Source organism: Frigoribacterium faeni (genome assembly GCF_007988805.1).
Lineage (GTDB): Bacteria > Actinomycetota > Actinomycetes > Actinomycetales > Microbacteriaceae > Frigoribacterium > Frigoribacterium faeni.
Genome location: NZ_BJUV01000023.1, coordinates 1 through 43,075 on the forward strand (window position 1 = coordinate 1; position 43,075 = coordinate 43,075).

Genomic DNA, 43,075 nt, shown 5'->3' on the forward strand with positions numbered 1-43,075 from the left:
GCGAACGCGCCGTCGAGCCACTCGCCGGCGCCCGCGGCGCCGCCGGCGTCGGTCACGCGCGCCAGCAGCTCGAGGGCCGCCTCGTTGGCGCCGCCGTGCAGCGGCCCCTTGAGCGCGCCGATGGCGCCGACGACGGACGAGTGCAGGTCGGAGAGCGTCGAGGCGATCACCCTGGCCGTGAACGTCGACGCGTTGAACGAGTGCTCGGCGTAGAGCACCATCGAGACGTCGAACGCCTCGACGTCGAGCGGGTCGGCCTCGCGGCCGAAGACCTGGTGCAGGAAGTCGGCGCTGTAGCCGAGGTCGTCGCGGGGCGCCACCGGGGGCAGGTCGTGGCGTCGGCGCTGGTCGTAGGCGATGACGGCCGGCAGGACGGCGAAGAGCCGGGTGGCCAGACGGCGGGTCTCGGCGGCGTCGTACTCGCCGGGGGCCGTGCTCCGTTCGGGCTGGGCGGCGCCGAGGGCGCTGACGGCGGTGCGGACGACGTCCATCGGGTGGGCCGAGGTGGGGATGAGGTCGATGACGTGCAGCAGACCGGGGGCGAGCGATCGCGCCGCGCGGAGCTCGGCGTCGAACGCGGCCCGTTCGGCGGCGGTGGGCAGCTCGCCGTGCAGCAGCAGGTGGGCGACGTCCTCGATGTCGCGCCCGGCCGCGAGCTGCTGCACGGGATAGCCGCGGTAGAGCAGCGAGTTGCTCGCCGCGTCGACCTTCGACACGGCGGTCCGGTCGACGACGACGCCGGCGAGCCCCTTGTGCAGATCGACGGTCGGGGCGGTGGTGGTGTCGCTCATGGTCACTCCTTCGTGAACAGATCGGTGTCGCATCGTGTCGCATCGGGGTGCCTCGTGTCGACCCCCGTTGCTGCCTTCCGGGAGGCGCGGTCAGCGCTCCACGGTGAAGTCGAAGACGTTCGAGTCGAACGTCGAGTAGCCCTGGTAGTCGATCAGGTCGTAGAGATCGCTGCGGTGCTGCATCCGCGTGAGCAGCGCCTCCTGGGTGCCGGAGGCCGAGATCTCGTCCAGCCCGCGCGCCGCCTCGCCCATCGCGAGGCGGAGCAGCGTGACCGGGTAGATGACCACCCGCACGCCGGCGTCGCGCAGCTGGTCGGCCGTGTGCAGCCGCCCCTTGCCGAACTCGGTCATGTTGGCGAGCACCGGGACGTCGACCGCCCGCGCGACGGCCTCGAACTCGTCGAGGCCGGTCATCGCCTCGGGGAACACGGCGTCGGCTCCCGCGTCGACCAGCGCCTTCGCCCGGTCGACCGCGGCCGCCAGCCCGTCGACGGCCCGGACGTCGGTGCGGGCCATGATCAGCAGGTCGGGGTCGCGTCGGCCGTCGGCCGCGGCCCGGATCCGCTTCAGGGCCGTGTCGAGGTCGACCACGGCCTTGCCGTCGAGGTGGCCGCAGCGCTTCGGGTTGACCTGGTCCTCGATGTGCAGCCCGGCGACCCCGGCGTCCTCCATCGTCTGCACCGTGCGGGCCGCGTTCATCGGCTCCCCGAAGCCGGTGTCGGCGTCGACGAGCGTCGGCAGGTCGGTCATCCGGGCGATCTGATGCGCGCGCTGGGCGACCTCGGTCAGCGTGGTGAGCCCGATGTCGGGCAGGCCGAGGTCGGCGCTGACCACGGCCCCCGAGACGTAGACGCCCTCGAAGCCCTTCCGCTCGATCAGACGGGCGCTGAGCGGGTTGAACGCGCCCGGCAGGCGGAGCAGCCCGTCGCCGGCGAGGCGCTCGCGGAACCGGCGTCGCTTCTCGGCGGGGGTCAGGGTCGAGTACAGCATCAGAACAGCCCGCCGGGCACGGCCTCGTCGGCCGACCGCAGCGCCCCGGGAGGCGCGGTGAGGGTCAGCCGCTGGAGCTCGCCCGCCCCCAGCTCGGGGAGGCGCTGCGCGGTGTCGAGGAACCTCTCGACCTCGTCGTCGGCGAGCACCCCCGTGGCGAGGGTGCGGAACTTCCGCAGGTAGTCGGCGCGCGCGAACGGGCGGGCGCCGAGAGGGTGCGCGTCGGCCACGGCGATCTCGTCGACGAGGCGCCGCCCGTCCGCGAGCTCGACCTCGATGCGCCCGCCGAACGCCTTCTCGGTCGGGTCGATCGAGTGGTAGCGGCGGGTCCACTCGGGGTCCTCCGCGGTCGTGATGCGCCGCCAGAGGGCGACCGTGTCGGCGCGGCCGGCGCGCTCGGGCGCGTAGCTGCGCTCGTGGTGCCACTCGCCGTCCTGCAGGGCCACGGCCACGATGTACGGGATGGAGTGGTCGAGCGTCTCGCGGCTGGCCGTCGGATCGTACTTCTGCGGGTCGCCGGCGCCCGAGCCGATCACGACGTGCGTGTGGTGGCTGGTGTGCAGCACGATCGACGCGACGGCCTCGGGGTCGCGCAGCTCGGGGTGCTCGCGGCCGAGACGACGGGCGAGGTCGATCCAGGCCTGGGCCTGGTACTCGGCGCTGTGCTCCTTCGTGTAGCTGTCGAGGATCGCCCGCTTCGACTCGCCCGCGCCGGGCAGCGGCACCTCGTAGTGCGCGTCGGGGCCGTCGAGCAGCCAGGCGATGACGCCGTCCTCGCCCTCGTAGATCGGGCTGGGGCTGGTCTGCCCGCGCATCGCCCGGTCGACGGCCTCGACCGCCTGCTTCCCGGCGAACGCCGGGGCGTAGGCCTTCCAGGTCGAGATGAGCCCCTTGCGCGACTGGCGGGTCGCCGTGGTGGTGTGCAGGGCCTGGGCGATGGCCTGGGCGATGGTGGCGGCGTCGAGGCCGAGCAGGGCGCCGATGCCGCCGGCGGCGCTGGGGCCGAGGTGGGCGACGTGGTCGATCTTGTGGGCGTGCAGGCTGATCGCCTTGACGAGGTCGATCTGCAGCTCGTAGCCCGCCGCGAGACCCCTCACGAGCTGCTCGCCGGTCGCGCCGACGTGTTGGGCGACCGCGAGCACGGGCGGGATGTTGTCGCCGGGGTGCGAGTACTCGGCGGCGAGGAAGGTGTCGTGGAAGTCGAGCTCGCGCACGGCGACGCCGTTCGCCCAGGCGGCCCACTCGGGCTGGATCCGGGTCGACTCGTCGAGCCCGAACACGGTCGATCCCTCTCGGCTGCCGCCTGCGGCGTCGGCCCGGTGACGGGAGGACTGGAGGCGCGCGGCGGCCTGGGCTCGGGCGGCGGCGACGGGCGCGCGTCCCAGGCTGGCGGCGGCGACGGCCGCGTTGTCGATGACCCGGTTGACGACCATGTCGACGACGTCGTCGTCGACGGGGACGGGGTCGACGGCGACGGCCGCCAGCTTGGCGGCCAGTTCGTCGGCCCGGGCGAGCGGGTCGTCGGAGCGGTGGACGTGCACGTCGTTGAGCATCACGCCCTCGACTCTAGGCGTGCGCGCCGGGGATGCGCGAGACGACGACGGCCGGGCGCGGACTCAGGGCCGGACGGCGGCGGTGGGCGCCGGCCGCGCCACGACGACGGCGACGACCCCGGCGAGCACGAGCGCGAGCCCGAGCCAGCCGGGCGCGGAGAGCCGCTCGCCGACGACGATCACCGCGAGGAGGGTCGCCACGAACGGCTCGAGCAGGGTCACCGTCGTGGCCCGCGAGCCCGGCACGGTGCGGAGGCCGCGGCCGAAGGCGAGGTAAGCGACGAACATCGGGCCGAGGGCGAGGTACGCGGCGATGCCGATCGATCCGCCCGACTGCAGCAGCGGGGCGCCGGTGAGCATCAGCACCGGGGCAAGCAGCACGGCGCCGACCCCGAACTGGGCCGCCATCGCCCCGCGTGACGGATGCCCCTCGTGCATCAGCCGCCCGGCGGTGTACGTGTAACCGGCATAGGCGAGGCCGGCGAGCAGCCCGAGGGCGACGCCGGCGACCAGGTCGCCCGACTCGCCCGAGCCGCCGCCGACCGACGCGGCCGACGCGTCGGGGCCGTGGCCGAACACGGCGAGCAGCGCGACTCCGACGACGGCCGCACCGGCCGACGCCGCCCAGCGGGGATCCATCCGACGCCGACGCTCGGGCGGGTCGACGAACCGCTCGAGCAGCGCCGCGAAGACGGGCGCCGTGCCGAGCGCGACCACGTTGCCGATCGCCACGCCGGCCAGCGACATCGACGAGTAGAACGCGAGCGGGTACGCGACGACCCCGAGCGCTCCCGGGAGGATCCAGCGCCAGCTGCGCGCGCCTCCTCGGAGCACCCCCGCGGTGAGCCGCGGCGCGGTCAGGGCGAGCAGCAGACCGCCGACGCACATCGTGGCCGCTCCGGTGGCGAGCGGGCCGACGTCGGCCGGGAGCAGGCTCGCGGCGGTGCCGGTGGTGCCCCAGAGGAGCGCGGCGAGCACGATGGCGTACATCACCCGTCATCGTAGGGCCTCCGGCGGGGTCCGCTGGGGGCGTCCGCAGCGCGCGTCCGCCGGCGCCGGGCACGGCCGAGGAGGCGCGGCGCGGGTCAGGAGGCGCTGCGCCGGTCAGGAGGCGCGGCGCCGTTCAGGAGGCGCTGCCCACCGCCTCCTGGGCGCTGAACCGCTCGACGAGGGCCCGTTTGAGGATCTTGCCGCTGGGTCCGAGCGGGAGCGCCTCGACGACGTGCACGACGCGGGGGAACTTGTAGGCGGCGATCTCGTCGGAGACGAAGCGGACGAGCTCGTCGGGCTCGACCGTCGCGCCCTCGCGGAGGACGACGGCCGCCTCGATCTCCTGGCCGTGCAGCTCGTGGGGCACGCCGAAGACGGCGGCCATGGTCACGTCGGGGTGCTGGGCGAGGACCTCCTCGACCTGGCGCGGGTACACGTTGTAGCCGTTGCGGATGATCATGTCCTTGGTGCGGTCGACGATCGTGAGGTAGCCGTCGTCGTCCTTCGTGCCGAGGTCGCCGGTGCGGAACCAGCCGTCGACGATCGCCTCGGCGGTGTCCTCGGGCCGGTTCAGGTAGCCGTTCATCAGGTTGTGTCCGCGGATGACGAGCTCGCCGATCTCGCCGTGCGGGAGCAGGGCGATCGAGTCGGTCACGGCCGGGTCGGCGATCTCGACGTCGACGCCCCAGATCGGGGTGCCGATGGTTCCCGGACGAGGGGTGCGCCCGACGTGGTTGAAGGTGGCGACGGGCGAGGTCTCGGTGAGGCCGTATCCCTCGTGCAGGGGCGCGCCGTAGACCTGCTCGAAGCGCTGGAGCACCGCCAGGGGCAGGGAGGCGCCGCCCGAGATCGCGTAGCGGAGGCGCGGGCGGGCCTCCGAGCGGGTGGCGGCGTCGAGCAGCGCCATGTACATCGTCGGCACGCCCATGAAGACGGCGCAACCGTGCTCGACCATGGCGGCGAGCGCGGCGTCGCCGTCGAACCGCGGGAGCATGACGATGGTGGCGCCGGCGCGGAACCCGGTGTTCATGGTGCAGGTCTGCCCGAAGGTGTGGAACAGCGGCAGGGCGCCGAGCAGGACGTCGCCGCGGGTGATGTCGAAGGTGCTCATCAGGTTGGTGTTGACCTGCTCGAGCAGCGCGAAGTGCGAGCCCTCGGCGCCCTTCGGCTGGCCGGTGGTGCCGCTCGTGTAGAGGATGGTGGCGGTGTCGAACGGGTCGCGGGGCACGTAGGTGTCGAGCGGCTCGGCGGTCTCGGCGAGCGCCTCCAGCCGGTCGTGTCCGGTGCCGTGCGGGTCGACGCTGGAGTCGGGGGCGAGCACGGTGACCACGTCGACGCCGGCCAGCGCGGCGCCGGCGGCGCCCTCGCCGAGCAGGGGTGCGGCGCAGACGAGGATGGTCGCGCCGCTGTCGCGGAGGACGTACTCGATCTCGTGGCGCTTGAGCAGGGCGTGGACGGGCACCGCGACGGCGCCGAGGGCGAGGGTGGCGTAGTAGACGCGGGGGAAGTCAGCGACGTTGGGCACGAGCATGGCGACGCGGTCGCCCTCTCCGACGCCCTTCTCGCGCAGGGCTCCGGCGTAGGCGAGGGTCTGGCTCCAGAGCTCGGCGTAGGAGGTGCGCTGGGCTCCCACGATGACGGCGACGTCGTCGGGGTAGCGGGCCGCCGATTCGGCGAGGATGGCGGCGACCGACGCGGTCGCGCGAGAGGGTGTGCTCATGTCCTGGTGTTCTCCGTCTCCGTTGACGACTAATCCTTCAGGATCATACGCCGCGCCGCCACACCCTCACTCCGGGGTCACGCCGCTCCGCCGCCGGCTCCCGCCCGGTCGTCGGGCTCTCAGTCGAAGCTGCCGCCGCCGTCGGCGTCGCGCGGCCAGTGACTCCTCCCCTGGCCCCGTCCGCTGAGGTTCAGCCGTCCGGCTCCGGGGCGGCCGCGCCTGACCGGGGCCGGGCTCGCCGGGGGTTCGGGCTCGCGGGCGTAGCCGCTGCGGACTCGGGCCCGATGGACCGGCTGGACCCAGCCGAGCTCCCGGACCGGCTGGCCGTCGCGCCAGGTGGTGCGCCATTCGTCGACGGCCTGGTCGACGAGGTCGAGCCAGTCGTCGGCGAGGAAGTGGTAGCGGGTGGGGCCGTCCTCGAGCACCCTGGTGAAGCCCGACTCCTTGAGGACGCCGAGGTGGTGGGAGACGCTGGACCAGCCCTTGCCCATGTTGTCGTAGACCATCGTGGCGATGTCTCCCGACGAGGCCGCGCCCTGGCACAGCAACTCGACGATGTAGTGGCGGACGGGGTCGCTCAGTACGACGAACGGGCTCACGCGGCGCGACCGGCCGCCGCGCGGGCTCATCGTCGGCGCATTCGGTCGGGGCCTCGGGTGGCCGGTGCGGCGTGCGTTCGAGGTCGCGTGCTCGCTCTCGAGCTATTACGCATCCATGCGCAGCAGTCCGACCAGGCACAGCGAGAGCCCTCCGGACGCGTCCGCGCTGTCGAGCTATTACGCATCCATGCGCAGCCCACCGACCACACACGGCGACAGCCCTCCGAACCCGTCCGCGCTGTCGAGCTATTACGCATCCATGCGCAGCAGTCGCTCTCCCGCCGTGCATGACGGCTCATTGCCGGACTCTCATCCCGGCCCCTCCCCGCTCTCATGAACTCGACGTCACCGAATCCGCGCCCGAGCCCGCTACGCATCGATGCGTAACAGCTCCACAGCAGACGCACGTCCTGTCCACGCACGACAGCACGGAACCCGCCACCCCGCCGCTCCCCGAACCCACTACGCATCGATGCGTAACAGCTCGAAAGCAGACGCACGCCTCGATCCCGAAGACGACGACCGAGCCCACCGACTCCAGCCCGCCACTCCCCGAGCCCGCTCCGCATCGATGCGTAGTAGCTCGCCCGTAGACGCACGCCCTGTCCACGCGCGACAGCACGGAACCCGCCACCCCGCCGCTCCCCGAACCCGCTACGCATCGATGCGTAATAGCTCGCGAGCGAACACGAGTCCGGACGCTGGATCCGCCCGCGGGTAGACCGTGACTCTCGCGCCGACCTCGATGCGCAGACAACCCCTGACGCGCGAGCGGACGATGACGCGACAGCAGACGACGGCCCGACAGCGCGACAGCGCGACGGCCCGACAGCGCGACAGCTCGACAGCCTCACGCGGGACGGTGAGCGCGAGAGGACCTGCATGACGAGAGAATGCCCCGCGACGCACCCCGCACCTCCTCGGCTCGGTTGCGCCTGGGGAGAACTCGGCGGCGGAGGCGGCGGGGGACGACTCGTCAGCGCTTAAGCTGGAACGCCCATGATCCCCACCATCACGTACCCCGCCGAGCTGCCGGTCAGCCAGCGACGCGACGACATCGCCGCCGCGATCCGCGACAACCAGGTCGTGATCGTCGCCGGCGCCACCGGCTCGGGCAAGACGACCCAGCTGCCCAAGATCTGCCTTGAGCTCGGCCGCACGAAGATCGGCCACACTCAGCCTCGCCGCATCGCCGCCCGCACCATCAGCGAGCGCATCGCCGAAGAGCTGGGCGACGAGGTCGGCGGCGTGGTCGGCTACCAGGTGCGGTTCACCGACAAGGTCGGCGCCGACACGCAGATCAAGCTGATGACCGACGGCATCCTGCTCAACGAGATCCACTTCGACCGCGAGCTCGAGCGCTACGACACGATCATCATCGACGAAGCCCACGAGCGCAGCCTCACCATCGACTTCCTGCTCGGCTACCTCAAGCAGCTCCTCCCCCGCCGCCCCGACCTCAAGCTCATCATCACCAGCGCCACGATCGACCCCGAGTCCTTCTCGAAGCACTTCGGCGACGCCCCGATCGTCGAGGTCTCGGGCCGCACCTACCCGGTCGAGGTGCGTTACCGCCCGCTCGTCGCCGACGACACCACGGGCGACGACGACGCCGACGCGGACGACGACGACCGGCAGGAGGCACGGGCCGGCGACCGCAGACAGCGCGCCGACGACAAGGACTACCTGCAGGGCATCAACGAGGCCCTCGACGAGCTCGCCCGCGAGTCGAGCGGCGACGTGCTCGTCTTCCTCAGTGGAGAGAACGAGATCCGCGACGCCGAGGAGTCGATCCGCGGCCGCAACCTGCCGCACACCGAGGTGCTGCCGCTCTACGGCCGCCTCAGCTCCGCCGACCAGCACCGGGTCTTCCAGCCGAGCACCACCGCGGGCACCCGGCGCCGCATCGTGCTCGCCACGAACGTCGCCGAGACCAGCCTCACCGTGCCCGGCATCAAGTACGTCATCGACGCCGGCACCGCCCGCATCAGCCGCTACTCCACCCGCGCCAAGGTGCAGCGCCTCCCCATCGAGGCCATCTCGCAGGCCAGCGCCAATCAGCGCTCCGGCCGCTCCGGCCGCACCAGCAGCGGCATCGCGATCCGGCTCTACAGCGAGACCGACTTCGAGAAGCGACCCGAGTTCACCGAGCCCGAGATCCTCCGCACCAACCTCGCCGCCGTCATCCTGCAGATGATCTCGCTGGACCTCGGCGAGATCGCGGCGTTCCCCTTCCTCCAGCCGCCCGACTCGCGCGGCATCAAGGACGGCCTCGACCTGCTGCGCGAGCTCGGCGCCGTCACCCAGGGCGGCCAGATCACCCGGGTCGGCAAGCAGCTGACCCGGCTGCCCATCGACCCGCGCCTGGCCCGCATGGTGGTTGAGTCGAAGACCCACGGCACCACCCGCGAGGTGCTCGCCATCGTCGCCGCCCTGAGCATCCAGGACCCCCGCGAGCGCCCCCTCGAACGACGCGCCCAGGCCGACGAGAAGCACTCCCGCTTCCGCGACCCGGCCGGCGACTTCATGACGTTCCTGAACCTCTGGAACCACCTCGAGGACAAGCAGAAGGAGCTCAGCGGCAACGCGTTCAAGCGCCTCTGCCGCGACGAGTTCCTCAACTACCTGCGGATCCGCGAATGGCAGGACGTCTACCGCCAGCTGTCCCGCGCCTCCCGCCCCCTCGGCCTCCACATCGGCGAGCGCAGCACCAACCCCGACGGCGTGCACCGCAGCCTGCTCGCCGGGCTGCTCAGCCAGATCGGCCTCTTCGACCCCCAGAAGAAGGACTACGTCGGCGCCCGCCAGTCGCGGTTCGTCGTGTTCCCGGGCAGCGCCCTCGCCAAGAAGCAGCCCGCCGCCATCATGAGCGCCGAGCTCGTCGAGACGAGCCGCCTGTTCGCCCGGGTGAACGGCGCCATCGACCCCGCCTGGGCCGAGGCCCTCGCCCCCGACCTGGTCAAGCGCAGCTACGGCGAGCCCCACTGGGAGAAGAAGCAGGGCGCCGTCGTCGCCTACGAGCGGGTCACGCTCTACGGCGTGCCGATCGTCGCACGCCGTCGCATCCAGTTCTCGCGCGTCGACCCCGCCTACGCCCGCGAGCTGTTCATCCGGCACGCCCTGGTCGAGGGCGACTGGGAGTCGCGCCAGGCGTTCGAGCGTCAGAACCGCGAGCTGATCCGCGAGCTGACCGAGGTGGAGGAGCGCACGCGCCGTCGCGACATCCTGGTCGACGGCGACGCCGCGTTCGAGTTCTTCCAGCGGCGCATCCCCGCCGACGTCGCCAGCATGCGCGACTTCGAGGGCTGGTGGCGGAAGGCCAGGATCGACACCCCGGACCTCCTCACCATGACCGCCGCCGACCTGCTCGGCGACGACGAGCCCGACGTCGACGAGCAGGGCTTCCCGAGCACCTGGCAGCAGGGCGATCAGACCCTGACCCTGCGCTACAAGTTCGAGCCGGGGGCCGACGACGACGGCGTGACCGTGGTCGTCCCCCTGCCGCTGCTGCCCCGCCTCGGACCGGTCGGGTTCGACTGGCAGGTGCCCGGGCTCCGCGACGAGCTCGTCACCTCGCTGATCAAGTCGCTGCCGAAGCAGATCCGCAAGAACGTGGTGCCGGCCGGCGACTGGGCGAAGAGGATCACCGACGAGCTGCCCGCCGCTCCCCCGGCGGACGTCGACGAGCCGTTCACCGCCACCGTCGCCGCGGCCATCAGGAAGCTGACCTACACGCCCGTCGCGGTCGACGACTTCGACCTGCACCGGGTGCCGGCGCACCTGCGGGTCACCTACGCCGTCGTCGACGACCGCGGCCGCACGGTCGGCGCCGGCAAGGACCTCGACGCCCTGCAGCACCGCCTGCGCGACGCCACCCGCGACAGCGTCGCCCGGGTCACGCAGGGCGGCGGCTCCGACGACCGCGGCCGCGGCCGGGGCAGAGGCCGAGGAGGCGCGGTCCCGCCGGGCGAGCACGGCGCCCCCCGGGTGGCGAACTCCCTCGAGCGCTCGGGGCTGACCTCGTGGGACTTCGACGAGCTGCCCGCCGTCGTCGACACCCGCCACGGCGACACGGTGATCCGGGCCTACCCGGCGCTGGTCGACCACGGCGACTCGGTCTCGATCACCCTGATGGCGACCCCGGCCGATCAGGCGCTCGCGACGCCCAAGGGCGTCCGTCGACTGCTCATGCTCGCGACGCCCTCGCCGGTCGCCTACGTGCAGCAGCACCTGACCGGCCCCGAGAAGCTCATCCTCGCGACCAGCCCGTACCAGAACACCGCGGCGCTGTTCGCGGACTGCCTCGTCGCCGTGGTCGACGACGTGCTCTTCCGGGTCAAGCCGGACGGCATGATCATGACGAAGAAGGAGTTCCTCTCGGCCCGCGACCGGGTCTCGGGTGCCGTCATGGACCAGATGTTCCAGACGGTGTCGCTCGTCGCCCGCACCCTCACCGCCGCCCGCGACGCCGACAGGGCCCTCAAGGGCGCCACGTCGATGAACCTCCTCGCGGCGCTGACCGACATGCGGCAGCAGCGCGACCGGCTGGTGCACCCGGGCTTCGTCTCGGCGACCGGTCTCCAGCAGCTGCAGCGGGTGCCGGTCTACCTGGTCGGCATCACGAAGCGCACGGCCAAGCTGCTCGAGAACCCGCAGCGCGATCGCGTGTGGTTGAGCGAGGTGCAGCAGGCGACCGAGCGGTACGAGTCGGCCGACGGGACGTTCCCGCCCGCCGAGACCGCGCCTCCTGCGCTCGTGCGCGCCCGCTGGATGCTCGAGGAGTTCCGTCTCAGCCTGTTCGCCCAGGACCTCCGCCCCAGCGAGAGCGTCTCGCTGCAGCGCATCGTCAAGGTGCTCGCCTCGGCCTGAGATCCGCGCCGGTCGTCGTCGCCGCTAGCCTGGTGCGATGCGCGCGACCGTGAAAGACGTGGCGGCCCGGGCGGGGGTGTCGCCGAAGACGGTCTCGAACGTCATCAACGGCGTCGTGCCGGTCAACGCCGACACCCGGGCGAGGGTCGAGGAGGCGCTGGTCGCCCTCGACTACGTGCCGAACCTCAGCGCGCGGGGACTCCGCAACGGCCGCACCGGCGCCATCGCCCTGGCGTTCCCCGACCTCGCCACCCCGTACAGCGCCGAGATGTCGCACTGGTTCGTCGAGGTCGCCCACGAACGGGGCTGGTCGGTCCAGCTCGAGCAGACCGGCCTGCGGCCCGAGCGGGAGGGCGAGCTGCTGCTGCGCGGCAAGGAGCACCTCGTCGACGGCCTCGTGCTGAACCCGACGAGCATCGACGAGAGCGCCATCGTCGGCGCCGAGTCGCTGCCCCCCGTGGTCGTGATCGGCGAGGTCGAGCAGAGCCTCGTCGACCAGGTGCGCGTCGACAGCGTCGCCGCGGCCCGCGACATGACCGACCACCTGATCGGGCTCGGGCACCGGCGCATCGCCGTGCTCGGCAGCTCGGGCGGCGACTTCGACACGGCCACGGCCCGGGCCCGCACGCAGGGCTGGGTGGAGGCGATGACGGCCGCGGGGCTCCCCGTCGGGGAGGACCTCCGCTGGTCGTGCCCGTCGTGGTCGCCCGGCGCCGCCGCCGCCGCGACCGCCGACGCCCTCGGACGCCACGGCGCCCCGGACGCCCTCTTCTGCTTCACCGACTCGCTCGCCATCGGCGCGGTCCACGCGCTCTGGTCGGCCGGGCTGAGCGTGCCGGGCGACGTCTCGGTCGCCGGCTTCGACGACGTCGCCGACGGACGCTTCATGACCCCGCCGCTGACCACCGTGAGCAACGACAAGCGGCTCTTCGCCGAACGGACGCTCGAACTGCTGGCCGCGCGGATCCTCGACCGCGACCGCCCGCCCGAGCTGGTGCTCATCCCGTCCACGGTCGTCGCCCGCGCCAGCACGGCCCCACGACGCGGCTGAACCCGGGGGAGAACGAGCGTCCCGCTCCCGCTAGGGTGAGCGGACCTCGACCGAAGGGCCGCTCATGAACACCGCCACCGTCGTCATCGCGCTGATCGTCTTCGCGATCGTCGCCCTCACCGTCGTCGTCGCCCTCCGCGAGCGTCGCGCCCGCGCGCTGGCCGCCCGCCTCGACACGGCCGACGCCGGCTCGGGCACCCGCGACCTGGCCGACGCGCTCCGCGAGCAGTCCGCCTCCCGCGGCGAGGCCGGCGGCTCGTCGTGGAGCGCGGCCGGCAAGAACTCCGCCGGCTGACCCCGGGGCGCCCCGCCGACCGCCGTCACGGACCGGTGCGGCCCCTACGATGAGACCGTGTCGACGCCTGCTGCACCCGTGCCCCTGCGGCGCTCCCCCGGAGTCCGGGTCGGCCTCTCGATCGCCGTCGCGACCGGCCTCTACGGCGTCTCGTTCGGGGCGCTCGCCGTCGCCTCCGGCCTGACGGTCGCCCAGGCCTGCGTGCTCAGTCTGCTGCTGTTCTCCGGCGGCTCGCAGTTCGCCTTCGTCGGCGTGATCGCCGGCGGCGGAGCGGGCTCCGCCGCCGCCGGCGCGGCCGCCCTGCTCGGCATCCGCAACGCGATCTACGGCATGCAGATCAACGCGCTGCTGCACCCCCGCGGCCTGCTCCGCCCCGTCGCCGCCCACGTCACCATCGACGAGTCCCTCGCGACGAGCACCGGCCAGTCCGAGCCCGCCGAGCAGCGTCGCGGCTTCTGGGTCGCGGGCGTCGGCGTCTTCGTCCTCTGGAACCTCTTCACCCTCGTCGGTGCGCTCGCCGGCGACGCGATGGGCGACCCTCGACGGTGGGGGCTCGACGGCGCCGCCGTCGCCGCGTTCCTCGCCCTGCTCTGGCCCCGGCTCCGGTCGCGCGACGCAGGGGCGATCGCGGTCGTCTGCGCCGTGGTGACCGTGATCGCGGTGCCTCTCGTCCCGCCCGGCGTGCCGATCGTGCTGGCCGCGGTCGTCGCCGCCGCCCTCGGCTGGTTCGGAGCGCGCGAGCCCCGACCCGACGAGCACCGACCCGACGAGCACCGAGGAGGCGCGGCGTGAGCACCTGGATCTGGATCGCCGTCGCCTGCCTGGTCGCGTACCTGACGAAGCTCGTCGGCTACCTCGTGCCCCGCTCGCTGCTGTCGAACCCCCGGGTGGCGCGGGTCGCCGGGACCCTCACGGTCGGGCTCCTCGCCTCGCTGACCATCGCCAACACGGTGGCGACCGGGCAGCAGCTGGTCGTCGACGCCCGACTCGGGGCGCTGGTCGCGGCGGGGATCGCCCTGGTGCTCCGGGCGCCGTTCCTCGTCGTCGTGATCGCGGGGGCGGCGACCGCCGCCGGGCTGCGCCTCCTCGGCCTCCCCTGAGCCGCGCACACCCGTCGGCTCGGTTCGCGATGCCTCTTGCGCTCGCATTACAACGATGTAAAGCTGTCGGCAGTCGACGACTCACAAAGGAGTGAACCCCGATGACACCACCCCCACCCCCCTCGCGGCCCGGCCTCAGCCGCCGCAACCTCCTGGTCGGCGGTGCGGCCCTGCTCGGCGGCGCCTTCGCCGTCGGCGGCCTGGCCGGCTGCTCGACCGTCGGCGGCGCCACCGGCGCCGGCGGTGTCGCCCCGCTGGACTTCTGGCATCTGCTGAGCGGCGGCGACGGCGTCAAGATGTCGACGCTCGTCGACCAGGCCAACGCCGAGAACCCCGAGTTCCACGCGACGCAGACCGTGCTCGCCTGGGGCACCCCGTACTACACGAAGCTCGCCATGGCCTCGGCCGGCGGCCGCGCGCCCGACGTCGCGATCATGCACGCCTCGCGGGTGCCCGGCTACGCGCCCGGCGGCCTGCTCGACCCGTGGGACGTCGAGAAGCTGGCCTCGTACGGCCTGCGCGAGGCGGACTTCCCGCCCGCCGTCTGGCAGGCCGGGTTCAGCGGAGAAGAGCTCTACTCGATCGCGCTCGACTCGCACCCGTTCATCCTGCTGTACAACACCGACATCGCCGAGCGGGCCGGGGTCCTCGGCGACGACGGCCGTCTCGTCGAGATCACCAGTCCCGAGCGGTTCCTCGAGGTCGCGAACGCCATGCAGGAGGTGACCGGCAAGCACGGCGCGTCGTGGGGCTACCTGAACGACGGCGCGCAGCTCTGGCGCATGTTCTACACGTTCTACAAGCAGCTCGGAGCCGAGATGGTGCTCCGCGAAGGAGGGACGGTCGAGTACGACGAGGCCGCCGCGGTCACCGCGCTCGAGTTCATGCAGAGGCTGACCGACGGCACGGCGATGGCGACCGCCTCCGACATCCAGTCGGGCATCGCCGAGTTCGTCAGCGGCGAGAGCGGCATGCTGTTCACCGGCGTGTGGGAGGTGCCGAGCGCCCAGAACGCCGGCATCCCCTTCGACGCGAGCATCATCCCGACGCTCTTCGGCACCCCTGCGGTCTACGCCGACTCGCACGCGTTCGTGCTGCCTCGTCAGAGCACGGTCGACGCGACCACGCGCGAGGACGTCTACAAGATGGTCTCCACCATCCTCAAGGACTCGATCTCGTGGGCCGAAGCCGGGCACATCCCCGCGTACCGGCCGGTCGTCGACAGCAGCGCCTACGCCGAGCTGCGCCCGCAGGCGAACTACGCCGAGGCGGCCGACTACCTGAACTACGACCCGCCGGCCTGGTTCAGCGGCTCGGGGTCGGACTTCCAGACGTACTTCCTCGACACGGTGCAGTCCGTGGTGCTCGCCAAGGACGACGCCGCCGCCGGCATGCGCGCCTTCGTCGACCGCGTGAACACGCAGCTCTCGAGACCGGCACCGGTGTGATCGCCACGACCCGCGCCTCCTCGGCCACCGCCGCTCCGACGGCACCGCAGCACCCCACGACGCACGACGACGAAGGAGTCGACCTGTGACCTCCACCACGGTCAAGGCCCGCGGGGCCGCGCCCGACACGAGAGCGAGAGCGGCGAGCCGCTCCGCCGTCCGACCGACCACCCGGCTGCGTCCGGGCGCCCATGGAGACAACCGGATCGGCTGGGGCTTCGCGGCGCCGTTCGCGATCCTCTTCGGCCTGTTCCTGGTCTGGCCCGTCGTGCACGGGCTGTACCTCAGCTTCACCGGCCAGAGCCTCACCGGCTCGGGCGGCGAGCTGATCGGGGTCGCCAACTACGCCGAGGCGTTCGCCGACGCGGCGATGTGGCGCTCGATGCTCAACACGCTGTGGTTCACGGTGCTGAGCACGATCCCGCTCGTCGTCATCGCGCTGCTGCTGGCGCTGCTGGTCAACACCGGCCTGCCCGGCCAGTGGCTCTGGCGGCTGAGCTTCTTCCTGCCGTACCTGCTGGCCTCGACCGTCGTGTCGCTGTTCTGGATCCAGCTCTACAGCCCCACGCTCGGCCCGATCAACAACGTCCTGGCCACGATCGGCCTGCCGCAGCCGGCCTGGCTGCAGGACCCGGACACCGCCATGATCGCCGTCGTCGCGACGACCGTCTGGTGGACGGTCGGCTTCAACTTCCTGCTCTACCTGGCCGCGCTGCAGAACATCCCCGACCAGCAGTACGAGGCCGCATCGCTCGACGGCGCCGGACGCTGGCGATCGCTCGTGTCGATCACGATCCCCCAGCTGGGGCCGACCACCGGGCTGATCGTCGTCCTGCAGGTGCTCGCGTCGCTCAAGGTCTTCGACCAGATCTACCAGATGACCACCGGCGGTCCGGCGGGCACCACCCGCTCCGCCGTCCAGTACATCTTCGACACCGGGTTCACCGGCTACCGGTTCGGCTACTCGTCGGCCATCTCGTACATCTTCTTCGCCCTCATCATCGTCATCTCGGTCGCCCAGTTCGCCGTCGCGGCGCAGCGCCGGAAAGGAGCACAGCGATGACCGCCCCCGCCGTCGCCCCGGGCAGCGGTCTCCGCGCCCCCACCGCCGACCGAGCCCCTCGTCCGCACAAGCCCGGGCAGCGCCGGTTCGGGCCGCTCGCCGTCGCCAGCGTCGTCGTGCTGATCGTCCTGGCCGTCCTCTGGCTGCTGCCGTTCCTCTGGTCGCTGTCGACCTCGTTCAAGAGCGAGGCGGACGCCGCCGCCACACCCCAGACCTGGCTGCCGGCCGGAGGCTTCACCCTCGACGCCTACCGCGCCGTGCTCGAGCAGGGGAACATCCCGACCTGGCTGTTCAACAGCCTGTTCACCTCGGTCGTCATCACCGTGATCGTCGTCGCGACGTCGGCCCTGGTCGCCTACGCCTTCTCGAGGCTCGACTTCGCCGGCAAGAGGTGGCTCTACATCGCGACCATCGCGTCGATCATCGTGCCGCCGCAGGTGCTGATCGTGCCGCTGTTCTACCAGATGCTCGCCTTCAACATGGTCGACACCTACTGGGGCATCATCCTGCCGCAGGCGATCGCACCGGCCATGGTGTTCGTGCTGAAGAAGTTCTTCGACCAGGTGCCGATCGAGCTCGAGGACGCCGCCCGCGTCGACGGCGCCGGACGCGTCCGGGTGTTCTTCACCATCCTCCTGCCCCTGTCGCGCCCCATCCTCGGGGCCGTGTCGATCTTCGTGTTCATCGGGGCGTGGAACAACTTCCTCTGGCCGTTCATCGTCACGAACGACGCGTCGCTGCTGACGCTCCCGGTCGGGCTGCAGACGATCAAGAGCGCGTACGGCATCCAGTACGCCCAGAACATGGCCGCGGCGATCCTCGCCGCGCTGCCGCTCATCCTGGTGTTCCTGTTCTTCCAGCGACAGATCATCAAGGGCATCTCGACCACCGGATTCGGGGGGCAGTGACCACCGCGTCCACCCGACCCGAGCCTCCTCGTCCTCTCCCTCCGCCTGCACGCCACCCTCTTCACCAAGGAGCACCATGTCCACCGCCCGCATCACCGTCGACCGCGAGTTCACGATCGGCCCGGTCCCCCGCCGCCTCTTCGGTTCGTTCGTCGAGCACATGGGCCGCTGCGTCTACAGCGGCATCTACGAGCCCGGTCACGCCACCGCCGACGAGAACGGCTTCCGCCAGGACGTCCTCGACCTGACCAGGGAGCTCGGCGCCACCGTCATCCGCTACCCCGGGGGCAACTTCGTGTCCGGGTACGACTGGGAGGACGGGGTCGGTCCGGTCGACCAGCGGCCCCGCCGGCTCGACGGCGCCTGGCACACCGTCGAGACCAACGCCTTCGGACTGCACGAGTTCGTCGAGTGGTCGAAGCGGGCCGGCACCGAGGTGATGGAGGCCGTCAACCTCGGCACGCGCGGCGTCGACGCGGCCCGCGAGCTCGTCGAGTACGCGAACCACCCCGGCGGAACCGCCCTCAGCGACCGCCGCATCGCCAACGGCGCGAAGGACCCGTTCGACATCAAGCTCTGGTGCCTCGGCAACGAGCTCGACGGACCCTGGCAGATCGGCCACAAGACGGCGACGGAGTACGGCCGGCTGGCGCAGGAGGCGGCGAAGGCGATGAAGTTCGTCGACCCGACCATCGAGCTCGTCGCGGTCGGCAGCTCGGGCCGCTCGATGCCGACCTTCGGCAGCTGGGAGCACGAGGTGCTCACCCACGCCTACGACGAGGTCGACTACGTGTCGATGCACGCCTACTACCAGGAGCACGACGGCGACGCCGAGAGCTTCCTCGCGACGGGCGTCGACATGGACGCCTTCATCGAGGAGGTCGTCTCGACCGTCGACGGCGTCAAGGCCGCGGGCAAGCACTCGAAGCGGATCAACCTCTCCTTCGACGAGTGGAACGTCTGGTACCAGACCGGTCTCGACACCGACGACCAGCCGCACAACGTCTCGAAGGGCTGGGTCGAGCACCCTCGGCTGATCGAGGACCAGTACAACGTCACCGACGCGGTCGTGGTGGGGACGTTCCTCAACTCGCTGCTGCGTCACGGCGACCGGGTGCACATCGCCAACCAGGCGCAGCTCGTCAACGTGATCGCGCCGATCCGCAGCGAGCAGGGCGGGCCCGCCTGGCGGCAGACGATCTTCTGGCCGTTCGCGCGCATGGCCGCGCTCGCCACCGGGCAGATCCTCCGCACCCTCGTCACGAGCGACAGGATCGACACGGCGAAGTACGGCGACGCCGACCTGGTCGACGTCAGCGCGACCTACGACGAGGAGACCGGCAGACTGGCGTTCTTCCTCGCCAACCGCGGCCTGGAGGAGGCCGCCGACGTCGAGCTCGCCCTGCGCGGCTTCGCGGGCGGCCGCGTCACCCGCGCCGAGCTGCTGACCGTGCCCGAGGGCGGCGACCGCTTCACGTCGAACACCGAGCACGCGCAGGACGCCGTCGGCCTCGTGCCGCTGACCGGCGTCGCGGTCGACGGCGGCACCGCCCGCCTGACCCTGCCCGCGCTGTCGTGGGCGGTCGTCGAGCTCGAGGTCGGCCGGGCCTGACGGCCGTCCCCAGCCGAGGAGGCGCGGTGCCGGTCCGACCGGCACCGCGCCTCCTGCGGTCTCCCGTCCCGTCGCGCGGCGGCCGGGCGCGACTCAGCCGCGGGGGCGGAAGAGCCGGGCGATGCTGTCGCGCACCGACTCCTCGATGGTGTCCGAGAAGCTGTTCGAGTAGCCGAGGGCGTCGCCCGCCGCCGACGAGGCCGTCATCTGGGCGACGATCTGCTCGCCGTGGTGGGCCCGCGCCTCGCGGACCGACGCGAAGCCCAGGCCGAGCGACGCGGCGGCCGACTCGAGCAGGGCCGCGCGCTGCTCGTCGGTGCGCGTCAGCGCCTCGGCCAGTTCGCGCACGGAGGCGTCGTCGACGCCGTCGAGCACCCACTGCTCGGCTCTGCTCGGCAGGCTGCCGGCCGAGAGCATCCCGAGGAGGCGCTTGGCCTCGTCCCCGCGGATCTCGCGTCGGGCGGTGGCCACGTCACGGGGTGCGGGGGTGTCGTCGGTCATGCCCACGACGATACCCGGCGGCATCGCAAAGGCCGCCCCCGAGGACGACGGGTCAGCTGAACAGCCGCGTCGGGGCCGCCGACGCGCCCTCGAGCTCGGGCGCGACGTCGTCGGTCCGCTCGCCGAGCAGCTCCCGCTCGATGCGCTCCTTCTCGGCGATGCTCGAGCGGATCAGCGGCAGACCCCGGGCGATGGCGTTGCGGATGCGCTCCTGCAGCAGCGGCGCCGTCACGCGCCGATCGGTGAAGTCGCTCGCATGGGCGTAGACGCCGAGCGGGAGGGTCAGCGCCTGGAAGAAGCCGAAGAGCGGACGCAGCGAGTGCTCGAGGATGAGCGCGTGCCGTTCGCTGCCGCCGGTCGCCGCCAGCAGCACGGGCACGTCCACCAGGGCGTACTGCTCGACGAAGTCGAACAGGTGCTTGAAGAGCCCGGTGAACGACGCCCGGTAGACCGGCGACGCGGCGATCAGCAGGTCGGCGCTCTCGATCGCGCGGAGCTCGCGCTCGACGCGCTCGTCGAGCTGGTCGCGGGTGAGGGCGCCGGCGAAGAGCGGACCGAGCTCGCTGACCCGGATCACATGACGTTCGATCGGCAGCACCTCGGCGAGCTCGTCGAGGATCGCGTCGACGAGGGCGTCGGTCTTGGACGGCGTGCTGAGGGTTCCGGACACGGCGACCACGCGGAGGGGATGTGGGTGCGTCATCTGATCCATGGTCCTCCGAGCGCGACGTAACGTTCGCACTGTGACGCAATGAGTCGTGCGACAGTGTTCCGGTGACGCATCAACCAACCCAGCACGGGTTCGACCCGACCCACCCCGATTCCGACCTCGCCTCGTCGTTCGGCCTCGCCGCCGACGTCTACGAGCGCGGCCGCCCGTCGTACCCGACGGAGGCCGTCGACTGGCTCCTCCCGAGCGGCGCCTGTCACGTGGTCGACCTGGGTGCGGGCACGGGCAAGCTGACCCGCGTGCTGCTCGAGAAGGTGCCCGCCGTCACCGCCGTCGAGCCCTCCGACGGCATGCGCGCGCAGCTCGAGCAGGTCGTGCCGGCGGCCGCCTCCGTCGCCGGCTCCGCCGAGTCGATCCCGCTCGACGACGACTCGGTGGACGCCGTGTTCGTCGCCCAGGCGTGGCACTGGGTCGATCCGGTCCGGGCCGTCCCCGAGGTCGCGCGGGTGCTGCGCCCGGGCGGCACCCTCGCCCTGATCTGGAACATCCGCGACGAGACGGTGCCGTGGGTGGCCGAGCTGAGCCGGGTCATGCGGCAGCCCCGCGAGCGCGACATGCACTCCGACAACCCGCCCGTCGGCGCCCCGTTCGGCGAGATCGAACGGCACGACGTCGAGTGGGTGCACGAGATGGAGCGCGCCGAGTTCCTCGACATGATCGCCTCGCGCAGCTACGTCATCACCCTGTCCGACGTCGAGCGCGCCGACCTGCTGGCGCGCGTCGAGCACCTGCTCGACACCCACCCCGACACCCGCGGCATCGACCTCATCCGCGTCCCCTACGTGGCACGGTGCAGTCGGGCCGTGCTGCCCGGCTGAGCCCGCGCGATCGGGACGACCCGCGCCTCCTCGACTCCTGAAGGCAGGAGCCCGGGAGGCGCGGGTCGTCGTCCTGACGCCGGTCAGCCGGTCAGCCGGTCACGACCGCGATCTCGTTCGGCACCTCGGGCAGCTCGGCCGAGGCGAGCAGCTCGCCGGTGGCGACGTCGACCGCGTGGATCGACGACGCGGCCGTGTCGGTGACGTAGGCGGTGCCGCCCTGCACGACGAGGGCCGGATGGGCGTCCTGCCATTCGACCGGGCTCTCCCACGCGTCGATCAGCGGGTACGACGCGGTCTCGGTGCCGGTGGTCTCGTCGAGCACGTGCAGCGCGCCGTCCGAGCCGAGCAGGAGGATCTCGTCGTCCGGGCCGCGGGCGACGTCGCGCCAGGTGTAGGTCACGCCCTCGGGCAGGTCGACGACGGTCGCCGTCTTCGCGACGGTGTCGGTCAGCACGAGGCTGCTCAGCAGGTAGCCCTCGCTGTCGGGGTCGGAGTTGTAATCGCCGACCGCGATGCTCGACGTGTCCGTCACGTAGGCGTTCCCGGTGCGGCCGTAGGCGTCGGGAGCGTCGATCTTGGTGAAGGCGCCGTCGTCGTAGAGGAGCACGCCGTCGGTGCAGCCGAAGACGACCACCTCGTCGGCCGCGGTGCCCTCGCCGTGCACGGAGGGGCACTCCTCGCTGCGGGCGATCTCGGAGCGGTCGGCGTCGAGGGCGCGGACGCCGGTCCGCTCGTCGGGCGTGCCGATGGTCGTCAGCAGCGTGCCGTCCTCCAGCTCGATCGAGACGCCGTGGTGCGCCTCGGGCGACTCGATCGTCTCGGTCTCGGGCAGGCCGCCGCTCGTGTCGAGCAGGTCGGCGGTCTCGAAGACGGTGGTGTCGCCCGTCCCGTCGGCGAAGAGGATCGTCCTGCCGCCGTGTCGCACGACGTGACCGGGGGTGTCGCCGGCGAACACCAGGTCGGTCAGCGCGGGCTCGGCGACGCGGTGGCTGCCGTCGGCGGCGGTCCAGGTGCCGGTGTCGAGCACCTGCCAGCCGCCCCCGGTCGAGACGAGCACGTGCCGTCCGTCGCCGCTCGCGTTGAGGCGGTTGAAGCCCGCGAGATCGAGGTCGGCCTCCGTCTCGAGGGTCTCGCCGTCGAGCACGTACAGCCCGCCGTCGTAGGTGAGGGCGATGCGCGGCTGCGCCGAGTCGACCTCGGTGCCGGCCGACGTGCCGGCCGAGGCGCCGGTCGTGCCGGAGCCGCCGGACGGGGTCTCGCCCGAGCCGACCGAGCAGGCGGTCAGCAGCAGGGCCGACGACGCGACCGCGGCGACGGCCAGGGAGGCGCGGCGTGCGCGCCGCCCTCGGGTGGAGTGGTGCAGGGGGTTCATGCGTTCCTTTCGGGGTGGGGGCCGGTCACGGCGACCGCGTGGGTCACGGCGACAGGCCGGTGGCGATGCGCTCGGTGTTCGTGCGCATCATCTGGAGGTAGGTCTCGGCGCCCTCGCCCGGCTCGCTGAGCGACTCGGTGAAGAGGTCGACGACGGCGACGTCGACGCCCGCCTCGTCGGCCAGCACCTGAGCGAGACGGTCGGGCTGCGACGAGTCGGCGAAGATCGCCCGCACACCGGTCCGGTCGATCGCCGAGACGAGGTCGTCGAGGTCGGAGGCGCTCGGCGCGGCGAGCGTGGTGCCGCTCGGCACGACGGCGCCGATCACGGCGACGTCGTAGCGGGCCGCGAGATAGCCGAAGACGTGATGGTTCGTGACCAGCGCGCGCTGCGCCTCGGGGATCGCGGCGAACGCCGACGCCATCTCGGCGTCGAGCGCCCGGAGCTCCGCCGTGTAGGCGGCGGACGACGCGGCGAGCTCGCCGGCGTCGAGCTCGTCGCCGAGCGCGGTCTCGAGCGAGTCGGTCAGACCGGCGACGACGTCGACCATCCGGGTCGGGTCGGTCCAGAGGTGCGGGTCGTCGAGCCCCTCGGCGTCGCCGTCGGCGTAGGCGAGCGGCGTGATGAGGTCGCCGGCCTCGACCGTCGGCACCCCCTCGGCGGCGGCCGCGTCGACGTGCTGCTGCAGTCCCTCCTCGAGGCCGAGGCCGTTGCTCACCAGGAGGTCCGCGGTGCGGAGGCGCGCCTCCTCCTGCGCCGAGATCTCGAACGAGTGCGGGTCGGCGTCCGGCCGCATCAGGGTCATCACCTCGACCTGGTCGCCGACCAGCTCGCCGACGACGTCGCCGAGGATGTTCGTCGTGACGACCACGAGCGGCCGGTCGCTCGCCGCCGGCGCGCATCCCGCCAGCGCTCCGACGACGAGCCCCGCGCCGAGCAGACCGGCGATCGCGCGCCTCATCGGCCGGTCTCCGCGAGCAGCGCGGGGGCCCCGACGTGCTCGAAGGTGCGCGACACCCGGGCCTCGTCGGCGTAGTCGATCTCGAACACGGCGCCCTCGAGAGGGGCGTTGAGGTAGGCGCGGCTGGCGTCGACCGTGAGGGTGACGCCCGCGAGCGCGGCCTCGTCCGCCGCGGTCTCGGGCAGCAGCGCGGCGGTCGTCGCGAGGACGCCGTCGTCGGCGGTCAGGACGACGACGCGGCCCGCGGCGTCGAGCCCGACGACGTGCCCCTCGGCGTCGTCGACGGCGGCGACCCGGATCAGCGGGTCGGGGGTCTCGACCAGGCTCCAGGTGCGCTCGCGGGTGTCGAGCAGCCAGACGCCCCGGTCGCCCGCGACGGCGGCCACGGTCGGTCGGCCGCGCCGGCCGTCGAAGGCGACGGCGCGGTCGGCCGGCGTCACCGTCTCGGGGTAGGCGATGCGGTCGAACGACACCGCCCCGGCGTCGTCGGCCGTGGCCAGCAGAGCGCCGTCGGCGCAGCCGACGACCACGCCGACGCGCGTGGTGATCGTGCCGGCGGCGTCGACGCAGGCGGTCTCGGCGCCGTCGACGGGGCGACCGTCGAGGTCGACGACCCGCACGGCCGCCGCACCCTCGTCGCCGGTGTCGCCCGGGGTGCTCACGATCAACGACTCCCCCAGCGGCACGACCACGCCGTCGTGGGGCGCGTCGTCCCAGCGGGCCCGCTCGTCGATCTCGCCCGCGCCCAGGGCCTCGGTGTCGAGCACGACGCGCTCGCCGGTGGCCGGGAACTGCACGGCCGTGAGGTCCGCGCCGGATGCGACCCGCGCCTCCCCGGCGTCGGGGGTCGAGGCCTCGACCGTGCCGACGGTGCGCGGCTCGGCGAGGTAGTAGTGCGAGTGGTCGCCGTGGTCGACGGTCCAGACGCCGGTGTCCACGACGTCGACGGTTCCGGAGGCACGGGTGGCGAACACGAAGCGGCCGTCGGTCGAGAGGGAGTCGGCGGGGTCGATCTCGGCGACGCCCTCGCTCTCGCCGTCGAGCAGGTCGAGCAGGTCGACCCGGCCCTCGGGGTCGACCGTGGCGAGTCGCAGCTGGGGTTCGGAGCCCTCGCTCGCGCCCTCGACGTAGCCGTGCGGGGTCGAGGCGTCGGTCGCCTCGGCGGCGGGCTCGGCGGCGGGGGCGCTGCAGGCGGAGAGCGCGACGAGGGTCGCGGCGGCGGCGAGGGCCGTCGCGGCTCGGGGAGACCGCCGGAGGGTCGATGCCGAGGAGGTGCGGGTCGGGTCAGACGAGGGGGCGCGCAGGTGCACGGAGGCCTTTCGGTCGGGTGGGATCGGACGAGGCGGGCTCGGGCGAGGCCGGCGAGGGGTCGTCGGCGGGACGGACGGGGAGGGCGCGGCGCAGGAGCGCCGAGAGCGGCACGAGCGCGACCGCGACGCCGGCGATCGACGCGCCGGCGGCGGTGCCGGCGTGCCAGGAGACGAGCAGGCCGACGAGGGCGGCGAGCGCCCCGAAGCCGGTGGCGAGCAGCATCGTCGAGGGGATGCGTCGCACCCAGTGGCCGGCCGCGACCGCGGGCGCGAGCAGGAGGGCGACGACGAGGAGGCTGCCGACCGCCCCGTACGAGGCCACGACGGCGACGGTGACGAGGCCCACGAGCACGACGCGGGCCCGTCGTGGGCGGAGGCCCAGGGTGGCGGCCAGGCGCTCGTCGACGGCGAGCGCGACGAACGGCCGGTGCATGACGGTCGCGACCGCGATCACCACCACGAGGGCTCCCGCCATCAGGGCGAGGTCGTCGGCGGAGATCGCGAGGACGTCGCCGAACAGGATGGACGTGAGGTCGGTGGCGAAGCTCCGGGAGCGCGAGACGATGACGACGCCGAGGGAGAGCATGCCGACGAAGAGCAGCCCGATGGCGGTGTCCGCCCCGATGCGGGCCCGGCGCTCGACCACGCCGACGCCGACGCTCATGACGAGCGCGCTGACGGCGGCCCCGATCACGACGGGGACGCCGGAGAGCGCCGCGAGCGCGACGCCGGGCAGCATGCCGTGCGCCATCGCCTCGCCGAGGAACGCCATGCCGCGCAGCACCACCCAGGTGCCGACGACGCCGCAGATGGCGGCGACGAGCACGCCGCCGAGCAGGGCGCGGAGCACGAAGGAGGCGCTGAGGGGATCGGTCAACCAGGTCACGGTCGACGACCCTACATGAAAACGATTATCAATATGGATAGGCTGGGTACGTGACCCCGACCGCTCGAACCCCACCCCCGCACCGCGCCCCCCTGACCCTCCACGAGGTCACGGCCGCCCACGACGATCGACGCGTGGCCCTGCACTCGATCAGCCTCGAGCTGCCCCGAGGCGCGACCACGGCCCTCGTGGGGCACAACGGCTCCGGCAAGTCGACCCTGCTCGCCGTGCTCGCCGGCACGCACGCGCCGACCGGCGGCTCCGTCGACCGACGGGACGTCGCCTCGACGGCGTGGGTCGTCCAGCGCAGCCAGGCCCCCGACCGCTTGCCGCTCACGGTGCGCGACGTCGTCGCGATGGGCCGCTGGGCCGCCCTCGGCGCCTGGCGCCGCGCGTCCGCGGCCGATCGGGTGATCGTCGACGTTGCGCTCGACCGGCTCGGGCTGACGCGCCTCGCGCGGCGCCCGTTCGGCGATCTGTCGGGCGGACAGCGTCAGCGGGTGCTCCTCGCGCAGGCGGTCGCTCAGCAGGCCGATCTGGTGCTGCTCGACGAGCCCGAGGCCGGCCTCGACGCCGACGCGCGGAGCATCGTCGAGGAGGTCGTCGCCGCCGAGGTCGCCCGCGGCGCGACCGTGGTGCACGCGACCCACCACGAGTCGTCGGCGGCGCGCGCCGACCGGGTGGTGCACCTGCGCGACGGCCGGGTGACGCGCGTCTCGGGCTGACGCCGCGCCTCCTCGGCTCGGGAGGCGCCCCGGGCGTCGCCGTACGTCATCGCGCGGAACGGTCCGCCGACCACGCGCGTCCCACCCGGACACGCCCGCATTCCCGGCGACTCGGCATAGGGTCGTGGCATGACCCAGGAGGCGCGGTTCGTCACGGTCGACCACGCCTGGTCGGGCGCGTGGTCGCGTCGCAGCGTCGTCCGGCTCACCGACGAGATCGAGCTGCTCGGTCCGCCGCACACCGCCCACGACGGGATCCCGCACCTGCCGGGCACGCTGCTCAGCCCCTTCACGGACTCGCACGTCCACCTCGGGCTCATCGATCCGCTGCTGCTCGGACCCGGCGGCATCGCCCGCGTGGACGACCTCGGCTGGGACCCGGACACCGCCTCGCTCTGGCCCGAGCACGGCCGTCTCGACCCCCGATGGCCCGAGGTGCGCGTCGCGGGAGGGCTGCTCTGCCCTCCCGGCGGCTACCCGAGCCGTTCGGCGTGGGCCCCCGACACCGCCTCGGTCGTCGTCGCGAACCCCGCCGCCGCCCGCCGGGCCGTCGAGCGGATGCACGATCTCGGGGCCGCGCTGGTGAAGATCACGCTGAACTCCGACGTCGGACCCGTGTTCGACGACACCACCCTGCGCGCGATCGTCGACGCGGCGGCCGAGCACGTGATGACGACGACGGCGCACGTGCAGGGAGTCGGCCAGGCCCGCCGCGCCCTCGCCGCGGGCGTCGACCGGTTCGCGCACACCCCCTTCAGCGAGCTCCTCGACGACGAGCTGATCGAGCGGCTCGCGGCCCGCACCAGCTGGATCAGCACCCTCGACATCCACGGCCACGGCCGAGGAGGGGCGGTGCACGACGTCGCCGTCGCCAACCTCGCGAGGTTCCGCACCGCCGGCGGGCACGTGCTCTACGGCACCGACCTCGGCAACGGCGACCTGCCCGTCGGGGTGAACGAGCGCGAGCTCCGGGACCTCCAGCGGGCCGGGCTCGGCCTCGACGAGCTGCTGCACGCGCTCGTCGCCGGCGTGCCGCTCGGCGGCGTCGGCGAGGGCGGACGCGGCACCGCGCACGCGACCTGGATCCCCACCCCGCCACCCGACGACCCGGCCGAGGCACCCGCCTGGCTGGCCACCGCCGTGGTGACCACCCCCGACACCCTGCTGGAGAAGACCACGTGACCCGCGCCTCCTCGGCCTCCGCGCCCCTCGCCGCCCCCGATCCCGAGCTGCCCGCCGACGCCCTCGACGCGGCCGACCCGCTCGCGGCCCTCGTCTCGCGATTCGCGCCCGCCGGGGACGTCGTCTCGTACCTCGACGGCAACTCGCTCGGCCGGCCGCTCACCGCCACCTCCGGGCGGATCGAGGGATTCCTCCGCCACGACTGGGGCACCCGCCTGATCCGCTCGTGGGACGAGCGGTGGATGGACCTGCCGACCGTGCTGGGCGACCGCATCGGCGCGGCCGCCCTCGGCGCCGCGGCCGGCCAGACCGTGGTCGGCGACTCGACGACGGTGCTGCTCTACAAGGCGATCCGCGCCCTGCTCGCGGCGCGGCCCGACCGGCACGAGATCGTGATCGACGACGACCAGTTCCCGACCGACCGCTTCGTGGTCGAGGGCATCGCGCGCGAGCGCGGCGCCACGGTCCGCTGGGTGCACGTCGACCCGACGCTCGGGGTGACCGTCGACCTGCTCGCCGACGTCGTCGGGCCGGACACCGCGGTCGTCCTGGTCAACCACGTCTCGTACCGCTCGGGATACGTGGCCGACATGGCCGCCATCACCGAGCTCGTGCACGCGGCGGGCGCGCTGGTGCTGTTCGACCTCTGCCACTCGGTCGGCGTCGTGCCGATGCGGCTCGACGAGTGGGGCGTCGACGTGGCGGTCGGCTGCAGCTACAAGTACCTCAACGGCGGGCCGGGGGCGCCGGCGTTCCTCTACGCGAGGCGGGACCTGCTGCCGACGCTCGAGCAGCCGATCCAGGGCTGGATGGGCGCCGCCGACGTCTTCGCGATGGCGGACGGCTACACCCCGGCGCCGGGCATCCGCCGGTTCATCAGCGGGACGCCGCCCGTCGTCGGCATGCTCCCGCTGCACGACATGCTCGACCTCGTCGAGGAGGCCGGCATCGACGCGATCCGCGCGAAGTCGCTCGCCCTGACCGACTACGCGTTCGCCCTGGTCGACGCCTGGCTCGGGCCGCTCGGCGTGACGGTCGCGACGCCGCGGGCCGCCGAGCTGCGCGGCAGCCACGTGACGGTCACGCATCCGTCGTTCCGGGCGGTCGTGGCCGCGCTCTGGGAGGAGGGCGTCGTACCCGACTTCCGCAACCCGGACGGGCTGCGCATCGGGCTCTCGCCGCTCAGCACGACGTTCGCCGAGGTGCGGGTCGGCATCGCGGCGATCCGCGCCGCGCTGCTCGCCGGCTGACGCGGTGCGCGGCACCGCCGCGCCGCGCCGCGCCGCACCCATCAACCCCGATTACGAAGATGAACCCGTTTTAGCGTGGTTCATCTTCGCGAACGGGGTTCATCTCAGGAGGCGCGGGGTGAGAGGTGCGGGCGGCGCGCGTCAGCGGCGGGGCGCGGCGGTGCTCTTGCGGACGACGAGGTGCGTCGGCACGATGCGGTCGCGCGAGGGCGCCCGCCCGTCGAGCAGCTCGAGGAGCACGTCCATCGAGCGCCGCCCGATCTCGGTGAAGTTCTGATGCACGGTGGTCAGCGGGGGCCAGAACGACCCCGACTCCTCCGTGTCGTCGAAGCCGATCACACTGACGTCGCGCGGGATCGACCGGCCCGACTCGTGGAGCGCGTGCATGACGCCGAGCGCCATCTGGTCGTTCGCCGCGACGACCGCGGTGACGTCGTCGCGACGGGCCAGCTCGAGACCGTGCCGATACCCGGAGGCGGTGGTCCAGTCCCCCTTGAGCACCGGCTGCGGGTCGACCCCCGCGTCGCGCATCGTCGCCGCCCAGGCGGCCTCGCGCCGGGTGGCCGAGAACGAGGTGTCGGGACCGGAGACGTGCACGATGCAGCGGTGCCCGAGGTCGAGCAGGTGCTGCGTCGCGAGCCGGGTGCCCTGCTCCTGGTCGGTGTCGACCACGACGTAGGGGTCGCGGGCGTCGGAGTCGATGATGACGACCGGCAGCCCTACGGGGATGATCACCTCGGCGCGGTCGAGCATGTGCGCCTCGATGACGATGATGACGCCGTCGACCGCCTCCTCCTGCAGACGGCTGAAGGCCCCGGCGACCTCCCCCTCGGTCGGGTGCGCCACCGGCATGAGGGTGATCGTGTAGCCCGCGCCGGACGCCGCCGTGACGATGGCGTCGAGCGTGCGCATGTTGCCGAGGGTGGACAGCGTGAACATGATCACGCCGATGCTGCGGAAACGGCCGGTCTTCAAGGCACGTGCGGCGCTGTTCGGCCGGTAGCCGAGCTCGCTCATCGCGTCGAGCACGCGCTGCCTCGTCGACGACTCGACGTTCGGCGCCGAGTTCGAGACGCGGGACACCGTCTGCGACGACACACCGGCGAGAGCGGCGACGTCGGCCATCGAGACCGTCCGTGCGCGACCGTGACCAGACGGTGACTTGACGAGTCGCGTCGGAGATGTCATGGTTACCACCATCCCAGATGTTTACGTAAACACCTAGCGGCACGCGCCGATGTGTTTACGCAAACACCCCCGACGAAGTGGATGGACATGACAACGCTGTCGACACCCGCGACCCGCCCACCGGCGGGTCCGCCTCCCGGCCCGACCCGCGCCTCCTCGGGCCTGCGTCGCGACAAGCGCCGGTGGACGGGCTGGGGCTTCGTGCTCCCGTTCATGATCGTCTTCGCGGTCATGCTCGTCGCCCCCGTCGTCTACGCCATCTACCTCAGCCTCTTCAAAGAGCAGCTGATCGGCGGCAACTCGTTCGTCGGACTGGCGAACTACGCCCAGGCCCTCAGCGACCCGAACTTCTGGGACTCCCTCGGCCGCGTCAGCCTGTTCCTGCTCGTGCAGGTGCCGATCATGCTGCTGATCGCCCTCGCCGCGGCGCTGGCGATCGACTCGGCGCGACTGTTCTTCTCGCCGCTGTTCCGCATCTCGATCTTCCTGCCGTACGCCGTCCCCGCCGTGGTGGCCGCCCTGATGTGGGGCTTCATCTACGGCAAGCGCTTCGGCCTGGTCGGCAACCTCGAGGACGGGCTCGGCATCACCCTGCCCGACCCGCTCTCGCAGAGCTGGATCCTGCTGTCGATCGGCAACATCGTCACGTGGGAGTTCGTCGGCTACAACATGCTGATCTTCTACGCCGCTCTCCGGGTCATCTCGCCCGACCTCTACGAGGCCGCCGAGCTCGACGGCGCCGGCCAGTTCCGCATCATCCGCAGCATCAAGCTGCCCGCCATCCGCGGCGCTCTCGTCATCGCCGCCATCTTCTCGGTGATCGGCAGCTTCCAGCTCTTCAACGAGCCGAACATCCTGCAGACCCTGGCGCCGAACTCGATCAGCACCTACTTCACCCCGAACATGTACGCGTACAACCTGTCGTTCGCGGGTCAGCAGTACAACTACTCCGCCGCCATCGCGATCATCATGGGCGTCCTCACGGCGGTCGTCGCCTACGTGGTCCAGCTCAGCGGATCCCGGAAGGACTCCTGACATGTCGACCCTCCTGACCGACGCGACCGACGCCTCCACGGCGGCCCCCGCCTCCGGCCGTCCCGCCCGCACGGCCCGCTCGGGTCGCGGCGGCGGAGTCGTCCGGCGCGGATCCGGCCGCGGCCCGCAGGCCAAGCGGAGCCCGGTGCTCACGATCCTCATGGCGCTGATGCTCGTCTACGCGCTCCTCCCCCTGTTCTGGCTGCTGGTCAACTCGACCAAGACGCAGGACGCCCTGTTCAGCTCGTTCGGCCTCTGGTTCAGCGGCGACTTCGTCCTGTTCGACAACATCCGCGACGTCTTCACCTACAACGACGGCGAGTTCGTCCGCTGGCTCGGCAACACCGTGCTCTACGTCGTCGTCGGAGCGGGAGGCGCGACCCTGCTGGCCACGCTGGCCGGCTACGGCCTCGCCAAGTTCGACTTCCCCGGCAAGAAGGCCGTCTTCGCGATCGTGCTCGGCGCGGTCGCCGTGCCCGGGACGGCCGTCGCCGTGCCGACCTTCCTGATGTTCAGCCAGATGGGCCTGACGAACACGCCGTGGGCGATCATCCTGCCGTCGCTCATCAGCCCCTTCGGCCTCTACCTGATCTGGACCTACGCGGTCGACTCGGTGCCGACCGAGATCCTCGAGGCGGCCCGGATGGACGGCGCGAGCGAGCTCCGCACGTTCTTCACCATCAGCCTGCGCCTGCTCAGCCCCGGCCTGATCACGGTGCTGCTGTTCACCATGGTCGCGACCTGGAACAACTACTTCCTGCCCCTGATCATGCTGAGCGACTCGACCTGGTACCCCCTCACGGTCGGTCTCAACCAGTGGAACGCGCAGTCGACGACCGTCGGCGGCGACCCGATCTACAACCTGGTCATCACCGGCTCGTTCCTCACCATCATCCCGATCGTCGTGGCGTTCCTGTTCCTCCAGCGCTACTGGCAGTCGGGACTGACCGCCGGCGGCGTGAAGGCCTGACCCGCGCCTCCCCGGCTCCCCCGCACCTCCCCTCACCGCGACACCCGAACACCCGCAGCACACCCCACACGAAGAAGTGAAAGGCAGCACCATGACTCGACGCTCCACCTTCCGCCGCACGGCGACGCGCGCCGCCGCGCTCGGCCTCGGCCTCGCCCTGGCCGGCTCGCTGGCCGCCTGCTCGAGCGGATCCGGCTCCGGCTCCGGCTCCGCCGAGGGCTCGCCCGACGACATCGCCGCGGCCCTGACCGAGAAGCAGACCATCACCGTCTGGGCCTGGGCCCCGGCCGTCGAGCCGATCGCCGAGGCCTTCGAGAAGAAGTACCCCGACATCACCGTCGACGTGCAGAACGTCGGCACCGGCGCCGACCAGTACACCAAGCTGCAGAACGCGATCAAGGCCGGCAAGGGCGCCCCCGACGTCGCGCAGATCGAGTACTTCGCCGTGCCGCAGTTCTCGCTCGCCAGCTCGCTCGCCGACCTCGGCGGCTACGGTTTCGGCGACCTCGAGGGCGACTTCACCGCCTCCACCTGGAACTCCGTCACCGACGGCGACCAGATCTGGGCCCTGCCGCAGGACAGCGGCCCCATGGCGATGTTCTACCGCCAGGACGTCTTCGACAAGTACGGCATCGACGTGCCCACCACGTGGGACCAGTACGTCGCGGCCGCGAAGAAGATGCACGACGCCGACCCGAACCAGTACATCACCAGCGACTCCGGCGACGCCGGCTTCACGACGAGCATGATCTGGCAGGCCGGCGGGCACCCGTACACGGTCGACGGCGAGAACGTCACGATCAACATGCAGGACGAGGGCGCAAAGAAGTACACCGCCATGTGGGACCAGCTCGTCGAGGGCGGCGAGCTCGCCCAGACCCCCGGCTGGACCGACGAGTGGTTCCGCGGCCTCAGCGACGGCTCGATCGCGACCCTGCTGACCGGCGCCTGGATGCCCGGCAACCTCGAGGCGCAGGCCGCCGACGGCTCCGGCCAGTGGCGCGTCGCCCCGATGCCCCAGTACGAGGAGGGTGACACCGCGACCGCCGAGAACGGCGGATCGTCCGTCGCCGTGATGGAGCAGTCCGAGCACAAGGCCGCCGCCGCCGCGTTCGCCAAGTTCGCCACCGCCGAGGAGGAGGGCCGCACCATCTCGATGGACGCCGGCGGATTCCCGTCGACGACCGCCGACCTCACCAGCGAGGAGTTCACCAGCGAGGCTCCCGAGTACTTCGGCGGTCAGAAGATCAACGAGGTCCTCGGTCAGGCCGCGCAGGACGTCCTCCCCGACTGGCAGTACCTGCCCTTCCAGGTCTACGCGAACAGCATCTTCAGCGACAGCGCCTCGTCGGCCTACACGAACGGCAGCTCGCTCGAGCCGGTGCTCGAGAAGTGGGGCCAGTCGTCGGCGTCGTACGGTGAGGAGCAGGGCTTCACGGTGAGCGACGAGTAGCACTCCGCTCCCCGGATCCGAGGGACGGGGAGGCGCGGGTCATCACGACCGCGACCTCCCCGTCTCCGTGTCCGCGCCTCCCCCGCTCCGTCCGCTCAGCCCCTCTCGCCCACCTCGCTCCTCCGGAGGAATCTTGTCCCGCTTCACCATCGGCGCCACCGACTTCGAACTCGACGGTCGCCCGCACCGGGTGCTCTCCGGCGCCCTCCACTACTTCCGCGTGCACCCCGCCCAGTGGGCCGACCGGATCCACAAGGCGCGCCTCATGGGGCTGAACACCATCGAGACGTACGTCGCCTGGAACGCGCACTCGCCGCAGCGGGGCGACTTCGACACGACGGAGGGCCTCGACCTCGGGAGGTTCCTCGACCTCGTCGCCGCCGAGGGCATGCACGCGATCGTGCGACCCGGGCCGTACATCTGCGCCGAGTGGGACGGCGGCGGGCTGCCCGGCTGGCTCTTCGACGACCCGGCCGTGGGAGTCCGCCGCAGCGAGCCGCTCTACCTCGAGGCCGTCGACGAGTTCCTCCGCCGCGTCTACGAGATCGTCGCGCCCCGGCAGGTCGACTCGGGCGGGCCCGTCGTGCTGGTGCAGATCGAGAACGAGTACGGCGCGTACGGCGACGACTCGGCGTACCTGCGGCACCTGGTCGACCTGACCCGCGCCTCCGGGATCACCGTGCCGTTGACCACCGTCGACCAGCCCACCGACGAGATGCTCGAGGCCGGCAGCCTGCCGGAGCTGCACAAGACGGGGTCGTTCGGCTCGCGCGCCGACGAGCGGCTCGCGACCCTGCGCCGCCACCAGCCGACCGGGCCGCTGATGTGCTCGGAGTTCTGGGACGGCTGGTTCGACCACTGGGGCGAGCACCACCACACGACGCCCGTCGCCGAGGCCGCCGCCGAGCTCGACGCGCTGCTCGCGGCCGGCGCCTCGGTCAACATCTACATGTTCCACGGCGGCACGAACTTCGGGTTCACCAACGGGGCCAACCACAAGGGCATGTACCAGTCGCACGTGACGTCGTACGACTACGACGCCCCGCTCGACGAGGCGGGGTTCCCGACCGAGAAGTTCTTCGCGTTCCGCGAGGTGATCGCGCGCTACGCCGCGGTGCCCGACGAGGTGCCGGCGGCCGCGATGCCGGCGCCCGTGCTCGAGGCCTCGTTCGACACCGTGCTGCCGTTGCGCGACGCGGTCGCCCACGGCACCGCCGGCCCGTGGCGGTCCGCCCACGAGGTTCCGACGATGGACTCGCTGGGCCGGTACACCGGGTTCACGCTGTACCGCGTGGGGCTGCCGGTCGCGGCCGGGGCCTCGCCGCGCGTGCTGTCGTTCGGCGAGGTGCGCGACCGGGCGGTCGTCTCGGTCGACGGGGTGCGCGTCGGCGTGCTGCAGCGCGATCATCACGACCACGCGATCACGCTGCCCGCCGGGGACGTGCTGGAGGTGCTGGTCGAGGATCAGGGGCGCGTCAACTACGGCGTCCGCATCGGCGAGGCGAAGGGCCTGATCGGGCCGGCCCTGCTCGACGGGACACCCCTCGTCGACTGGCAGGCGCTGCCGCTCGACCTCGACGCCGTGGTGGCGTCGCTCGGCGGGGGCGGTGCGGTGAGCACCGCGGTCGACGCGACCCGCGCCTCCTCGGGGGCGGCGGGTTCGGCGGTCGACACGGCCCGCGCCTCCTCGGGGGCGGTGCCGCTGGCGGGGCCGGTGTTCGCGCACGCCACCCTGCACGTCGACGAGCCGGTCGACCTCTATCTCGACACGTCGTCGTGGGGCAAGGGCGTCGTGTGGGTCAACGGCTTCTCCCTGGGGCGGTACTGGTCGCGCGGGCCGCAGCACACGCTGTACCTGCCCGGCGAGCAGCTGCGCGCGGGCGCGAACGACGTGGTCGTGTTCGAGGTGGGAGCGGCGGCGTCGGCCGGCCTGTCGTTCGTGGCGCGGCCCGATCTGGGGCACACCGAGCAGTAGCGGCGGGCCGCACCCTGTCGCCGAGAACCCCGTTCGCGACGGTGAACCCCGATCGAACGGGGTTCATCGTCGCATCCGGGGTTCATCAGCCAGGCCGGCCGTGTCTCAGTGCGGGCTCGCGCCGCCCAACCGCCGCAGCACGGGACCGCGCAGCGTCAGCCCGACCGCGGCGATGACGGCCGCCGCGACGACCGCCCGCCACGTCGCCGGGCTCAGCAGGGCCGCCCGGAAGATCTGGCCCACGACCTCGGCCATCTCGAAGGGGTAGCCGGCGTAGACGCGCGTGCCCGCCGCGCTCGAGATCGCCGTGATCGCGGCGGGCCCGCTCCAGAGGGCGAGCAGCGACACCAGGGCGCCGATCACGCGCCCGACCGTGGAGACCCCCGCCCAGACGATCGCGGCGGCGACCAGCACGGCGGGGAGCCAGACGAGCACGGCGTCGATGGCCGGGGAGGCCTGTGTGACGAGCGAGAAGATCGGGTAAACCAGCCCCTGGGCCCATTGGACGATGGCCAGGGCGCCGATGCTGAGACCGACGACGGCCGCACCCGCCGGAGCCCGCGCGATCAGCACGACGACGACCGCCCCCATGACGATGGCGACGACACCCGCCGTGGTCGCGGCGGCGAGGTAGACGACCGACTCGAGGCGATCCTGCAGCCCGGCCGCGGCCGTGAGGGCGCTCTGCAGCAGGGCGACGAGCTGCGTGAGGACCACGCCGGCGAGCACGGCGACGACGGCTCCGCGGCGAGCACGAGCCCGCAGGAGGCGCGCGGCGAGTCCCGCGACGGCCGCTCCGGCGATCAGCAGCGTCGCGGTGAAGGTCAGCGCGTACTGGCTGAACGGCAGCAGCGCGATCGGCATCGATTCGGGCGCCGCCGTGACCCCGTCGGGGGCGACGACCGGTTCCGCCCAGAGGTTCTGGAGTGGGAGGCGCATCCCCGTGATGAGCCACGGAACGAGACCCAGCACGGCGGCCACCACCCCCACCGCGGCGAAGAGCAGGACGGTGCGGGCGCTGATCGGTGTTCGTTCCCCCGTGTTCACGCTCCGACCCTAGCGGGGCCGCCGATGCGCATAGACGACCCCGGAACGACGGAATCGACGCGGGACCACGATGCTCTGTGGTCCCGCGCCGGTTCGACGGTGTGATGCTTCGGGGCTAGAAGTCCCAGTCGGCGTCTTCGGTGGTGACGGCCTTGCCGATCACGTACGACGAGCCCGACCCCGAGAAGAAGTCGTGGTTCTCGTCGGCGTTGGGCGAGAGGGCCGACAGGATCGCGGGGTTCACGTCGGTCGTCTCTTTGGGGAACATGGCCTCGTAGCCGAGGTTCATCAGCGCCTTGTTGGCGTTGTAGTGCAGGAACTTCTTGACGTCCTCGGTCAGGCCGACTCCGTCGTAGAGGTCCTGGGTGTACTGGATCTCGTTCTCGTAGAGCTCGAAGAGGAGGTTGAACGTGTAGTCCTTGATCTCCTGCTTGCGCTCCTCCGAGGCTCCTTCGAGGCCCTTCTGGAACTTGTAGCCGATGTAGTAGCCGTGCACGGCCTCGTCGCGGATGATGAGGCGGATCAGGTCGGCCGTGTTGGTGAGCTTGGCCCGCGAGGACCAGTACATCGGCAGGTAGAAGCCGCTGTAGAACAGGAACGACTCGAGCAGGGTCGAGGCGACCTTGCGCTTGAGGGGGTCGTCGCCCGTGTAGTAGTCGAGGACGATCTGGGCCTTCTTCTGCAGGTTCGGGTTCTCGACCGACCAGCGGAAGGCGTCGTCGATCTCGGGGGTCGACGCGAGGGTCGAGAAGATCGACGAGTAGCTCTTGGCGTGCACGGACTCCATGAACGCGATGTTCGTGTAGACAGCCTCTTCGTGCGGGGTGATCGCGTCGGGGATCAGGCTGATGGCGCCGACGGTGCCCTGGATCGTGTCGAGCAGCGTGAGGCCGGTGAAGACGCGCATCGTGAGCTGCTGCTCTTCGGGGGTGAGGGTGTTCCACGACTGGACGTCGTTCGACAGCGGGATCTTCTCGGGCAGCCAGAAGTTGTTGACCAGACGGTTCCAGACGTCGACGTCCTTGTCGTCCTGGATGCGGTTCCAGTTAATCGCACTGACCGACTTGATCAGCGGGATCGACTTGCCGGTGGCGTGCACCGGGTCGGTGATGGTCATGACGTGCCTTTCGAGGAGAAGATCTGGAGTTCAGGAGGCGCGGGTCGAGTGGTCCCGACCCGCGCCGGGTGAGCCGTGGGTCCGCGCCGCCGCAGATGCGGCGGTCGCGGCGACGGGCTCTAGAGCATGCAGCTGACGCAGCCGTCGACCTCGGTGCCCTCGAGGGCGAGCTGACGGAGACGGATGTAGTAGATCGTCTTGATGCCCTTGCGCCATGCGTAGATCTGCGCCTTGTTGATGTCGCGCGTCGTGGCGGTGTCCTTGAAGAAGAGCGTCAGCGAGAGGCCCTGATCGACGTGCTGCGTCGCCGCGGCGTACGTGTCGATGATCTTCTCGGGGCCGATCTCGTAGGCGTCCGTGTAGTACTCGAGGTTGTCGTTCGACATGAACGGCGCCGGGTAGTACACGCGGCCGAGCTTGCCCTCTTTGCGGATCTCGATCTTCGACGCGATCGGGTGGATCGACGACGTCGAGTGGTTGATGTACGAGATCGATCCGGTCGGCGGGACGGCCTGGAGGTTCTGGTTGTAGAGACCGTGGGCCATGACGCTGGCCTTCAGCTCGCGCCAGTCGTCCTGCGTGGGGACGGCGACCTGAGCGTCGGCGAAGAGCGATGCGCCGCGGGCCGTCGACGGAGCCCAGACCTGCTCGGTGTACTTGTCGAAGAACTCACCCGACGCGTACGTGCTGTCGGCGAAGCCGCCGAACGTCACGCCGCGCTCGATCGCGATGGTGTTCGAGGCGCGGAGGGCGTGGAACAGCACCGTGTAGAAGTAGATGTTCGTGAAGTCGATCGCTTCTTCGCTGCCGTAGTGCACGTGCTCGCGAGCGAGGTAGCCGTGCAGGTTCATCTGGCCGAGGCCGATCGCGTGCGACTGGTCGTTGCCGACCTCGATCGAGCGGACCGACGAGATGTGGCTCATGTCGCTCACCGCGCTGAGTCCGCGGATCGCGGTCTCGACGGTCTTGCCGAGGTCGGGGGCGTCCATCGACAGCGCGATGTTCATCGAGCCGAGGTTGCACGAGATGTCCTTGCCGATCTCGTTGTACGAGAGGTCCTCGTTGAAGGTGGTCGGCGTGTTGACCTGCAGGATCTCGGAGCACAGGTTCGACATGTTGATGCGGCCCTTGATCGGGTTCGCCTTGTTGACCGTGTCCTCGAACACGATGTAGGGGTAGCCCGACTCGAACTGGATCTCGGCGATCGTCTGGAAGAAGTCGCGCGCCTTGATCTTGGTCTTCTTGATGCGCGAGTCGGCGACCATCTCGCGGTACTTCTCGCTGATGGCGACGTCGCCGAAGGGGACGCCGTAGACCTTCTCGACGTCGTACGGCGAGAAGAGGTACATGTCCTCGTTGTTCTTCGCGAGCTCGAACGTGATGTCGGGCACGACGACGCCGAGCGACAGCGTCTTGATGCGGATCTTCTCGTCGGCGTTCTCGCGCTTCGTGTCGAGGAACCGCATGATGTCGGGGTGGTGCGCGCTGAGGTACACGGCACCGGCGCCCTGACGGGCCCCGAGCTGGTTGGCGTAGCTGAAGCTGTCTTCGAGGAGCTTCATGACGGGGATGATGCCCGATGACTGGTTCTCGATCTGCTTGATCGGCGCACCGGCCTCGCGGATGTTCGAGAGCGACAGGGCCACGCCGCCACCGCGCTTCGACAGCTGCAGCGACGAGTTGATGCCGCGCGAGATCGACTCCATGTTGTCTTCGATGCGGAGCAGGAAGCAGCTGACGAGCTCGCCGCGCTGGGCCTTGGCCGTGTTGAGGAACGTCGGCGTGGCCGGCTGGAACCGGCCGGCGATGATCTCCTCGACCAGGTCGATCGCGAGCTGCTCGTCGCCCTGGGCGAGACCGAGGGCGGTCATGACGACGCGGTCCTCGAAGCGCTCGAGGTAGCGCTTGCCGTCGAACGTCTTGAGCGTGTACGAGGTGTAGTACTTGAACGCGCCGAGGAAGGTCTGGAAGCGGAACTTCTTCGAGTAGGCGAGGTCGTTGAGCTTCTCGACGAACGAGAAGTCGTACTGCTCGATCGTCGCGGCCTCGTAGTACTCGTTCTCGACGAGGTAGTCGAGGCGCTCACGCAGGTTGTGGAAGAAGACCGTGTTCTGGTTGACGTGCTGCAGGAAGTACTGCTTGGCCGCCTCGCGGTCCTTGTCGAACTGGATCTCGCCCGACGGACCGTACAGGTTGAGCATCGCGTTGAGCGCGTGGTAGTCCATACCGGTGGTGCCGGCGAGCCCCTGGCCCGGGGCGGCGATCACTTCGAGATCATCGACTGCTGAGTCCAAAATCGTTCCAATCCTGTGTGTACTGCGTTGACGTCGCCTGGCGTTCCGAAGACCTCGAAACGGTAGAGAAGGGGCACCTCGCACTTGGCGGCGATGATGTCGCCGGCCAGGCAGTAGCCCTCCCCGAAGTTGGTGTTGCCCGCCGCGATCACGCCTCGGATGAGACGCCGGTTGCCCTCGTCGTTGAGGAACCGGATGACCTGCTTCGGGACGGCGCCTCGCCCTTCGCCGCCACCGTAGGTGGGCAGCACGAGGACGTAGGGGTCACTGACATGGAGCGGCTGTTCCGAAGGGAACAGGGGGATGCGCTCGGCCGGCACCCCCAGCTTCTCGACGAACCGTCGAGTGTTGCCGGAGACGCTGGAGAAGTAGACGAGATTCGCCATGTCGTCGTGACCTCCCTGCGATGCGCGGACGGTGGGGTGCCGACCCGGCGAGGTCGTGGTGACGACCTCGCCGGGTGCGGCACGCCGGGTCAGGAGATGCGAGCGGCGAGACCGGCGATCTTGTCGGGGCGGAAACCGCTCCAGTGGTCGTCGTCGGCGATGACCACGGGGGCCTGGAGGTAGCCGAGCGCCTTGACGGTCTCGAGCGCGGCGTCGTCGGCCGTGACGTCGAGGATGTCGTACTCGATCCCCTTGTTGTCGAGGGCGCGGTACGTGGCCGTGCACTGGACGCAGGACGGCTTGGTGTAGACGGTGATGGCCATGTGATCCCCTGTGTTCTGGCCGGCTTTCGAGGCCGGGTCTGGTGGTTCGTGGGCCAGCGGGGCGTAGTGCCCGCGGCGACTCTTCGATACTACATCTAGTGGCCGACACTCGTGGGCACAACTAGATGCGGTGTTACACCGGTGTAACTCTCATACAGCCGACTTTCCACAGGGTCGCCCACAAGTTGCCAACAGTTCTGCGGGTGTTGTCCCCGTTTCCGGTGAGTTCTCCACATCCTTCTCCCCACCTCCGACATTCGAATCGGGCTGTCCCCACTTCGGGCCGACGGCGTGTCGCGACGGCCCCGTCCGCTCGTAGACTTGTCCCCTCGTGAGCACCTATTCGACCCTGCTGAAGACGCCCGGCGTCTCGCGCATCATCGCGGCCCAGCTGACCGCGCGCTTCCCGTTCGGCATGCTGTCGCTCGCGTTCCTGCTCCACGTCGAGCACGTGCACCATTCCTATGCGGCGGCCGGTCTCGTCCTGGCCGCGACGAGCATCGGGCAGGCGATCTCCGGCCCCCTCACCAGTCGCTGGATGGGCCGCTGGGCGATGCGCCCCGTGCTCACCCTGACCCTGATCGTCTGCTTCCTCACGATGGTCACCTTCTCGCTCTACGACTTCTCGGTCCCCGCCTTCATGGCCCTCGGTTTCGTCACCGGCCTCAGCGTGCCTCCCGTCCAGCCCGCGGTCCGCACCATCTACCCCAAGATGGTCACCTCGAACCAGCTGACGCCCCTCTTCTCGCTCGACGCATCCGCCCAGGAGATCATCTGGGTCGCCGGCCCGGTCATCACGACGTTCGTCGGCACGCAGATCGGCACCCAGGAGGCCATCTGGCTCGCGGCCGCCTTCCTGGTCGGCGGCGGCATCTGGTTCATCGCCTCCCCCGAGGTCGGCCGGGTGCGCATCCCCCGCAGCAAGCGCGCCTTCGGCAAGGTGCTCGCCCGCCCCACCGTGCTGCTCGCCACCGTCGCCGGGTTCCTCCTGATCGGCGCCTGCGCCGCGGTCGAGGCCGGCGTCGTCGCCCTCTTCGGCGAGGGCAGCGCCGACTCGGGCATCGCGCTGGCCATCTTCGCGGCCGGCTCGCTCGTCGGCGGTCTCGCCCTCGGGCACGTGCCCGTCGGCCCCTGGGCCCTGGCCCGCCGGCTCGCGATCGTCTTCGTCGGCATGACGCTGGCCATCTTCGCCACCGGCCTGTGGCCGCTCAGCATCACCCTGCTCATCGCCGGCGTCGGCATCGCCCCGGCCCTGGCCGTGATGTTCGCGATCGTCTCGTCGAGCGTCAAGTTCAGCGACACGGCCGAGGCCTACGGCTGGGCCGGCACCGGGCAGCTCATCGGATCGGCCCTCGGCTCGGCCATCGCCGGGTTCTACATCGACCGCATCGGCGGCCAGGGCGGCCTCATCGTGGCCGCCGTCTTCGCCCTGGTCGGCATGCTCGTCGGCATCGCCTTCCATCGCGCCCTCCCCGATCTGCGGGGGCGCGATGCGAGCCCGCTGCCCGACACCGAGCCGGTGACGATCCAGCCGAGCTGACCCGCGCCTCCTCGGCCGTCCGCACCGGACGCGACCCTCCCAGGGAGCGGATGCGCCCGACCGGGCCCCGGTCCGGCTCGCGGCTGGCAGGATCGAGGCATGCCCGACATCGACGTCCCACTGATCACGCTGAACGACGGCGCGACGATCCCCCAGCTCGGCCTCGGCGTCTACAAGGTCGCCGACGACGAGGCCGAACGCGTCGTCCGCACCGCCCTCGACGCGGGCTACCGGCACGTCGACACGGCCACGCTCTACGGCAACGAGGCGGGCGTCGGACGGGCGCTGCGCGACTCCAGCCTGGCGCGCGACGAGGTGTTCCTCACGACGAAGGTCTGGAACACGGCGCAGGGCTACGACGAGACGCTGCGGGCCTTCGACGAGAGCCTGGCCCTGCTCGGCACGGACCACGTCGATCTCTACCTCATCCACTGGCCGGCTCCCCGCCGTGACCGGTACGTCGAGACCTACCGCGCGCTCGAGGCGATCCGCGCCGAGGGCCGTGCCCGCTCGATCGGGGTGAGCAACTTCTCGGTGAGCCACCTCGAGCGGCTCCTCGGCGAGACCGACGTCGTGCCGGTCGTCGACCAGGTCGAGGCGCATCCGTGGCTGCCCCAGCGCGAGCTCCGCGCATTCGCCGACGAACGGGGCATCGTGACCGAGGCCTGGTCGCCGCTGGCGCGCGGGCGGATCCTCGACGATCCGACCCTGACCGCGATCGCGGACGCCCACGGGGTGAGCGTGGCGCAGGTCGTCATCCGCTGGCACCTCCAGCAGGGCCTCGTGGTGATCCCCAAGTCGGCGACCGCGTCGCGCATCCGATCGAACCTCGACGTCTTCGGCTTCGAGCTCGACGCGGACCAGCTCGCGGCGATCGCCGGGCTCGAGTCGGGGCAGCGCACCGGATCGCACCCCGACGACGTCGACTGACCCGCTCCTCCCTCGCGTCCTCCCGTGAGCGCCGTGGCTGCTGCCCGGGGCGGCGGGTCCCTGTCGTCGGGGGCGGGTCGGCGCTGACCC

The 43,075-nt window shown here is 71.5% G+C and carries 37 protein-coding genes; 19 read left to right on the plus strand and 18 right to left on the minus strand.

From position 1 onward, the window contains the following. From FFA01_RS11200 to FFA01_RS11225, 6 genes are all read right to left on the minus strand, one after another. The coding region (locus FFA01_RS11200; protein ID WP_146856117.1) for a citrate/2-methylcitrate synthase at positions 1 to 791 on the minus strand (791 nt) is incomplete at its 3' end. Positions 792 to 881: 90 nt separating this feature from the next. Next, entirely contained in the window at positions 882 to 1,781 is a 900-nt protein-coding gene (prpB, locus tag FFA01_RS11205) for a methylisocitrate lyase (RefSeq protein WP_146856119.1), read from the minus strand. Next, entirely contained in the window at positions 1,781 to 3,334 is a 1,554-nt protein-coding gene (locus FFA01_RS11210; RefSeq protein ID WP_146856182.1) for an MmgE/PrpD family protein, read from the minus strand. Before FFA01_RS11210 ends, prpB begins: the two co-directional genes overlap by 1 nt. Positions 3,335 to 3,397: 63 nt before the next feature. Next, complete coding sequence (locus FFA01_RS11215; RefSeq protein WP_146856183.1) at positions 3,398 to 4,324, minus strand: DMT family transporter; 927 nt, start codon at positions 4,322 to 4,324, stop codon at positions 3,398 to 3,400. 133 nt (positions 4,325 to 4,457) lie between these two features. Further along, positions 4,458 to 6,044, minus strand: coding sequence for a long-chain-fatty-acid--CoA ligase (locus FFA01_RS11220; RefSeq protein ID WP_146856121.1), 1,587 nt, complete (start codon positions 6,042 to 6,044; stop codon positions 4,458 to 4,460). Positions 6,045 to 6,163: 119 nt separating this feature from the next. Continuing rightward, complete coding sequence (locus FFA01_RS11225) at positions 6,164 to 6,673, minus strand: ArsR/SmtB family transcription factor (protein ID WP_146856123.1); 510 nt, start codon at positions 6,671 to 6,673, stop codon at positions 6,164 to 6,166. A 969-nt stretch (positions 6,674 to 7,642) separates the two neighbouring features. Here FFA01_RS11225 and hrpA point away from each other — a divergent pair. The 9 genes from hrpA (at position 7,643) to arfA (ending at position 18,989) form a co-directional block, all read left to right on the plus strand. After that, positions 7,643 to 11,512, plus strand: coding sequence for an ATP-dependent RNA helicase HrpA (gene hrpA / locus FFA01_RS11230; protein WP_146856125.1), 3,870 nt, complete (start codon positions 7,643 to 7,645; stop codon positions 11,510 to 11,512). A gap of 37 nt (positions 11,513 to 11,549) precedes the next feature. After that, positions 11,550 to 12,563 carry a LacI family DNA-binding transcriptional regulator gene (locus tag FFA01_RS11235; protein ID WP_146856127.1) on the plus strand — a complete coding sequence of 338 codons (1,014 nt, stop codon included), beginning with the start codon at positions 11,550 to 11,552 and terminating at the stop codon, positions 12,561 to 12,563. Between the two features lie 64 nt (positions 12,564 to 12,627). Continuing rightward, positions 12,628 to 12,858 (plus strand): hypothetical protein, encoded by a 231-nt coding sequence (locus FFA01_RS11240; protein ID WP_146856129.1) that lies wholly within the window; start codon positions 12,628 to 12,630, stop codon positions 12,856 to 12,858. 57 nt (positions 12,859 to 12,915) lie between these two features. Further along, positions 12,916 to 13,650, plus strand: coding sequence for an AzlC family ABC transporter permease (locus tag FFA01_RS11245; protein WP_244289817.1), 735 nt, complete (start codon positions 12,916 to 12,918; stop codon positions 13,648 to 13,650). Continuing rightward, a complete protein-coding gene (locus FFA01_RS11250) occupies positions 13,647 to 13,958 on the plus strand; it encodes an AzlD domain-containing protein (protein WP_146856131.1) in 312 nt (103 codons plus the stop codon). Before FFA01_RS11245 ends, FFA01_RS11250 begins: the two co-directional genes overlap by 4 nt. A gap of 101 nt (positions 13,959 to 14,059) precedes the next feature. Then, on the plus strand, positions 14,060 to 15,406 hold the full coding sequence (locus FFA01_RS11255) for an extracellular solute-binding protein (protein ID WP_146856133.1): 1,347 nt from the start codon (positions 14,060 to 14,062) through the stop codon (positions 15,404 to 15,406). Between the two features lie 85 nt (positions 15,407 to 15,491). Next, positions 15,492 to 16,469: a carbohydrate ABC transporter permease gene (locus tag FFA01_RS11260; RefSeq protein ID WP_146856135.1), complete on the plus strand. Its 978-nt coding sequence runs from the start codon at positions 15,492 to 15,494 to the stop codon at positions 16,467 to 16,469. Beyond that, positions 16,466 to 17,377: a carbohydrate ABC transporter permease gene (locus tag FFA01_RS11265; protein WP_146856137.1), complete on the plus strand. Its 912-nt coding sequence runs from the start codon at positions 16,466 to 16,468 to the stop codon at positions 17,375 to 17,377. The genes FFA01_RS11260 and FFA01_RS11265 overlap by 4 nt, the downstream gene beginning before the upstream one ends. 76 nt (positions 17,378 to 17,453) lie before the next feature. Next, positions 17,454 to 18,989, plus strand: a complete 1,536-nt coding sequence (gene arfA, locus FFA01_RS11270) for an arabinosylfuranosidase ArfA (RefSeq protein WP_146856139.1) — start codon at positions 17,454 to 17,456, stop codon at positions 18,987 to 18,989. 93 nt (positions 18,990 to 19,082) lie between these two features. On the opposite strand, the gene FFA01_RS11275 is transcribed toward arfA, so the two are convergent. Continuing rightward, positions 19,083 to 19,490 (minus strand): hypothetical protein, encoded by a 408-nt coding sequence (locus tag FFA01_RS11275; protein ID WP_146856141.1) that lies wholly within the window; start codon positions 19,488 to 19,490, stop codon positions 19,083 to 19,085. 52 nt (positions 19,491 to 19,542) lie between these two features. After that, the gene (gene msuE, locus FFA01_RS11280; protein ID WP_208720908.1) at positions 19,543 to 20,193 is read right to left on the minus strand and encodes an FMN reductase; all 651 of its coding nucleotides are present in this window, start codon (positions 20,191 to 20,193) and stop codon (positions 19,543 to 19,545) included. Positions 20,194 to 20,264: 71 nt separating this feature from the next. Here msuE and FFA01_RS11285 point away from each other — a divergent pair, with 71 nt between their 5' ends. Next, on the plus strand, positions 20,265 to 21,038 hold the full coding sequence (locus FFA01_RS11285) for a class I SAM-dependent methyltransferase (RefSeq protein WP_146856145.1): 774 nt from the start codon (positions 20,265 to 20,267) through the stop codon (positions 21,036 to 21,038). Positions 21,039 to 21,129: 91 nt separating this feature from the next. On the opposite strand, the gene aztD is transcribed toward FFA01_RS11285, so the two are convergent. From aztD to aztB, 4 genes are read right to left on the minus strand one after another with little or no spacing between them, the layout of a single operon-like run. Next, entirely contained in the window at positions 21,130 to 22,413 is a 1,284-nt protein-coding gene (aztD, locus tag FFA01_RS11290; RefSeq protein WP_146856147.1) for a zinc metallochaperone AztD, read from the minus strand. A gap of 43 nt (positions 22,414 to 22,456) precedes the next feature. Further along, positions 22,457 to 23,374 (minus strand): zinc ABC transporter substrate-binding protein AztC, encoded by a 918-nt coding sequence (gene aztC / locus FFA01_RS11295; protein ID WP_146856149.1) that lies wholly within the window; start codon positions 23,372 to 23,374, stop codon positions 22,457 to 22,459. Next, a complete protein-coding gene (locus FFA01_RS11300) occupies positions 23,371 to 24,684 on the minus strand; it encodes an ABC transporter (protein WP_208720909.1) in 1,314 nt (437 codons plus the stop codon). Before FFA01_RS11300 ends, aztC begins: the two co-directional genes overlap by 4 nt. Further along, positions 24,659 to 25,570 carry a zinc ABC transporter permease AztB gene (aztB, locus tag FFA01_RS11305; protein WP_146856151.1) on the minus strand — a complete coding sequence of 304 codons (912 nt, stop codon included), beginning with the start codon at positions 25,568 to 25,570 and terminating at the stop codon, positions 24,659 to 24,661. The genes FFA01_RS11300 and aztB overlap by 26 nt, the downstream gene beginning before the upstream one ends. Positions 25,571 to 25,620: 50 nt before the next feature. Between aztB and aztA the strand changes: the two genes are divergently transcribed. The 3 genes from aztA (at position 25,621) to FFA01_RS16280 (ending at position 28,727) form a co-directional block, all read left to right on the plus strand. Then, positions 25,621 to 26,295 carry a zinc ABC transporter ATP-binding protein AztA gene (gene aztA / locus FFA01_RS11310; RefSeq protein ID WP_146856153.1) on the plus strand — a complete coding sequence of 225 codons (675 nt, stop codon included), beginning with the start codon at positions 25,621 to 25,623 and terminating at the stop codon, positions 26,293 to 26,295. A gap of 129 nt (positions 26,296 to 26,424) precedes the next feature. Continuing rightward, complete coding sequence (locus tag FFA01_RS16275) at positions 26,425 to 27,477, plus strand: amidohydrolase family protein (protein WP_146856155.1); 1,053 nt, start codon at positions 26,425 to 26,427, stop codon at positions 27,475 to 27,477. Then, a complete protein-coding gene (locus FFA01_RS16280; protein WP_146856158.1) occupies positions 27,474 to 28,727 on the plus strand; it encodes a kynureninase in 1,254 nt (417 codons plus the stop codon). The genes FFA01_RS16275 and FFA01_RS16280 overlap by 4 nt, the downstream gene beginning before the upstream one ends. Positions 28,728 to 28,868: 141 nt before the next feature. Here the strand turns inward: FFA01_RS16280 and FFA01_RS11325 are convergent, their stop codons facing one another. Next, on the minus strand, positions 28,869 to 29,915 hold the full coding sequence (locus FFA01_RS11325) for a LacI family DNA-binding transcriptional regulator (protein WP_182501148.1): 1,047 nt from the start codon (positions 29,913 to 29,915) through the stop codon (positions 28,869 to 28,871). A gap of 87 nt (positions 29,916 to 30,002) precedes the next feature. Here FFA01_RS11325 and FFA01_RS11330 point away from each other — a divergent pair, with 87 nt between their 5' ends. The 4 genes from FFA01_RS11330 (at position 30,003) to FFA01_RS11345 (ending at position 35,348) form a co-directional block, all read left to right on the plus strand. Beyond that, the gene (locus FFA01_RS11330) at positions 30,003 to 30,950 is read left to right on the plus strand and encodes a carbohydrate ABC transporter permease (RefSeq protein WP_146856162.1); all 948 of its coding nucleotides are present in this window, start codon (positions 30,003 to 30,005) and stop codon (positions 30,948 to 30,950) included. Between the two features lies 1 nt (position 30,951). Beyond that, positions 30,952 to 31,920 carry a carbohydrate ABC transporter permease gene (locus FFA01_RS11335; protein ID WP_146856165.1) on the plus strand — a complete coding sequence of 323 codons (969 nt, stop codon included), beginning with the start codon at positions 30,952 to 30,954 and terminating at the stop codon, positions 31,918 to 31,920. Between the two features lie 91 nt (positions 31,921 to 32,011). Beyond that, on the plus strand, positions 32,012 to 33,373 hold the full coding sequence (locus FFA01_RS11340; protein WP_146856167.1) for an ABC transporter substrate-binding protein: 1,362 nt from the start codon (positions 32,012 to 32,014) through the stop codon (positions 33,371 to 33,373). Positions 33,374 to 33,506: 133 nt separating this feature from the next. After that, positions 33,507 to 35,348, plus strand: a complete 1,842-nt coding sequence (locus FFA01_RS11345) for a glycoside hydrolase family 35 protein (RefSeq protein ID WP_146856170.1) — start codon at positions 33,507 to 33,509, stop codon at positions 35,346 to 35,348. A gap of 105 nt (positions 35,349 to 35,453) precedes the next feature. On the opposite strand, the gene FFA01_RS11350 is transcribed toward FFA01_RS11345, so the two are convergent. From FFA01_RS11350 to nrdH, 5 genes are all read right to left on the minus strand, one after another. Then, positions 35,454 to 36,395, minus strand: coding sequence for a hypothetical protein (locus FFA01_RS11350; RefSeq protein ID WP_146856173.1), 942 nt, complete (start codon positions 36,393 to 36,395; stop codon positions 35,454 to 35,456). 115 nt (positions 36,396 to 36,510) lie between these two features. Then, on the minus strand, positions 36,511 to 37,512 hold the full coding sequence (gene nrdF, locus FFA01_RS11355) for a class 1b ribonucleoside-diphosphate reductase subunit beta (protein ID WP_244289819.1): 1,002 nt from the start codon (positions 37,510 to 37,512) through the stop codon (positions 36,511 to 36,513). A 119-nt stretch (positions 37,513 to 37,631) separates the two neighbouring features. Beyond that, on the minus strand, positions 37,632 to 39,737 hold the full coding sequence (nrdE, locus tag FFA01_RS11360; RefSeq protein ID WP_146856191.1) for a class 1b ribonucleoside-diphosphate reductase subunit alpha: 2,106 nt from the start codon (positions 39,735 to 39,737) through the stop codon (positions 37,632 to 37,634). 38 nt (positions 39,738 to 39,775) lie between these two features. Beyond that, positions 39,776 to 40,192 (minus strand): class Ib ribonucleoside-diphosphate reductase assembly flavoprotein NrdI, encoded by a 417-nt coding sequence (nrdI, locus tag FFA01_RS11365; RefSeq protein ID WP_146856175.1) that lies wholly within the window; start codon positions 40,190 to 40,192, stop codon positions 39,776 to 39,778. A gap of 89 nt (positions 40,193 to 40,281) precedes the next feature. Then, positions 40,282 to 40,515: a glutaredoxin-like protein NrdH gene (nrdH, locus tag FFA01_RS11370; RefSeq protein WP_055794227.1), complete on the minus strand. Its 234-nt coding sequence runs from the start codon at positions 40,513 to 40,515 to the stop codon at positions 40,282 to 40,284. A gap of 331 nt (positions 40,516 to 40,846) precedes the next feature. On the opposite strand from nrdH, the gene FFA01_RS11375 reads away from it, so the two are divergent. Both FFA01_RS11375 and FFA01_RS11380 read left to right on the plus strand, forming a co-directional pair. Further along, the gene (locus FFA01_RS11375) at positions 40,847 to 42,055 is read left to right on the plus strand and encodes an MFS transporter (protein ID WP_146856177.1); all 1,209 of its coding nucleotides are present in this window, start codon (positions 40,847 to 40,849) and stop codon (positions 42,053 to 42,055) included. A 99-nt stretch (positions 42,056 to 42,154) separates the two neighbouring features. Beyond that, positions 42,155 to 42,985 (plus strand): aldo/keto reductase, encoded by an 831-nt coding sequence (locus FFA01_RS11380; RefSeq protein ID WP_146856180.1) that lies wholly within the window; start codon positions 42,155 to 42,157, stop codon positions 42,983 to 42,985. The last annotated feature ends 90 nt before the right edge of the window (positions 42,986 to 43,075 follow it).

Coding starts and splice junctions, on each gene's coding strand:
- FFA01_RS11225 (WP_146856123.1), bottom strand. CDS start 6,673: ATGAGCCCGCGCGGCGGCCGGTCGCGCCGCGTGAGCCCGTTCGTCGTA.
- FFA01_RS11255 (WP_146856133.1), top strand. CDS start 14,060: ATGACACCACCCCCACCCCCCTCGCGGCCCGGCCTCAGCCGCCGCAAC.
- FFA01_RS11240 (WP_146856129.1), top strand. CDS start 12,628: ATGAACACCGCCACCGTCGTCATCGCGCTGATCGTCTTCGCGATCGTC.
- FFA01_RS11330 (WP_146856162.1), top strand. CDS start 30,003: ATGACAACGCTGTCGACACCCGCGACCCGCCCACCGGCGGGTCCGCCT.
- msuE (WP_208720908.1), bottom strand. CDS start 20,193: ATGACGCACCCACATCCCCTCCGCGTGGTCGCCGTGTCCGGAACCCTC.
- FFA01_RS16275 (WP_146856155.1), top strand. CDS start 26,425: ATGACCCAGGAGGCGCGGTTCGTCACGGTCGACCACGCCTGGTCGGGC.
- aztC (WP_146856149.1), bottom strand. CDS start 23,374: ATGAGGCGCGCGATCGCCGGTCTGCTCGGCGCGGGGCTCGTCGTCGGA.
- FFA01_RS11335 (WP_146856165.1), top strand. CDS start 30,952: ATGTCGACCCTCCTGACCGACGCGACCGACGCCTCCACGGCGGCCCCC.
- hrpA (WP_146856125.1), top strand. CDS start 7,643: ATGATCCCCACCATCACGTACCCCGCCGAGCTGCCGGTCAGCCAGCGA.
- FFA01_RS11235 (WP_146856127.1), top strand. CDS start 11,550: ATGCGCGCGACCGTGAAAGACGTGGCGGCCCGGGCGGGGGTGTCGCCG.
- FFA01_RS11380 (WP_146856180.1), top strand. CDS start 42,155: ATGCCCGACATCGACGTCCCACTGATCACGCTGAACGACGGCGCGACG.
- aztD (WP_146856147.1), bottom strand. CDS start 22,413: ATGAACCCCCTGCACCACTCCACCCGAGGGCGGCGCGCACGCCGCGCC.
- nrdH (WP_055794227.1), bottom strand. CDS start 40,515: ATGGCCATCACCGTCTACACCAAGCCGTCCTGCGTCCAGTGCACGGCC.
- nrdE (WP_146856191.1), bottom strand. CDS start 39,737: ATGGACTACCACGCGCTCAACGCGATGCTCAACCTGTACGGTCCGTCG.
- FFA01_RS11275 (WP_146856141.1), bottom strand. CDS start 19,490: ATGACCGACGACACCCCCGCACCCCGTGACGTGGCCACCGCCCGACGC.
- FFA01_RS11340 (WP_146856167.1), top strand. CDS start 32,012: ATGACTCGACGCTCCACCTTCCGCCGCACGGCGACGCGCGCCGCCGCG.
- prpB (WP_146856119.1), bottom strand. CDS start 1,781: ATGCTGTACTCGACCCTGACCCCCGCCGAGAAGCGACGCCGGTTCCGC.
- FFA01_RS11210 (WP_146856182.1), bottom strand. CDS start 3,334: ATGCTCAACGACGTGCACGTCCACCGCTCCGACGACCCGCTCGCCCGG.
- FFA01_RS11220 (WP_146856121.1), bottom strand. CDS start 6,044: ATGAGCACACCCTCTCGCGCGACCGCGTCGGTCGCCGCCATCCTCGCC.
- FFA01_RS11215 (WP_146856183.1), bottom strand. CDS start 4,324: ATGTACGCCATCGTGCTCGCCGCGCTCCTCTGGGGCACCACCGGCACC.
- FFA01_RS11325 (WP_182501148.1), bottom strand. CDS start 29,915: ATGACATCTCCGACGCGACTCGTCAAGTCACCGTCTGGTCACGGTCGC.
- arfA (WP_146856139.1), top strand. CDS start 17,454: ATGTCCACCGCCCGCATCACCGTCGACCGCGAGTTCACGATCGGCCCG.
- nrdI (WP_146856175.1), bottom strand. CDS start 40,192: ATGGCGAATCTCGTCTACTTCTCCAGCGTCTCCGGCAACACTCGACGG.
- nrdF (WP_244289819.1), bottom strand. CDS start 37,512: ATGACCATCACCGACCCGGTGCACGCCACCGGCAAGTCGATCCCGCTG.
- FFA01_RS11265 (WP_146856137.1), top strand. CDS start 16,466: ATGACCGCCCCCGCCGTCGCCCCGGGCAGCGGTCTCCGCGCCCCCACC.